The 57671-nt window shown below is 56.1% G+C and carries 53 protein-coding genes (2 of these 53 running past the window's edge); 20 read left to right on the forward strand and 33 right to left on the reverse strand.

The window, feature by feature from the left end:
- The 5 genes from RIB44_10375 to RIB44_10395 all read left to right on the forward strand — a co-directional run.
- On the forward strand, positions 1-459 hold the end of the coding sequence (locus RIB44_10375) for a sulfatase (protein MEQ8616987.1). Its footprint begins 1095 nt before the window's first position; 459 of the gene's 1554 nt are visible here — the last part of the coding sequence; its start codon lies off the left edge, out of view; the stop codon is at positions 457-459.
- Positions 460-645: 186 nt separating this feature from the next.
- Entirely contained in the window at positions 646-3855 is a 3210-nt protein-coding gene (locus RIB44_10380; protein ID MEQ8616988.1) for a glycoside hydrolase family 2 TIM barrel-domain containing protein, read from the forward strand.
- A 68-nt stretch (positions 3856-3923) separates the two neighbouring features.
- Positions 3924-4769, forward strand: a complete 846-nt coding sequence (locus RIB44_10385) for a hypothetical protein (GenBank protein ID MEQ8616989.1) — start codon at positions 3924-3926, stop codon at positions 4767-4769.
- Positions 4770-4809: 40 nt separating this feature from the next.
- Positions 4810-5466, forward strand: a complete 657-nt coding sequence (locus RIB44_10390; protein ID MEQ8616990.1) for a PEP-CTERM sorting domain-containing protein — start codon at positions 4810-4812, stop codon at positions 5464-5466.
- A 23-nt stretch (positions 5467-5489) separates the two neighbouring features.
- The gene (locus RIB44_10395) at positions 5490-6233 is read left to right on the forward strand and encodes a trypsin-like peptidase domain-containing protein (protein ID MEQ8616991.1); all 744 of its coding nucleotides are present in this window, start codon (positions 5490-5492) and stop codon (positions 6231-6233) included.
- A 50-nt stretch (positions 6234-6283) separates the two neighbouring features.
- Here RIB44_10395 and RIB44_10400 read toward each other — a convergent pair whose 3' ends face one another.
- Together RIB44_10400 and holA are read right to left on the reverse strand one after the other, a co-directional pair.
- On the reverse strand, positions 6284-7564 hold the full coding sequence (locus RIB44_10400) for a hypothetical protein (GenBank protein ID MEQ8616992.1): 1281 nt from the start codon (positions 7562-7564) through the stop codon (positions 6284-6286).
- 212 nt (positions 7565-7776) lie between these two features.
- Positions 7777-8859: a DNA polymerase III subunit delta gene (holA, locus tag RIB44_10405; protein ID MEQ8616993.1), complete on the reverse strand. Its 1083-nt coding sequence runs from the start codon at positions 8857-8859 to the stop codon at positions 7777-7779.
- Between the two features lie 224 nt (positions 8860-9083).
- On the opposite strand from holA, the gene RIB44_10410 reads away from it, so the two are divergent.
- Together RIB44_10410 and RIB44_10415 are read left to right on the forward strand one after the other, a co-directional pair.
- Complete coding sequence (locus RIB44_10410) at positions 9084-12365, forward strand: hypothetical protein (protein ID MEQ8616994.1); 3282 nt, start codon at positions 9084-9086, stop codon at positions 12363-12365.
- A gap of 198 nt (positions 12366-12563) precedes the next feature.
- Positions 12564-13151 carry a hypothetical protein gene (locus RIB44_10415; GenBank protein ID MEQ8616995.1) on the forward strand — a complete coding sequence of 196 codons (588 nt, stop codon included), beginning with the start codon at positions 12564-12566 and terminating at the stop codon, positions 13149-13151.
- Between the two features lie 14 nt (positions 13152-13165).
- On the opposite strand, the gene RIB44_10420 is transcribed toward RIB44_10415, so the two are convergent.
- Both RIB44_10420 and RIB44_10425 read right to left on the reverse strand, forming a co-directional pair.
- On the reverse strand, positions 13166-13900 hold the full coding sequence (locus RIB44_10420) for an FkbM family methyltransferase (GenBank protein MEQ8616996.1): 735 nt from the start codon (positions 13898-13900) through the stop codon (positions 13166-13168).
- Between the two features lie 71 nt (positions 13901-13971).
- Positions 13972-15942: a hypothetical protein gene (locus RIB44_10425; GenBank protein MEQ8616997.1), complete on the reverse strand. Its 1971-nt coding sequence runs from the start codon at positions 15940-15942 to the stop codon at positions 13972-13974.
- Positions 15943-16312: 370 nt separating this feature from the next.
- Here RIB44_10425 and RIB44_10430 point away from each other — a divergent pair, with 370 nt between their 5' ends.
- From RIB44_10430 to RIB44_10440, 3 genes are all read left to right on the forward strand, one after another.
- The gene (locus RIB44_10430; GenBank protein MEQ8616998.1) at positions 16313-16573 is read left to right on the forward strand and encodes a hypothetical protein; all 261 of its coding nucleotides are present in this window, start codon (positions 16313-16315) and stop codon (positions 16571-16573) included.
- Positions 16574-17053: 480 nt separating this feature from the next.
- Entirely contained in the window at positions 17054-18334 is a 1281-nt protein-coding gene (clpX, locus tag RIB44_10435) for an ATP-dependent Clp protease ATP-binding subunit ClpX (protein MEQ8616999.1), read from the forward strand.
- Positions 18335-18558: 224 nt separating this feature from the next.
- Positions 18559-19497, forward strand: coding sequence for a hypothetical protein (locus tag RIB44_10440; protein MEQ8617000.1), 939 nt, complete (start codon positions 18559-18561; stop codon positions 19495-19497).
- A gap of 18 nt (positions 19498-19515) precedes the next feature.
- Here the strand turns inward: RIB44_10440 and RIB44_10445 are convergent, their stop codons facing one another.
- The 4 genes from RIB44_10445 to RIB44_10460 all read right to left on the reverse strand — a co-directional run bounded on the left by RIB44_10445 (position 19516) and on the right by RIB44_10460 (position 23385).
- The gene (locus RIB44_10445; GenBank protein ID MEQ8617001.1) at positions 19516-19929 is read right to left on the reverse strand and encodes a hypothetical protein; all 414 of its coding nucleotides are present in this window, start codon (positions 19927-19929) and stop codon (positions 19516-19518) included.
- A 175-nt stretch (positions 19930-20104) separates the two neighbouring features.
- Positions 20105-21094: a DUF1559 domain-containing protein gene (locus RIB44_10450; protein MEQ8617002.1), complete on the reverse strand. Its 990-nt coding sequence runs from the start codon at positions 21092-21094 to the stop codon at positions 20105-20107.
- Between the two features lie 83 nt (positions 21095-21177).
- Positions 21178-22287 carry an aminotransferase class I/II-fold pyridoxal phosphate-dependent enzyme gene (locus RIB44_10455; protein MEQ8617003.1) on the reverse strand — a complete coding sequence of 370 codons (1110 nt, stop codon included), beginning with the start codon at positions 22285-22287 and terminating at the stop codon, positions 21178-21180.
- 135 nt (positions 22288-22422) lie between these two features.
- Positions 22423-23385 (reverse strand): DMT family transporter, encoded by a 963-nt coding sequence (locus RIB44_10460; protein ID MEQ8617004.1) that lies wholly within the window; start codon positions 23383-23385, stop codon positions 22423-22425.
- A gap of 262 nt (positions 23386-23647) precedes the next feature.
- On the opposite strand from RIB44_10460, the gene RIB44_10465 reads away from it, so the two are divergent.
- A complete protein-coding gene (locus RIB44_10465; GenBank protein MEQ8617005.1) occupies positions 23648-24847 on the forward strand; it encodes a peroxidase family protein in 1200 nt (399 codons plus the stop codon).
- A gap of 13 nt (positions 24848-24860) precedes the next feature.
- Here the strand turns inward: RIB44_10465 and RIB44_10470 are convergent, their stop codons facing one another.
- The 3 genes from RIB44_10470 to RIB44_10480 form a co-directional block, all read right to left on the reverse strand.
- Positions 24861-26177: a hypothetical protein gene (locus RIB44_10470; GenBank protein ID MEQ8617006.1), complete on the reverse strand. Its 1317-nt coding sequence runs from the start codon at positions 26175-26177 to the stop codon at positions 24861-24863.
- Between the two features lie 105 nt (positions 26178-26282).
- Positions 26283-27113 (reverse strand): hypothetical protein, encoded by an 831-nt coding sequence (locus tag RIB44_10475; protein ID MEQ8617007.1) that lies wholly within the window; start codon positions 27111-27113, stop codon positions 26283-26285.
- A 150-nt stretch (positions 27114-27263) separates the two neighbouring features.
- Complete coding sequence (locus tag RIB44_10480) at positions 27264-28616, reverse strand: hypothetical protein (protein ID MEQ8617008.1); 1353 nt, start codon at positions 28614-28616, stop codon at positions 27264-27266.
- 297 nt (positions 28617-28913) lie between these two features.
- On the opposite strand from RIB44_10480, the gene RIB44_10485 reads away from it, so the two are divergent.
- Both RIB44_10485 and tnpA read left to right on the forward strand, forming a co-directional pair.
- Entirely contained in the window at positions 28914-29909 is a 996-nt protein-coding gene (locus RIB44_10485) for a hypothetical protein (protein MEQ8617009.1), read from the forward strand.
- Between the two features lie 132 nt (positions 29910-30041).
- Positions 30042-30497 carry an IS200/IS605 family transposase gene (gene tnpA, locus RIB44_10490; protein ID MEQ8617010.1) on the forward strand — a complete coding sequence of 152 codons (456 nt, stop codon included), beginning with the start codon at positions 30042-30044 and terminating at the stop codon, positions 30495-30497.
- Between the two features lie 490 nt (positions 30498-30987).
- Here the strand turns inward: tnpA and RIB44_10495 are convergent, their stop codons facing one another.
- The gene (locus RIB44_10495) at positions 30988-31602 is read right to left on the reverse strand and encodes a histidine phosphatase family protein (protein MEQ8617011.1); all 615 of its coding nucleotides are present in this window, start codon (positions 31600-31602) and stop codon (positions 30988-30990) included.
- 102 nt (positions 31603-31704) lie between these two features.
- On the reverse strand, positions 31705-32811 hold the full coding sequence (gene pdxA / locus RIB44_10500; GenBank protein MEQ8617012.1) for a 4-hydroxythreonine-4-phosphate dehydrogenase PdxA: 1107 nt from the start codon (positions 32809-32811) through the stop codon (positions 31705-31707).
- Between the two features lie 168 nt (positions 32812-32979).
- Between pdxA and RIB44_10505 the strand changes: the two genes are divergently transcribed.
- Together RIB44_10505 and RIB44_10510 are read left to right on the forward strand one after the other, a co-directional pair.
- Positions 32980-33531: a hypothetical protein gene (locus RIB44_10505; GenBank protein ID MEQ8617013.1), complete on the forward strand. Its 552-nt coding sequence runs from the start codon at positions 32980-32982 to the stop codon at positions 33529-33531.
- A 314-nt stretch (positions 33532-33845) separates the two neighbouring features.
- Positions 33846-34028, forward strand: coding sequence for a hypothetical protein (locus RIB44_10510; protein ID MEQ8617014.1), 183 nt, complete (start codon positions 33846-33848; stop codon positions 34026-34028).
- Positions 34029-34039: 11 nt separating this feature from the next.
- Here RIB44_10510 and RIB44_10515 read toward each other — a convergent pair whose 3' ends face one another.
- Positions 34040-34744 (reverse strand): hypothetical protein, encoded by a 705-nt coding sequence (locus RIB44_10515; GenBank protein MEQ8617015.1) that lies wholly within the window; start codon positions 34742-34744, stop codon positions 34040-34042.
- A gap of 323 nt (positions 34745-35067) precedes the next feature.
- Here RIB44_10515 and RIB44_10520 point away from each other — a divergent pair, with 323 nt between their 5' ends.
- Both RIB44_10520 and RIB44_10525 read left to right on the forward strand, forming a co-directional pair.
- The gene (locus RIB44_10520) at positions 35068-36156 is read left to right on the forward strand and encodes an alpha/beta fold hydrolase (protein MEQ8617016.1); all 1089 of its coding nucleotides are present in this window, start codon (positions 35068-35070) and stop codon (positions 36154-36156) included.
- A gap of 39 nt (positions 36157-36195) precedes the next feature.
- Positions 36196-36810: a hypothetical protein gene (locus tag RIB44_10525; GenBank protein ID MEQ8617017.1), complete on the forward strand. Its 615-nt coding sequence runs from the start codon at positions 36196-36198 to the stop codon at positions 36808-36810.
- Here RIB44_10525 and RIB44_10530 read toward each other — a convergent pair.
- From RIB44_10530 to RIB44_10540, 3 genes are read right to left on the reverse strand one after another with little or no spacing between them, the layout of a single operon-like run.
- Positions 36773-37723, reverse strand: coding sequence for a ZIP family metal transporter (locus RIB44_10530; GenBank protein MEQ8617018.1), 951 nt, complete (start codon positions 37721-37723; stop codon positions 36773-36775). The two genes, RIB44_10525 and RIB44_10530, sit on opposite strands and share 38 nt — an antisense overlap.
- A 10-nt stretch (positions 37724-37733) precedes the next feature.
- On the reverse strand, positions 37734-38057 hold the full coding sequence (locus tag RIB44_10535) for a type II toxin-antitoxin system RelE/ParE family toxin (GenBank protein ID MEQ8617019.1): 324 nt from the start codon (positions 38055-38057) through the stop codon (positions 37734-37736).
- Positions 38054-38296 carry a hypothetical protein gene (locus RIB44_10540; protein MEQ8617020.1) on the reverse strand — a complete coding sequence of 81 codons (243 nt, stop codon included), beginning with the start codon at positions 38294-38296 and terminating at the stop codon, positions 38054-38056. Before RIB44_10540 ends, RIB44_10535 begins: the two co-directional genes overlap by 4 nt.
- Positions 38297-38377: 81 nt before the next feature.
- Between RIB44_10540 and dtd the strand changes: the two genes are divergently transcribed.
- The gene (gene dtd, locus RIB44_10545; protein ID MEQ8617021.1) at positions 38378-38815 is read left to right on the forward strand and encodes a D-aminoacyl-tRNA deacylase; all 438 of its coding nucleotides are present in this window, start codon (positions 38378-38380) and stop codon (positions 38813-38815) included.
- Positions 38816-39087: 272 nt separating this feature from the next.
- Here the strand turns inward: dtd and RIB44_10550 are convergent, their stop codons facing one another.
- Positions 39088-39969, reverse strand: a complete 882-nt coding sequence (locus RIB44_10550; protein ID MEQ8617022.1) for a metal-dependent hydrolase — start codon at positions 39967-39969, stop codon at positions 39088-39090.
- Between the two features lie 364 nt (positions 39970-40333).
- Here RIB44_10550 and RIB44_10555 point away from each other — a divergent pair, with 364 nt between their 5' ends.
- Positions 40334-41086 (forward strand): CvpA family protein, encoded by a 753-nt coding sequence (locus tag RIB44_10555; protein MEQ8617023.1) that lies wholly within the window; start codon positions 40334-40336, stop codon positions 41084-41086.
- Between the two features lie 336 nt (positions 41087-41422).
- On the opposite strand, the gene RIB44_10560 is transcribed toward RIB44_10555, so the two are convergent.
- The 11 genes from RIB44_10560 to RIB44_10610 all read right to left on the reverse strand — a co-directional run bounded on the left by RIB44_10560 (position 41423) and on the right by RIB44_10610 (position 52861).
- Complete coding sequence (locus tag RIB44_10560) at positions 41423-41728, reverse strand: hypothetical protein (GenBank protein ID MEQ8617024.1); 306 nt, start codon at positions 41726-41728, stop codon at positions 41423-41425.
- Positions 41729-41950: 222 nt separating this feature from the next.
- Positions 41951-42220 carry a hypothetical protein gene (locus tag RIB44_10565; protein ID MEQ8617025.1) on the reverse strand — a complete coding sequence of 90 codons (270 nt, stop codon included), beginning with the start codon at positions 42218-42220 and terminating at the stop codon, positions 41951-41953.
- A 427-nt stretch (positions 42221-42647) separates the two neighbouring features.
- Positions 42648-43331, reverse strand: a complete 684-nt coding sequence (locus tag RIB44_10570; GenBank protein ID MEQ8617026.1) for a hypothetical protein — start codon at positions 43329-43331, stop codon at positions 42648-42650.
- Positions 43319-44284, reverse strand: coding sequence for a hypothetical protein (locus RIB44_10575; protein ID MEQ8617027.1), 966 nt, complete (start codon positions 44282-44284; stop codon positions 43319-43321). The genes RIB44_10570 and RIB44_10575 overlap by 13 nt, the downstream gene beginning before the upstream one ends.
- 198 nt (positions 44285-44482) lie before the next feature.
- A complete protein-coding gene (locus tag RIB44_10580; GenBank protein ID MEQ8617028.1) occupies positions 44483-45466 on the reverse strand; it encodes an acetyl-CoA carboxylase carboxyltransferase subunit alpha in 984 nt (327 codons plus the stop codon).
- A gap of 245 nt (positions 45467-45711) precedes the next feature.
- A complete protein-coding gene (locus tag RIB44_10585) occupies positions 45712-46608 on the reverse strand; it encodes a serine/threonine-protein kinase (protein MEQ8617029.1) in 897 nt (298 codons plus the stop codon).
- A 147-nt stretch (positions 46609-46755) separates the two neighbouring features.
- Entirely contained in the window at positions 46756-48198 is a 1443-nt protein-coding gene (locus RIB44_10590; GenBank protein ID MEQ8617030.1) for a mechanosensitive ion channel family protein, read from the reverse strand.
- A gap of 286 nt (positions 48199-48484) precedes the next feature.
- Entirely contained in the window at positions 48485-48841 is a 357-nt protein-coding gene (locus RIB44_10595; protein MEQ8617031.1) for a hypothetical protein, read from the reverse strand.
- 52 nt (positions 48842-48893) lie between these two features.
- A complete protein-coding gene (gene truA, locus RIB44_10600; GenBank protein MEQ8617032.1) occupies positions 48894-49709 on the reverse strand; it encodes a tRNA pseudouridine(38-40) synthase TruA in 816 nt (271 codons plus the stop codon).
- 194 nt (positions 49710-49903) lie between these two features.
- Entirely contained in the window at positions 49904-50917 is a 1014-nt protein-coding gene (locus RIB44_10605) for an aspartate-semialdehyde dehydrogenase (protein MEQ8617033.1), read from the reverse strand.
- A 168-nt stretch (positions 50918-51085) separates the two neighbouring features.
- On the reverse strand, positions 51086-52861 hold the full coding sequence (locus tag RIB44_10610; protein MEQ8617034.1) for an arylsulfatase: 1776 nt from the start codon (positions 52859-52861) through the stop codon (positions 51086-51088).
- 630 nt (positions 52862-53491) lie between these two features.
- On the opposite strand from RIB44_10610, the gene RIB44_10615 reads away from it, so the two are divergent.
- Positions 53492-54268, forward strand: a complete 777-nt coding sequence (locus RIB44_10615) for a 3-ketoacyl-ACP reductase (protein ID MEQ8617035.1) — start codon at positions 53492-53494, stop codon at positions 54266-54268.
- A gap of 125 nt (positions 54269-54393) precedes the next feature.
- Here RIB44_10615 and RIB44_10620 read toward each other — a convergent pair whose 3' ends face one another.
- From RIB44_10620 to RIB44_10635, 4 genes are all read right to left on the reverse strand, one after another.
- A complete protein-coding gene (locus RIB44_10620; GenBank protein ID MEQ8617036.1) occupies positions 54394-54849 on the reverse strand; it encodes a hypothetical protein in 456 nt (151 codons plus the stop codon).
- A gap of 115 nt (positions 54850-54964) precedes the next feature.
- Entirely contained in the window at positions 54965-56134 is a 1170-nt protein-coding gene (gene proB / locus RIB44_10625) for a glutamate 5-kinase (GenBank protein MEQ8617037.1), read from the reverse strand.
- A 204-nt stretch (positions 56135-56338) separates the two neighbouring features.
- On the reverse strand, positions 56339-57400 hold the full coding sequence (locus tag RIB44_10630) for a trypsin-like peptidase domain-containing protein (GenBank protein ID MEQ8617038.1): 1062 nt from the start codon (positions 57398-57400) through the stop codon (positions 56339-56341).
- 177 nt (positions 57401-57577) lie between these two features.
- Positions 57578-57671 carry the 3' portion of a trypsin-like peptidase domain-containing protein gene (locus RIB44_10635; protein MEQ8617039.1) on the reverse strand. The gene runs 854 nt beyond the window's last position, so the window shows 94 of its 948 coding nt (coding positions 855-948); the start codon falls outside the window, past its right edge; the stop codon is at positions 57578-57580.

Genomic DNA, 57671 nt, shown 5'->3' on the forward strand with positions numbered 1-57671 from the left:
GAAGAGATGATCAACAATGTCGACTTCGCCCCCACGCTGCTCGAACTGGCCGGAGCCACCGAAATGCCCAGCGGATTCGAAGGCCGTAGTTTTGTCGCCAACTTGGAGGGTAACTCACCAGAAGATTGGCCGAAGGCGACCTACTATCGTTATTGGATGAATATGACGCATCACGACAATCCGGCGCATTACGCGATCCGCACGAAGGATCACAAGCTGATCATCTTTTATGGTTTAGCCTTAGACTCAAAAGGTGCTTTGGACGAGGTCATCGAACCCTACTGGGAACTCTACGATCTGAAAAAAGACCCGCAGGAAATGAACAACGTCGTCGCCGATCCTGCGTATGCAGAGACGCTCGTCCAGCTAAAGAAACAGCTTGATGAGTTGAAAAAACAAGTCGGCGACACGGACCAGAAGTACCCCGAACTTTACGAAGCCATCAAGAAAGCCGGATAGAAGTCAAAAACATTTGAAGAGAGACACTTTCTATTGGGCCACTGATGACACGGATTTCACAGAGATGACTGCCGGCTACGCCTCGTTCCTGGGCATGCCCTAAGCATCAATCCGAATTTAATCCGTGTCATTCGTGAAATCAGTGGCCAAAACTAAACTCACCATACCTTTCTGGATAGTCAAAGTATGAAACGCTTTTCCTCCTTTTTGCTTGCACTCTTCTCTCTAGGGTCCTTCATCGCAATCGCTGAGGACTCTCGCCCCTGGCAGAACCCACTGGTCAACGGCATCAATCGTTTACCAGCCAGGGCGACGCTTTACTCCTACGCCGATGTCGAAAGTGCTCGCACGAAGTCGCGAGAAGATTCGGGTCGATTTGTTGCGCTGAACGGCAACTGGCAGTTCAAGTATGTCCCCAAGCCGGCCGAGGCCATCGATGGTTTCGAGCAGCCAAGCTTCGATGCAAGCGATTGGGGCTCGATTCCCGTCCCTGCTAACTGGGAACTCCATGGTCATGGGCAAGCAATCTATCTAAATTCGCGTTACCCTTTCCCGGTCACTCCTCCAACGATTGACGACGCTGACAATCCCGTCGGTCATTACCGTCGTACTTTTGAGTTGCCAGCAGGTTGGAAAGACCAGCGAGTCATCGTCCACTTTGGCGGAGTCACGAGTGCGTACTACGTTTACGTCAACGGCAAAGAGGTTGGCTACAGCGAGGATGCTCGCCTCCCTGCAGAATTCGACATCACCGACGCCGTGAAAGAAGGTGAAAACACGCTTGCCGTAAAGGTTCACCGTTGGAGTGACGGCAGCTATCTCGAAGACCAGGATCACTGGCGGCTGAGCGGCATCCATCGCGAAGTGCTGTTGCTCGCACGTCCCAATTCACATATCGCTGACGTCGCTGTCCGCACGAAGGCCCTGGGCGACCCGCTCGCCGCTGACTGGCAGTTGCAGGTGAGGCCAGTGCTGGAATTAGCTGAAGGAGCGGATCTGAAAGCGACAAAGTTCCAAGTGCAACTGTTTGATGCTGCGGGAAACTCCGTCCTAGAGAAAGCACCGACGATCCCAGCAGAAAAAGTGGTCCGCGAATGGTATCCCCAGCGTGATACCCCAGCGTTCGGCCTCATCAACGTGGTCGTCAAGCAGCCGAAGCTTTGGAACGCGGAGACTCCGAATCTCTACACGCTGGTCGCCACGCTTAAAGACAAAGACGGCACGACGCTCGACGCGACGAGTACCCGCGTTGGTTTTCGAGAAGTGAAGATCGCCGACGGTCAGCTTTTCGTAAATGGTCGCTCGATCAAGCTCATCGGCGTCAACCGTCACGACCATAGTCACACCGGCGGCAAGACCGTGACTCGCGAAGAGATGCTCAAGGACGTGCTGCTAATGAAGCAGTTCAATTTCAACGCCGTACGGACTTCGCACTATCCGAACGACCCCCACTTCCTCGACCTATGCGATGAGTACGGCTTGTACGTGATGGACGAGGCGAACATCGAATCACACGGTTTGCCGGGGCAACTCGCGAACAATCCCCTCTGGGCAAACAGCTTCTTGGAACGCGGCCTGCGGATGATCCAGCGGGATCGCAACCATCCGTCGATCATTAGTTGGTCACTTGGCAACGAAACGGGTACCGGCCCCAACCATGCGGCCATGTACGGTTGGATTCGCGATCGCGATCCCACTCGACCTATTCATTACGAAGGTGCTCAGGGCGACCCGGAATCTCCCGATTACCGCCCAGGTGGCAGTCGGGGGCGCAAGGGCCTAGGCAATTGGGGAAACCCCACGGACCGCTGGTATGTCGACATGGTCAGCCGCATGTACCCCAGCGTCGCTGAGCTTAAGAACCTCGCCGACACTGATACCAGCGACCGCCCGATCGTCATGTGCGAGTACTCACACGCGATGGGCAATTCGATTGGGAACTTAAAGGAGTACTGGGACCTCATCCGTAGCGAGAGGCGTCTCATCGGTGGCTTCATCTGGGACTGGATCGACCAAGGCATCGAAAAGAAAACCGAAGATGGACGCACGTTCCTCGCCTACGGCGGCGACTATGGTGAGAAGGATCACGATGGCAACTTCTGCATCAACGGCGTCATCGCCTCCGACCGTACCGCGAAGCCGCACACTTGGGAATGTAAGAAAGTTTTCCAACCGGTGGCCGTCGAGGCACAGAATTTGGAACAGGGTGTATTCAAGGTCACCAATCGGAGGCACTTTACAAACCTCGACGATTTGGTGGTGAGCTGGAGACTCATGGATGACGGAAAAGTAATTGAGCAGGGTAAGGTCCCGACCCCACAGATCGGTCCAGGCGAGTCGGGCACGCTGAAGATCGCTTTGCCCAGACCTGATCGCAAAGAAGGCATTGAACGAACGCTCTTCATTCGGTTCGATCTCGCCGACAATGAGTCTTGGGCCGATCCCGGCTTTGAAGTTGCCTGGGATCAATTCATTCTCGCAGAGCCGAACTTGGAGATTCCCGAAGCGGTAGGTAAGGACGAGCAACTTGCCATCGAGGATGCGAAGAGCACACTTACGCTTAGCAGCAAATCAGCCAAGCTGGTATTCAACAAATCAACAGGCTTGCTCGAGACCTACACGATCAAGGGCCAGTCTCTGCTTGCTGCACCCATGTCCCCAAACTTCTGGCGTTCGATGACCGACAATGACGTTGGCGGAGATCGTTCGTCGCGTCCTTCGCGAAAGGCTTGGAAGACGGCTTTCGAGAAAGGCCGCCTCACGAACTTTTCTTTCAGAGAGAATCCGGGCAACAAATCCGTCGGAGTCACCACAGAGTTTGACCTGCACGGCGTACCGGCCAAGGTAGTTGTGGATTACGCGGCGGTCGCCAGTGGCGAGATGGTTATCACGGTCGAATTCCGGCAGCAACAAGGGGCTCCACCTCTGCCACGGATTGGGATGCAACTGGGGCTCCATTCGAAATACGATGCGGCGGAATACTACGGTCGCGGCCCGCACCCGAACTACTGGGACCGCAAAACGGGCGCTGCCCTCGGTCGCTACGAGTCACCGCTCGATAAGCTCCAGCATCAATATGTCCGCCCCCAAGAAAACGGTAACCGCAGTGATTGTCGTTGGTTACGACTCACCGGCGAAGGTGTGCCGACGCTCTTGGTGGAAGGGGACCCCACCTTTGATTTCAGTGCTTGGCCCTATACACAGAAAACCCTCAACCAGGCCAAACACACGACAGACCTCACGCCGGCTGGTTATACTACGCTGAACATTGACTACCGCCAGCGAGGCGTCGGCGGGGACGATAGCTGGTCGCCGCGGGCCAACCCAATGAAGGAATACCAGCTCAACGAAAATCGCTACGTGTATCGATTCGTACTGAGGCCAGTGGCGGAATAAGCGAAGCTTATTGGGTTGAGTCCAGGAACAGAGTTTTGAGAGGCCCTATGAGTCTGCGCAGCTTTCCTATGTTGGTAATGCTTCTACTCGCTTGCGACTTCGCAACGAGTAGCCAGCAGGTTTACGCGATCACTGTTGGAGAACTCGCGGATTTCAACAGCGGCACTGACGGCTGGGAGCACGGTCAAGGCGCGTGGCCGATTCTGTCAGGTGGCCAACTGGGTGCTTCGGATAACTTTCTTTCGATTCAGGCCAGTTCGGGGCTTAACCCGATCCGTTTCATCTCGCTGAATCGCACAAGCGAGTGGACCGGAGACTACACGGCAGCTGGTGTCACCGACTTGCAGTTCGACATCCTCAACGAATCGGGCACGACCCTCGAGATTCGTTTCTCAGTGAACGGCCCAGGCGGGTTATTCTCAACCACCACCAGTGCTTCGATTCCTTCCAGCAGTCGATGGCAGAACGCCAGCGTCTCTTTCGACCCGAATAACTTTTCGCCTGTCTCGGGAAGGTCCGGACCCTCGGGAACCAATATCGAGGCGACTTTGGGCAATGTCTCGGAACTTCGAATCCTCCACAACGCAAACCCGTCTTGGACTGGCCAGGCAGCGCAACTAACGGCCGGTTTCGATAACATCGAAGCCCTCGGTGCCGCTTTCGACCCGGCGGATTTCGATCAGAACGGTTTCGTCGATGGAGATGACTTGGCTGACTGGCAAACTGCTTACGGTAGCGATCCAGGTGCCGACGCCAATGGCGATGGCCTCACCGACGGTGACGACTTCATCATCTGGCAGCAGAACTTCGCCCCCGAGCCACCCATGCTACAAGCCGTTCCCGAACCTGCGAGCCTGGCACTGGTTTTAGCCGTTCCGGTTGCATGTTTCGCATATCGACGCCCAAGACACTAGAATAGATAGACAATATTACTTGTTCAGAGGAGTATTATCGATGAACCGCGTTTGCAGCACGTTACTGACTTTAGTAACTCTCTCCGCATTTGTTTTTTCTTACGCTCCGCAAGCTCAAGCCATCGTCAAAGGCGAACTGGCTGACTTCACAGGTGGCAACAACGGTTGGCGGCACGGTCAGGGTAGCTGGCCGCTCCTCTCAGGTGGTCAGGACGGACCAACCGATGATTTTCTCTCGATCCAATCTCAAGGCGGGGGCGGTGCTTTAAGCCGGATGATCGCGTTAAACACCAGCCCTGAGTGGACTGGCGATTTTACAGCTGCGGGTATCTCAACGGTGAACGTCGATGTTCTCAATGAAAATGGTCAGGCACTCGATGTCCGCTTCTCTGTCGATGGCGGCGGTGGCCGCTTTGCGACGAACAGCATTTCGGTCCCTTCTAGTAGCGAGTGGCAGTCGCTCTCCTTCTCTTTCGATCCCTCAAACTTTCAATCCGCAGGCGGAGGCAACATTGCTGACACGCTCAGCAGTGTGTTTGAGATTCGGGTGCTCCACAATCCATCCGCTTCGTGGCTTGGTGCTCCCATCAACGCAACCCTGGGTGTCGATAACATTCTGGCAATCCCCGAACCTTCCAGCCTAGCGATATTTACTCTTGCCGGCTTGAGCGTCACGGCTGTTCGCCGCAGACGCTAGTTCCTAGTCCTTGGGTAGCATCGGTGCGAACGACTCTCCTCCTGCTCTTCGGGGTGCTGGTGAGCCCGCAGGCATGGGCTGTCGTTTGGCGCGCTGACTTGAACGATCCACCTGCGGAACAAACCGGCCACTTCAGGTCTGCTGGTCGACTGAGCTACACACCGCTGCAAGTGTTTGGCGGCAGTTGCGTCTGGATTAAGGAACGTTGGGTTTTGACCGCCCGCCATGCCGTGGCAGCTTGGAAGCCCGCGGCACTGACGGTCGATTTCCCCGGCTCGGGCAAGCAACGTTACGACGTGAAGTCGATCTACTTGCCGCTCGACAAGCAAGTGGATCTTGCGATCATCGAGCTTTCCGACGTACCCGAGTTGGATAAACCGCTGCCGTTGCTCAAGGAGAAACTGACCAAAGATCAACAGATCAAGTTTGGCGGCTATGGTCTCTTTGGACCTGCAGGTACGAAGCAGGGACTCAATCGATTTCACTGGGGCGAGAACGAAATCGATTCTGCGAACGGTAAGATCGCCCGCTTCTCGCTCAGCAAACCTCCTGCCGGCTTACCGAATGAGGCAACCGTGGCATTTTTCGATAGCGGAAGCCCCGTATTCTGCGAAGTCGAAGGGAAGCCACACTTGGCGGGCATTATCATCAGAGCAACAGGAGCCGGCGCGCCCAACTACGGCGACCAAGCCACACTCACTTGCCTGTTTGAACACGTCGAGTGGATTCGTGACGTAACAGCGGAAGAAAAAAAGTCTGATCGTTGACCGAGTTCGAACTCGTTTCAACAAGCTGACAGCCGAAAGCTGACAGCTCCCTACTCGATCTCAAACGGCACGCTCGCCTGACCAATCTTATTGCTGAGCCCATCAGTAATGATGAGCTGCATCTCATAAGTCCCCGCATAGATGCGCATCGGCAGCGGGATCGTATACTGCATGTGGAAGTCACGACGGCGGTTCTGGCAGAGATCTTCGATGTCAGGGAACTGCCCACCGTCGACGCGTTGCCCCGCCTTATCGACGATCTGGTAACTCGTTGTCAGGAGCGTGCGATATCCTTCTTCGGTCGAGTCGCTACGATAGTTGGCAACTTCTGCATAAAGCGTAACCTGTCCGCCCGGCTTAAAGCGGGCCTTTTCCACGGTCTTATATTCGCCAAAGCCATCGACCCGACTCGCAAAAGTCATGTTGCGAACTTGTAGCGTAGCCAGTTCCGCCAATTGACCACGCGCTGCATCGAGGTGAACTAAGGCAGCAGCCGCCCGCGATTTGCTATCCTTGTGCGATTTCTGATCTAGAAAAGTAGAAATCGCATAAAGCTGCTTCGCCCAGTAGTCCTGCTGGGCGGGTGAAGCGCCTGGGATTGGCTGTAGCGCAGCCTCCTGATTACCGGCCAAGAGTTGAAGCGTGCGGAGACGCAAGTGCTCGTGGACTTCGTCGACGGTGCGTGGCGAGGGAGCGACTGAAGCTTCGAGCTTCGCGATCGAACTCTTAAGTTGCTCCTCCCAACTTGCATTACTGTTTGCTGTAGGGAGCCCCGCTTCGACATGCGTCACAACTTGAACCTGATTATCGATTGCAGACGCGACCGAAGAAGGTGGCGGGGGAAGGTGCAGACTCTTTGTTGTACGACTGGCAGCACGTGATTCAAAGTTCTCGCGTGCTGCACTGCTGGCGATCTGCATCGCAGGCACGCCGTTCGGAGCCGTCGCCTCGTCACTTCTACGCCGCGACGCTTGTCGGCTTCGCGACCCGTGGGCAATCATTTCTTCTGGCGAGCTGTGTTGAGCCTTCTTCATTTCCCGCTCAGCCAATTGTTGCCGATAGGCAAGAGCGGTTCGGAACTGATCAACAACCAGAGCGTAATGCTCTGGCTTGGTCTCCTTGAGGTCAGCCATCAGTTGCTGTTGGGCGGATGGATCGATGGCTCCTATCTCTTGCAACTCGTCCAACACCCCGGAAAGCGCTGCTTTTTCGTCTAGGGGACGGTCTTCCGAAAAAGCAGGCTCCACGAACGTTTGCGGTTTCGCATCGGTGGCGTCGCCCACATGGGTGTAATTGAGGTCGTCGATCTCATCCACGGCTGACCAGGGCATCGCGCAGCCCCCGACCGTGGCAAGAAGCATTAGGCAGAAAGGTAGCGAGAGGCGAAACATAAGCCGCATAGCCGGGCGAGAATCGAACGGTAAATCGGAAGGAAAGTACCGAATCCCACGGCAAGCAACAAGTTCGATGGAGGAGTGCTAGACGGAAGTGCTAGCAAATATTGAGCCGGCGAGCTTGCTCGGCGCTCGCCACGGAAAGCAAGCTAGCGAGACTGCTGAGCCAGACGCACAATCAGCGTTTCTAGAACTCGGCGTGCGCGGTCTTTCGTCGAGTTGTAACCTTTGAGACCTAAATCGGCCTCTAGTAGCCAATCGTAAAGTTGCCGGGCCCGATCACGCCCAATTTGACGCATCTGGCGTTCCATGTCGCCCAGCTTAAACTTGGGCGCTCCGGCTCGCTCGAGCGACTGTCGGAGCGAGCCCTTCCGCCCACGCTGCTCGTCTTGCTCGAAGACTCGCACCGCCATCGCGAAACGCCGTAAAGTTGAAGCCATTTGCGGCAACAGGGCATGGGGTTCCTCTCCCGCTGAAAGCAGCCGGTCGAGCTGCTCCAAAGCACTTACCGCGTTGCCGTCGGCAGCTGCATCGATCATGTCCCAGGTTTTACGTGTCCGCCAGCCGCCCACGTGTTCACGCACGAGCTTGCCGTCAATAGTTCCACCCCCATTCCCAGAAGCGTCGCCCGCAAGCAACGAAAGCCTGGCGACTTCTTGGAAAACAATTCCCGCGACAGGCTCAAGTTGTTCCAAGAGAGCATCCGCGCCGCTACGATCAAGCGTGCAATCAAACTGATGCTTCGCGGAGTGTTCAAGCCACTTCTTAAGTTGCCCAATAAACTCTGTCAGCTCGCGCCCCTTATCGGGTGTCTGGCAGCGTACCGTCAGGCCCGCCTCCGCCACGGCTTTCGCCAGCCGAGTATTTCCAGGCCAAGATGCGCACTCCAAGATCAGCACGGCTGAGTCGGCTGGCTTGGCAACATAGTCTTCCAACTCACCACGGTACCGTTTTACAAACGGGTCCGCGTCTTCGACCACCACGACTCTTTGGTCAGCTCCAAACAACGAGAGTTCTCGCAACGCATCCAACACATCACGCAGTTCACAGTAACGGCCTTCGAAAGTTTCGACGGAATCTTGAGCGTCGAGCGCTTCGATGAGAGCGAGTCGCGCTTCATGCTGCAGGAACCCATCATCACCGGCCAGCACGCAAACCGGCGTGAAACTACTTGCTGAGGGATGAATCAGCAGTTCGAGGGCAGAGCAATTATTCGCCGACTTTTTAGCCATGATGCTAGCGATTCTAACATTGGCGAATCCCCAGAGTTAGGGCTTCAGCGAATCACTTCCTACGCGATTGAGAGTGTGAGAAACGACCGATTTCCGTGGGAATTCTTCTCCAGCCGACGAATCGCCGCTATACTCCGCTTGCGGCTTGCGGCCGCGAATGCTGGGGTTGGTCGACTTCGGCCTCATCTATTTCATATTCATGATCCAACGGGGAGGATCTACTGATGAATATCTTTGCACGGTACTGGGGCGTCGGGACTTTTCTACTAGCCCTATCTCTCGGCAACGCCGCAGTCGCAGCGGAACTCGATGCTACTTTTAACGGTGCCGTTGTCGCGGACCCCTCCAGCTACGACAACGCCGGGAACTGGGACATCAACCAGGTGCCAGTTAACGACGTGACTGACCAGTTTAACGTGATCATTCCAACCGGCTTCGATGTCGACTTCGATGTTGATCCCGCTTCAGAGGTCAACGATCTAACGCTCGCCGCGGGCGCTTCGTTGACGGTTCCCGGTGGTCATAGTCTGACGGTGCTCGATGATGCCGAAATCGGCGGTACCCTTTCCGCTGATTCAACGGCCGCAGTCTTTGCTGCAACAGGAGCTGGGGCCGCTTTCGCTCCCGGCGGTGCGCAGTTGTTCACCAGCGGTGGGGGGACAATTGAAATTGCCGCCACGAGTTTTCTCAACACGACACTGGGCGGCAACGCGACGCAGTTCTCTGCGGATGGTGCGGGAACACTTTTGGATTTGTCCTCACTGCAGACCTACACCGAGAGTACCAACTCAGGTGGAACCCGTACGATCTCAGCCACCAATAACGGATTGATCGACCTCTCCAACGTTGGGACCTTCACTAAGAACTTCGGCGGCACGGTCGGCTTGCGTGTAGCTAGCGGCGGCAATATCAATCTATCGGCACTCTCCACGTTAACGGGAAATGTCCGTCTGGATGTCGACAACCCGAACTACTCACTACCCAGTCTCACTACTGCCAGCGGCCTAACCGTTGACCTTTCCAATGGGAGCACCTTCACGGCCAACAACGCGGTCGACTATACGAGCGGCGCGGTCACCTTCGATGGCGACAATGCGGGCTCGTTCACGGCCACATCCCTGACTAATTTCAGCAGCAGTCTGGCGAGCCTGACAGTCGGGCAGAATTTGAACGTTGCTCCTAGCGGTCTGACCAGCATCGATAGTTCCCGCTTGATGGTGCGTGGCGGCAAGCTGTTCGGAACCAACGAAGTTGCCGCCACAAGCTTCTCGAACGATACCTTGGGTGGCAACAGCGTACAGTTCTCCGCCGACGGAGCGGGAACGCTATTGGACCTCTCCTCCCTGTTGAGTTACACAGAAAACACCAACTCGGGTGGGACGCGTACCACGACCGCGACCAACAATGCGGTAATCGATCTCTCGAATGTGGGAACAATTACAAAGAATGCGGGTGGAACGGTTGCCTTTCAAGTAGCCAGTGGTGGGGACATCGATCTTAATGCTCTCACTACCATTACCTCCAGTTCCTTCGGAGCCGTCCGCTTCGACGTCGATAACCCTGTCTATGCACTGCCCAATCTCACGGCAGCGAGTCAAACAACGATTGATCTGGCTAACGGAAGTACCTTTACGGCCAACACGCTGGTGGACTTTACTGGCGGAGCGGTCGTCTTCGATGGTGATGCGGCAGGTACCTTCACAGCTATGTCCCTAACAAACTTTAATGGCAGCACGGCGAGTCTGACGGTCGGACAAAACCTGAGCGTCGCCCCAGGGGGACTGACCACAATCGATGGTTCCCGCTTCATGCTACGGGGCGGAAAACAGTTCGGTGCCACGGAAGTCACCGCTACGACCTTCAATAACACCACCTTGGGTGGTAACAACGTACAGTTGTCTGCCGATGGCGCCGGGACATTATTGGACCTCTCCTCCCTGTTGAGCTACACAGAGAGTATCAACTCGGGAGGCACGCGGACCGTCGCGGCCACGAACAACGGCGTAATCGACCTCTCCAACGTCGGGACGATCACTAAGAACGCGGGAGGGACGATAGGCTTCCAAGTCGCCAGTGGAGGGAACATCGATCTCAGTTCTCTGACGGACATTACCGGTGGAACGTTCGGCAGCGTACGCTTTGACATTGATAACGCTTCTTATGCACTCGCCAACCTAATGACCGTGAATCGGACCACGGTTGACTTGGCCAATGGAAGTATGTTCACTGCCAACGCCATGACTGACTTTACCAATGGGTCCGTCACTTTCGAGGGAGATAATCCGGGAACCTTTCAAGCGGCCGCACTCACGAACTTCAGTGGTAGTTCAGTTTCGCTTGCGCCTGGGCAAAACTTGAACGTTAACGCTGCCGGTCTCTCCAACATCGATAGTGCAAGCCTATCAGTTCGTGGCGGAAAGCAGTTCGGCGCGACAGAGGTCACCGCGACAACGTTTACCAACTCGGGGCAGGGCGGAAATAGTACTCAGTTCGCCGCTGACGGGGCGGGTTCACGGCTCGATCTCTCGTCCTTGCAAAGCTACACCGAAAACGTCAACTCGGGCGGCACACGCATGGTCATGGCTACCAACAACGGGGTGATTGATTTCTCGAATGTGGGGACCGTTACCAAAGAATTTGGCGGTGCAGTCCGCTTTCAAGTGGAATCGGGTGGCCGTATTGATTTTGGCGCGCTCAACACCACCGGCAATGTCACCTACGCTGCCGATGGTCCTCAGTCGAGCATCGCCGTTTCAGGAACAATCAATCTTTCGCTGCAGAGTTCGCTCACATTAACCGATGGAGCGACTCTTGAAGTCGGCAAGGACTTGCTGTTTGCCGCGACCAACGAGTCACAAGTCGACCTCGACGCAGGCATCGTGGAAGTCGTCAGCGCACAGGCCACTTTCCTGGAAGTAGGTGGTGACGATCTGGGGGTTGGCGGAACCGCAACTGACAACTTCGGCATTGGCCGTCTCGTGATTGGAGAAACAGGCGCGCCGACCATGACTTTCCTCACCGATTTGATCGACAACGGCAATCGCACCTCGGGAAAAGAGGCACTCTACTTGCCAGGCTTCGGCGGCCCCGATGGCCTGGAACTGATTGATGGCTCCATGCTTATCCTCGGCGACATCAATGCGTATGCCTTGGTAGGTGGAGTGATGACCCACCTGAATGCGTTGATTCCCTCAGGCAGCAACACGGTCGCCTTCAGCGGCGGCTCAATTGCCAATACCTTCCCGGCGGATTTCGATCTTGATGCCGATGTCGACGCCGACGACCTAGCCATCTGGCAAGCCAACTATGGCACACTCACCGGCGCGTCATTCGAGGACGGCGATGCCGACAAAGATGGCGACGTTGATGGGACTGATTTCATGTTATGGCAGCGGTTCCACACAGGTGACTTGTCGAGTCGTATCGCTAATGTTGCGGTCCCCGAGCCCTCGGCAGTCTTTCTCTTCCTAGGGCTTTTGCCCATCTACCTGCGGAGGCAGAGGTAGTCGTTACTTCCTGGGAAAGATTGTCTGAGCCTCGACTCCTTCCCAGCGTTGAAATCGCGGGGATTCTTTGCGTTTCTGTTGCCAGACTGCTATCCTAACCCAAACCCGTGGCTCTTCAGTTCTTTCCGCGGAATACTCATCAAAACGAACTTGTGAAACTCCGACTCATTCGGAGCACAAACGTGGGAGGTTGCACCCGTGCCCAAGATTGCTTGTCCTGGCTGTAAGAAGCAGTACCAATTACCCGACACTGCCGTGGGGAAGACGGCTACCTGTAAGAAGTGCGGCAAGAAGTTCCGCATCGGCAAACCGAAGCCAAAGCAACCCGTTCTCGCGTCTCAGCAGGCAGTCGCCGCCAAAGCGAAGTCACCTGCGAAACCGGAAGCCAAACCGGTCGCGAAATCCCCAGCACCCGTAGCAGCGGACGCGAGTGATTCATTCTGGGACGATACGTTAACTAGCGAGGCCAGCTCACTTGCCGCAACTTCCGCTGTTGCACCTGCGGTTCCAGCGGCATCGGGAGGATTCTCAACGCGGAGCACCGCTGCGCTTCCGCCGAGCAAAGCCAAGCCCGACAAAAAGAAAAAGAAGAAAAAGAAAAAAGTCGTCTGGGGATTCGACTGGGGCAAAGCGGCGTTAGGCGCTGGGACGCTGATCGTCGGCGGCGGGCTGACCTACTTCAGTTGGACCGCCAGAGGTCGTATCTCAAGGGGTTCCGCCGGATTGGCAATCGGTGGGCTATTCTTGATGCTCAACGGTCTCATGGGCGAAGAAGGCATCTGGTAGCCGATCTTCAATATCTACCGAACGCTGTAGAGATAATCATGGTGCGACATTTGTTCGACGATTTCGTAACGGTCGGAGAGGAAGTCGTTGACCTCATCAAAGTAGGTTGCCTCGACAAGAATGTACTTGGGCTGATAACGCTCCAGGTTCAAGCCTTTTAGCACAGGCAGTTCGTAGCCTTCGACGTCGAGGGAAAAAAAGTCAATCCTAGGGAGCGGGCTCTCGCTCTCTGCGGACATGGCGTCGAGGATCGATTCCAAAGTCCGCGCTGGAACTTGCACGGACTTGGTTTGTTCAAGCTGCTGAACGGCGACGCCTTTCTCCAAGTGCTCCTGCTGCTCATCTTGGGTCTTTCGAGCGCCTTCAACAAGAGACATGAGATTCGCACAGTGAATCTCAATCGTCGGATCAGGAAAGTCTGGGGCCACCAATCCGCAATGCTCCACACGCGAACGCTTTCGCTCTTTCAAGCATGCTTCATAAAGTTCTGGTACGGCTTCTATTAGCAAGCCTCGCCATCCCAGCATTTTTTCTAGGTAGTACGTGTTGCTCTGCGTGTAGCCATCATTCCCGCCCGCTTCAATAAAGAATCCGTCCTTAAAATCGAGATACTTGGCCAGCTTATCATCCAGGTTATTCAAGGAAGGCCGCGAGTACTTGGCATTGCCCATTGCCTCGAAGAGCCGCCGGCGGAAAAGTTTGGTTGGCCTGCGCGAAGAAAGCGTATGCCGATCGAAAAGCGTATTCATGTGCTTGCTCTTGAGGCGAGATGGTCGTTCGAAAGCAAGCTAGCGGGGAAGCGATTCTCAAGCAAGATCAGCTACTGGCGGGCCCCTTGGACCCCCTCCATTGCAGTTTCATCTCGCAAGCGGCGGTTTCTCGATGGCTGGGGTCGAACCGTGGGCACTGGCTCGAATGATCGAGGGTTTCCAGGGTTGGAAATCGACCGAACGCCTCGCAACCGCCCCGCAGGCTGCGGCCTGTTGAGCACCACTGGCGAGGGAGTTTGAGCGGCAGTCACATTGCCGGCGGTGTCACGTACTTCCACTTTGAGATAGAAACGGTCGGGCACATGCCGCTCAATCCGCCATGCGTACTGGCCACTATTCTCTAATCCGGTCGCCACCGTGGACCACGGACCATCGGGATTGGAACTGTAGAAGAGTCCGATGGGGCGTCGCTCAAGGTTGGTATCCGCTGCCGCCCACTGAATCAGCAGGTTGTCTGCCAGGGGACCACGACCGATCTCCGCGGAAACGAGCTCAGCCGTCGGGGCATGGAGATCGACGCGGACGGTCATTTCGGGGGAATCTCCTGCTCGTGGTATCGGAGCAGCGGCGCCGTTCGCGCCGTCGACGAGAATCTTCAGACCAAACGTCCCTGAGCCCGGCACCGTCACACGGATCGGGCTGCGGTTATCGTCGTCTACCGCATAGTTGTTCCAAGTCTGCCCGCCGTCGCGTGTGCCCCAGATCTCCACACGCGAGACTCCCCAGCGTCCGACCGTCTCCAAGTCGTACTCGACGTCGAAAGTTCGCGAACTGACGAGCATCGCCGGCAAATTACTAAGTTCAGCCGGCGAAAGCCAGCCGCCATCTTCGACGATTGGATTAGCTTCCATTTGGTGACGATAAGGTGCCGGAGTCAGCTCGTCACGAGGAACATCCTGAGGATCGACGGCACTCCGATTAAACCGATCGTTCACCAGCAAGGCCGGAGCCCCATCACGTTCTCCACCGGCTTGCGTCTTCGCCGTACGAGCTTCCATAAAAGGGTTCACTTGCTCGTTGGGACTGCCCGTATAAGCGTTCTGAAAAGGTGGCGCCCCTTCAGTATCGAATCGCGATCGCTCATTCGCAGGAACACGCACTGTCGGTAAGGGTTTGTGATCGCGTGGTTGGTTCAGCGCGGGCCATTCAAGATCAGGAGCTCGATTGCCGCGACTTTGCGAAATTCGATCTCCTGTTTGAGCTTCGCCCAGAGAAGGTCCACTTCCTTGGAAAGGATCAGTGATGTCGCCTCGACGATCAGGCTCATAGTCCGCTGGTGAGGGAGCACGCATTGGCTCAGGATTATTGAAACGGAACGCGGAGGCCTCTTCGGCTTGAGCAGCCGCGTTTGCAAAGACTTGGTTGCCTGCCTTGTCAGCGACAACAGCTCGAACTTTAAGGCTCTCCGACTCACTCTCGAATCTCGCTCGGCCCATGAGGCGATCGTCCTGAGTCACATCAGCGGCTGGCAGTTGAAGTGGCCGCCAAGTGCCATTGTCCATTTGTAACTCGATGCGTAACGAATCCGCTTTTAAGTTTGCGTCACGGGCTGAGTAGCGAAGCATCGCCTGTCGGCCATCGTGCGTAAACGCAAGTTTCAGTTGTGGTTTCTCCGTATCGACGATCAAACGAATCTGCGGTTTGATCTCACCCGACGGCCAAGCGTTACCACGTCGATCAACCATCTGCACAGCAAACCAGTACTGACCGTCGGCAGGGCAGTGATAACTAAAACCCCGCAAGTTGGCTTCTGCTTCTTGAAGCGTCACCCATTGGTTCGTTGAGTTCCGCGACATCAGAAGTCGCACTTGTTCAACCTCGCTCGCCAACGGGTCGTTTGGATTCACCTGATACGGTAGTAAGAAGATGCGCTTTGCCAGATAAGTTGGCTGCAATTCAGGAGGCTCAATAGGAAAGCGTGCTGCCCAGCAAGGCGGAGAGGTCGCCAAGATGATTGCTACGATCGCGCACGTTCCTCGCACAGAGGGCGAGTTCAGCAGCGTTCGTCGTAGTAAATTCATGACAGTGTTGGGGCTCGCTCCAGTTTTGTTATCTCGTGGAATCAGTCTGAGCCATTCCGTCTGTAGCCGCAGTGCTACGCACAGCCGGACGGTGACGGATTGAGGTGGACTTCTCGCGCATTGTCCACGGTTTCTGGACCTATCGCTCTCTATCGGAGCTTCCCAATCATCGCTTCCAGTGATAATCCGCTAGTCCGTCAACTCGACCACCCTGGTTAAACCTTGACGACTGAGGGACTTATGTCGCTGCCGTAGGCGTTGTCGATTAGGCACACTCGTCTGGACTGTTTTTTCAGGGCGGTCAATAATGAGTACTGCGGCGGTGCTAATCGTGGGGCAGGGCACTTGATGAGAGAACAGGGAAACAACCGTGTCATTGAATGAAGTTGCCGGAGGCCTGGTACGCTCGCTGCTTTGGTTTGCTGTCATTTTTGCCCTGGTCGCGGTTGCGATCCAAGTTGCCAAGAAATTCCGTGGTCGCAGCTCGGAAGAAGAAGCGTTCGACTCCAGCGAAGCGATGACGAACTTTCGCGACTTGCATGCACGTGGGGGCTTGAGTGACGAGGAATACCAGCACATCAAGAAGAAACTTGCTAGCGAGGTACGTAGCTCGCTGAATAAAGATGCGTGACCTGTCAGGCTGTCAAACTCTAACTTCCATAACACTTGAGACAATGTCGGCACTTACGACGGTGCCATCGCTTAACCCGGTCCAACTGCCTAAGACCACGTATGCCAGCAGAACCGCCTGACGCGGTTGTTCAACACCACCAAACAGAGGTGATGGCCACAAACGCTAGCGTCGATGACACACCTTGAACAAGAGATTTATCGCGGAACGAATCCGATTCGAACGGGTTTCGCTTCCCGTGCGTAACAAACACCACCATGAAACGCTCAACCAATTGAGCAGCTCGAGCTAGACGCGACATGGACGATTCGGTCTAGCCCACAAAGTTTACCAGAGAGCAAAACTCGCGAGTGCGTTCCTCCCCCGCCGGCGAGATTGACTGACGGCAACTCCTTCGAGCAACACGAATCTACGAAGATCCGCGACTGACGCTGGGACGGCGATGACCCAGCGACACCGCACATGACGAAGGAGCAGATTATGCCCTCCAGTAGGGATATCACCAAACGCAGCGGCACCTCCAAGAAAAACGCTTTCTGTTCGTTTTGCCGCAAGAGCTATCGCGATGTCGGTCCCCTGGTCGAAGGACCGGGCGACGTTTACATCTGTGGCGAATGCATCGAGCTTTGCCAATCGATTCTTGATCAAGAACGCAAACGCCGCGGCACCAGCAAAACGCTCTTCACGAAGATCCCCAGCCCGCGGGAAATCGTCGCCAATCTCGAAGAGTACGTCATCGGCCAAGACGCTGCCAAGCGCGTCCTCGCAGTAGCCGTGCACAGCCACTACAAGCGATTGATGGTGGCCGAAGACGACACGGAAATCGATATCGACAAGTCGAACATCTTGCTCGTCGGCCCTACCGGTTGCGGCAAGACGTTGCTCGCCCGCACCTTGGCCAAGAGCCTGAACGTGCCGTTTGCCATCGGCGACGCCACGACGCTCACCGAAGCAGGTTACGTCGGAGAAGATGTCGAGAACTTGTTGCTCAAGCTGCTCCACGCTGCCGACTTTGACGTCGAAGCCGCCCAACGTGGTGTGCTCTACATCGACGAGATCGACAAGATCGGCAAGACGAGCCAGAACGTCTCGATCACTCGCGACGTCTCGGGTGAAGGCGTTCAGCAAGCCTTGCTGAAGATGCTCGAAGGCACCACGGCCAATGTACCGCCGCAAGGGGGACGCAAGCACCCCGAGCAGCAGTACATCCAGCTCGACACTTCGAACATCCTGTTCATCTGCGGCGGAACGTTCGACGGCATCCAGGATGTCATCAGCAAACGTCTCGGCAAACGGTCGATTGGCTTCGGCCAAAACGAGGACAACTCCAGCGATTTGAGCCTGGGTGAAGTCCTCTCGCACGTCACCACCGACGATGTGATTGAGTACGGTCTCATCCCCGAACTGGTCGGTCGTCTGCCAGTCGTGACGCACTTGCGTCCGCTGCAGGAAGAATCGTTAATCCGCGTCCTGAAAGAACCGAAAAACGCGCTCGTCAAGCAATACGAGCACTTGTTCTCGATGGAGGATGCCGATCTTAAGTTTACCGACAAGGCCCTCCACGCCATCGCCCAAAAAGCGGCCGAGCGCGAAACAGGTGCCCGCGGCCTGCGGTCGATCATCGAGAACGTGATGTTGGACATCATGTTCGAACTGCCCGACCAACCCCGCGGCAGCCGCTACGTGATCACCGACGACATCGTCGAAGGTCGTGCGAAGCTGTTCAGCGACGACGAGGCCCCGGCCAACAAGAGTGCGTAATCACCAACCGCAAACGGAGTAGAACCATCGAAGGAGCGAGTGACGTTCAAGCCATCTGGCAGTGGCCTCTGGCCTAACCAGTGTGGACTCTCAAGTCACAATTCGCCAAGTGAAAACGGGCCCCTGGGATGTATTTCCCAAGGGTCCGTTTTTTTGTGCGAGCTCGCAGTCCCATCTAGCCCGCGAGCTACGCCTCGCGCGGAGAGACCCAGTACAATCTACGTATGCAAACTATCAGCATACCCACCAACGGCCACTACGACCTTGAGTCCACCTTCTACCTCCTCTCAATGGGCACCGCCGATCCGTGCCTGCAGCGTGACTCGCCGACGCAGCTTCGCTACACGCTTCACACTCCAGCCGGCCCCGCAGGAGTGAAGGTTCATCACGAGAGCGAAGAACTTCAAGTCACAACTTTCGGTGATGGTGCCGAGTGGCTCATCCCACATCTGCCCAACATGTTCGGCGTGAACTACCAACCGCCAACCATCGACGCGCCGCCCAAGCTCGCCCGTATTGCCAAAGAATACGAAGGCATGCGAATAGTCCGGCTACCAGCCATCTCCACACGCTTGGTGCAAATTATCTTGCAGCAACTCGTCAGCTTCCGCGACGCTTGCCACAGTTGGCGAAAGCTTGTCCACAAGTATGGCAAACCGGTCCCCAACGAACCCGACCTCTACTTCCCGCCTTCGCCAGATGTTCTCAATAAGCTGGTCTCCCACCAATTTATCGAGTGCGGCGCGCTCCCCAGACTCGGCCAAACGGTCGTTGAGTGTATGAAGAGAGCGGGGCGGATTGAAAAGCTGTGGAACGCTGGCACCGACGATGATCAAGAAGCAGGCGACGCCGCCAATCGCACCTGCGAGTTACTGGATAAACTCTCCGGCATCGGTCCCTGGACGGTCGGCTTCCTCCGCGGCGCTGGCCTCGGCGATGCCGACGCCGTCATCCCCGGCGATTACAGCCATCCCAGCCAAGTCGCCCACTTCTTCGGAGCCAGCGAAGAACAGGCTCGCCAAGCCGACGATGCAAAGATGCTCGAACTTCTCGAACCCTACCGCCCGCATCGTTTCTACGCGTTGTCGCTCATTATCAAGGGCTCACCAAGGTTGCCCCGTCGCGGGCCGAAGCGGCGGAGTATTCGCGAGCGGTTTCGGTAGTTCAGGCCATAGTTGCCTTCAATAAGTCGCAATGACTAAACGACTCAAAGCAAAGAAAGTCCAGAACACCAGAACACCCAACGCGGCTAAAATAGTCATAAAATTAACGAAGGCTTTTGAACGTTGGTAGCTGCATAAAATGCAGATGGTCGAAGCATACAATCCGATAATCGCTGCAAGCAGTATTGCGATGCGAAGCTGTTCAAATGGCAGCTGATTCACTAGAATTTCCTTGCCGCTTAAGAGATCAAGCATGAGCAGCAATGACAGTCCGATCAGCGAAAAAGCTGTGGCATAGCGTGACAGTAGTAGGGTTGCTTTATGCCTTTTATTGGGTTTTTCGTCTACGCGATCATCTTTGCTCCTGAACCAATCAACTGCCCAGAGTGTTCCAAGAAGCAGTACACCGGGCAGCCAAATTATGGCAGTCATAGCGAAATAATTCCCTAGCAGGCAATTACCGGGCAGTTGCATTGATAAGTCGCTTCGTAGTCGATCTAGGAGCACTGGAGTTTTACAGAATCGATTAGTGGAAACACCATTTCGACTTAGTTCAGATCTTCAAAACTCTGTGGCCTCCGCGTTTCTGCGCGAGACCTTCCCGCTATCAAGGCAATTGAGCCACCTGCCCATCCGCCTTCGCCCCCAGATACTGGAACAACTGGTGGTCAATGTCTTCGTTCAGAAATCTCACGGCGTTATCACCCATCATGATGTTGACGCCGTCGGGGTGCAGGCTCTTGAAGCCTTGTGACATGTTCCAATTCTCGCGACTACGGCAACCATTGCCCGGCTCATCGCCATGTTCGCAAGTGTTGTAGTTGATCGGGACCAGCGTCGTCAGGTAGCCTTGTCCGCTAATCGTCCACAGCCAACCATGGGCGGCGTGGCCGTTGCAGTAGGCACGTGTCTCGCTGAAGAAAACTGTGTTTGAGAGGCCGTCCGTCACTTCGCGGAAGCGAGAATAGACACTGTCGTGACGATGGAATGGGCCGGCAAAGTTGTGGGGGTCGTCGTTGTCGTGGTGCGGGGCGAGCGCGTATTCATTCCAATCTTCGTACTCGGAGCAGGAAAAGCGATCCTCACGATTGATCATCGCCGTGGGGCCTTTACTCGCGACGTAGTTGCTCACGGGGAATTCATAACCGGATGTTGGGCCTTCGCCCTGAGTCGTCGGGCAAATAAATCCGGGGACCGGAGTCGTGGCGATCAGTGTGCCGTCGGGGTACTCCTGATAGTCCACGTCCTTGGTGCGATCGACGGCGTCGTACACGTTTTGTAGTTCGAGGTAGGGCAGCAGGAACAACAGCGTGTTGCCGCGCTGGTAGCCGTCCTCTCCATGTGCCCAGATCGCACCACGAGGAAGTCGTTGTTCGCGATCATGAAACTGATGCACGGCAATGCCAAGCTGTCGTAAGCGACTGGAGCACTGGGCTCGCCTCGCCGCCTCACGCGCCGCTTGCACCGCAGGTAAAAGTAACGCAACCAGAACGCCGATAATGGCTACCACTACCAACAGCTCAACGATGGTGAAGCCTTGCGGAGCAACGTTATTTCTGGAGTCTTCTCGATCAGCGATTGAACGATCATTACCCATGAAGGAAGTATATCACCGCAGTCTTCTCCGCCGCAAATCCGAGCGGAAGGCGATGGTCTCTTCGGGAATCCGTGGCAACAAGCTCAGACCAACTCTTTCAAAACAGATAACCCTCGCTCCAAAGTTTCTTCACTCGCCGCGTAAGAGATTCGAAAGTGCGTGTCACGTTCACTAAAGATACCGCCGGGGATGATGAGCAGCTCGTTCTCGATGGCCCGCCGCACGAACTCCTCACCGGTTTCATTCGATGGCACTTTGGGGAACACATAGAAAGCCCCACCAGTCGGGTTCACTTCGTAGCCCGCATCGCGGAGACCGCTCACGACAAAGTCACGTCGCTTAGCGTACTCTGCCGCTTGTTCGCTCATATCAACGTCTAATGCGGCAAGCATCGCGTGTTGTAACGCGTGCGGTGCACAGACAAAGGTGTACTGCTGGATCATCGTCATCTTGTCGATAATTGCCGAGGGACCGTGCACCCAGCCCAGCCGCCAGCCGGTCACGCCGTAGGTTTTGCTGAACCCGTCGACGACAATTGTTTGCTCGTTGTGAACGGCCGGGGAGGGCAGGACACCGTCATAGCAGAACTGACGATAGATCTCGTCGGAGAGCAAGGCGATGTTCTGCTCGGCAGCCAGTTCCGCGATCGCCTTCACTTCCTCTTCGCTCGCGACGACTCCCGTTGGATTTGCCGGGCTGTTCAACAGGATCAGCTTTGTCTTCGGTGTGATCGCAGCAGCGACCTTCTCGACGTCGACGCGAAAGTCGGGATAGGTATCCACCATCACCGCCTTGCCGCCGACCATGCCGACGAGAGCCGGATACATGACAAAGTAAGGATCGAAGCAAACCACTTCGTCGCCGGGGTCGATCATCGCCATCATCGTCAGCACCAACGCGCCGCTGGTGCCTGAAGTGACCAACACGCGGCGATCCTCGTGCTGGTACTGTTTATCTACTCGCGCCTGCAACGCTTCCCGCAGCGGCGGAATCCCTTGCGTCAGGCTGTAGCCGTTCTTGTCACTACAAATCGCCTCGCAAGCGGCTTCTTTGATCTGCTGTGGCACAGGAAAGTCCGGCTGCCCGATCGACAGATTGATCGGATTCTCCATCTTTGCCGCCAAGTCAAAAACCTTGCGGATGCCAGAGCTATCAAAGTGAGCAGTGCGTTCTGCTAGCCAGGGATGCGACATCGACTTTTCTTATCTGATGAAAGTTCTGTTGCGTGTTCAATTAGAGGCCTGTGTTTTGGACACGGATTTCACGGATGCCACGGATTGCCTTGAAGTCGATTGACGTAAGACTTCGAATTGAAATAACGAACCAATTCAGACAGGCGTCTGCTTTTCTAACTTATCTGTGAAATCCGTGTCCCGACTTGTCGGGATGTCCAAAACTTTGGCTTGAATCTTCTTAGAGTTTGGCCATTGTACCAAAGCCACCATCGCGAGCGTTCCCACCACACCGACAATTTCTGCCGTGGTGAGTTTCTCTTGGTCGATGCCGCCCCAGACCAGAGCCATCATCGGCACAACGTAAGTGACCATGCCTGCGAAGAGAGGCCCTTCTTTCTTCACCAGATGCACGAACATCAGCACCGCCACGCCCGTGCCTAGCATGCTCAAGATCGCCATCGATCCCCAAGCCAACGCAACTTGCTTGGGTTCTTCGGGGCCGCTGAGCCCGAGTTGCTGTAGTAGTCCGGGAGCAAGCTGCACCACAACAAGAACGACTGCTGCCATGATTAACATCGCAAGCGTCAACGGTGCCGCGGGCAGGTGGTCGAGCTTCCATTTGATGTAGGTATTGCCCACTGCGTACGTCAACGGCACCGAGAGTGCCATGATCAACAACGGCGTCGAAATCCCCCGCTGCTGTCCGTCAGCGACAATCAGTCCCATGAACGCCAGCCCTCCAAGCACGCCAACCAATTGCCGCATTGACGGATGCGTGCCAAGCATCGGTACCGAAACGAGAATCGTCGCGATCGGTACCAAGGTAACCATCAAGCCAAAGTAAGCATGCTCACCCGCTTGGGCCATCACGTAAGGTTGAAGTGTGAATGGCAACGCATTGGCCAAGATGGCCACGACGCCTAGATGAAACCAATCCCACCGCGTCAGTGATACCCACTGTTTCTTTAGGACGCAGTAAAGCCCAACAACAAGTGAGCCACCAACGAGCCGCCCTAACCCCACACCGATTGGCCCAATCGCCAACAGAGCGCGGTCCATCAGGATAAAGCTAGCGCCCCATACAAGGCAGATGAAGAGAAAGAAGAAGTAGGACACGTGGCGAATGGATGGCAGGCAAGAAGGGTGGGAAAAATCCAGTGCGGGACGGAAACCATAGGTAGGACAACTATCCTACCGTGAAGTTCACAGAGCCTTACACCCTAATTCTCTTGGGTAGGCTCCGAAACCCGATCGTCGGCGTCTCTTGACTAACTCATGTGGCCCGCGGCACAGGAGCTCCACCTGGACAGTGCGAGCTATCACAGTTCATACTGGCGGTTTATCACCATATTATCTTATCTCCCAGCGAGCTCTTACTATGTCCACAACCGCAATCGATGTCGAAGTTCTCAAGAGTGAAGTTCGCGCAGCGTTGATTAACCAAAAATCATTTGCTTGCCCCATTGCGATGCGGGTCGCTTGGCATTCGGCGGGCACCTACGATCACACCGATGGCACCGGTGGCACGCAGGGAGCCACGATGCGGTTTGAGCCGCAAAGCGAAGATGAAGCCAATGCCGGGTTGCACATCGTCCGTGACATGCTGCATTTGGTGAAGAAGAAATACCCCCAGGTTTCGATGGCCGATCTGTGGGCGTTCGCCGGGTGTGCGGCCATCGAATTCATGGGCGGGCCGATGCCTCCCTTCAAGTTTGGCCGCAGCGACGATGATGACAATAAGAACTGCCCCCCGAACGGTCGCCTGCCTGACGCTTCACAAGGTGCGGACCATCTGCGTGAAGTCTTTGGACGGATGGGCTTCAACGATCAAGAGGTTGTCGCTCTCTCGGGCGGTCACACAGTGGGGCGTTGCCATGAAGTCCGCAGCGGCTACGACGGCGCTTGGACTCAGAATCCTTTAAACTTCGACAACGAGTACTTCCGCAACCTGCTCGAGATTGAGTGGAAACCCAAGGATTGGGACGGCAAGTTCCAATACACTGACCCCACCGACACACTCGTGATGTTGCCCACTGACATCGCACTGATTGAAGACCCTGAGTTCCGCAAGCATGTCGAACGATACGCCGCCGACGAGCAGCTTTTCTTCAACGAGTTCTCCACCGCCTACGGCAAATTGATGATGCTCGGTTGTCCCGAAGAATGCGATCCCTTCCAAGAGGCCGCCGAATCGTCTGAAGGGGATAAGGTCAGCGACAAATTCCGCGACTACGCCATGCACGGCAGCCTCGGCCTGATGAAACGGCTCGCCCCTGATGCCGACGTACACCAAGCGGAAGAAAGCTCAGGCCGTACCGCTTTGCATAAAGCAGCATTCTGGGGCCACATCGAAGCGGTTCGCTATCTCGTGGACGAACTGAAGCTGGATGTCGACGCCCAAGACCAACTAGGCGACACACCGCTGCACGATGCGGCACGGTTCGGTCACCTTGAAGTCACAAAGATTCTGCTTGCCGCCGGACCGACGCTAGAGCTACAAAACGCAGCCGGTCTAACGGCACTCAATCTGGCTGTTGAGTATGAGAAGGACGAGGTTGCCGAGGCGATTCGCGGATAATCTTAGCTTACAGCTACCGCACGCGGCACGTGAACTGAATCACGCCACCTTCGCCGGGTTCGAGTGGCTCGACGATTTCCCAGCGCACCACCAGCGAGCCTTGTTCGTTGGGGCTGGTCTTGAAGTCGGCGTCGACGGTCGATTTCTGGCTCCCCTCCACGTACTCTAAGCGAGTCGTCAGGTTATCCACAATCGTCACGTTACCCATCACACGGTCGCCGATGTTGTCGAACCGCAGGGTGAACTCAACTTCGTCACCCGGCATCGCATGGTCGGTCGAAGCGAGCTTGATAAGCCGCAAACGTGGGCTATTCGGTTCGTCGAGTTGATAGATGACCCCCGGCTGGCGGATGCCGACTTCGGCATGGGCAACGACGCTGCCAATGGCGACCTGTGCCGCCTGATTGCCGGTCCAAGTAATGGCAGCCAGCGAGTGCTTCCCGATGGCAGGCAACTGAGCTTGGCTCACCTCGCCCGTTGAAACGACTTGGATATCAGCGTACGGTAGCAAACGCCCAAGAACTTGGCCGACGCGACGTACTCGCTCGGTCGCACGGGCTCGATCACGCTCTTTCAGCAAACTTGGCGGCTCGTTCAGACGATCGATTGTTGGTTCTGTCTGGTTGAGCGAAATAAGCGCTCCCTGGTTCTCCGCAGCCAGTAGTGGCGGCAGATCGCGGATCGCACCCGCTGGTGCATCAACACGAGCCGCTTCTCGGAGATCGATCACACGACGAATCGCTCCAAATCTTGGTGCGTAGATGCAAACCTGGTTACTCGGAGTCACGACGGTGCGACCGTCGACCGTATCGTAGTGGGCGATCGTATCCTCTTGCTCCAGCCCCAAGATTTTCCAGTCGGCTTGCACACCTACGGGATTGCCTTGGTCGCCGCCGTCGCAAAGGTACTCATCATGCGGGCCGAGGGCTCCATCGTCCGTCCGGCAACCTTGGCAACCGTAACTCTGACTCTTGCGGCAGCAAGCACACCCGGTGTCGACAGGGCAGTCAGCAATCGGTGCGGACGCAGAAGCAAGTTGCGCCGGCGTGAGCGAAGTGGGAAGTCGTCTAGGAGGAGTGAACCCCTGGCTTGCGCCAGGGGCTAGTTTCGTGTTGGCACTTGTGCTAATTGTTGGCGCTTTCTCATCTCTCTGCGTTTCCTCAACCCCTAGCCCCCAGCGCAAGCTGGGGGTTGAATCTTCAGCCAACGCCTCACCCAAATCAGGACTTTGCCCGCGAACAGTGAGGCCCTCAGTTTGCAACGCCGATTTGCATGAACACATCATCAGTGTCGCAATTGCAATGGCCGTGTATCGCAACCAAGTGGGCATGGTGTTCTCGTCGTTGTTAGCCGTCGAGCTTGCTCGACGCGAACGCTATTACGTGTGAAGGAGTTTTTCGTTGAAACAAACTTCGCGTCGCCGGGACGGCGACGGCTAACGTTGCTCGATTGTATTGATCGGTGCTTGATTCGCGCCGCCGCGTTCCAAACCACTGTTTTCCAAACCATGGCCCCAAGCGTTGTAAACCAAAGGCTGCGGCGCGTTGTACTCGAACGAAGGATCGTACCCGCCGCTGATCGGCTTTCGTCCGCCGATTCTTAAAATCGCAATCGGACGCCCCATCGCTTTCGCAGCCAACAGCAAGTCCTCGCCGGGGCGAGCTTCTAACCAACGGGTACCGCGTTCTGGCTTTTCTTGAATGGGAACCGCCGTGTGAGGGTCCTCAACGTAGATTACCCGAGTGACAAATTTCCCCGTCGCTGCCAATTCCAACTCCTCGGCCGTCAAATCTACGGGCACGGGGAATTTCAACGCCTTCCCTCTCGGGGGATGTAAACGATCGACGAGTTCGATCGTTGGGAATAGAGCAACCTCTTCGCCCGGCTGTGCACCTTCCGAGGGTTTCACCCCCGAGACGCGGAAGCGATAAACCGGGCCAATCTGCAGTCCCACTTTTAGGCGTTCAACAAACTCCTGGCTGGAACTGCCAACAGCCGGCGAGATTCGCACTCCCTTAGGGGCGCGAATCTCCACCGGCTGGCAGTATCCCTGAACCGCTCCGCCGCGTGCCAATCGTTGGCGGCCAATCGCTCCCGGAGGCAACGCACTGGAATGCAACCAGTGGCCCGCCGTCGGTTGTGCGGCGACGCAAGGCGACCCGCACAACACAAACAGCAGTGCTGCCTTTAGCAGTTTGCCATCGATCAGCTTCGATACGCTAAGCAATAGCGAGTCAAAGCAGCGGCACGCACGGAACAAGTTCATAGGATTAAGGATTTCGACTTATTCGATTTGGGGAAACGATCGGTAGATCGAACCGCAAACCTTCTCAACGGTTTGGCTGTCAGCTATCGGCTATTAGCTCTCAGCTTTTTTGGTGAAGCCGATAGCCAACAGCCGACAGCCAATAGCCGTTTATTGACAATCCACTTCGCAGTCTTCAGCCTTGCGTGCTTCACGCTTCGCTTTCAATGCTTGGAAGGCACTTGGAATTGCTGGAGCGACGGTACCACCACGCAGGCGAGTTCCCGCACGGTTGTTCTCGTCGATGCGAACGTGGTTCACAGGACGCGGATAGCTCATGCCAGGACGCTGCTTCACGGTGATCTTCATCTTGTGAACCGGCGGCGGCATCAGCACCTTGGTCTTGTTCTTCATCGTGTGCGAAGTCAGGCCGGCTTGGTGACCGAGCGGAATGTGCGGAGGACCAGGCAGTCCGATCGGCGTTCCCACGTGAGGCATTCCGTACTGAGGAACGTTCACGCCGGAGATCATGTGTGGAGGCACAGCCATCGGTCCAACTCCCGCGGGGTTCATCCCTTGGGGGCCATTGGGTCCAGGGCTCAATTGGCAACCACCGCCGGGACAACCTTCGGCGTACTGAGCCGGTTGAATCCCGCCACCCATCATGCCGCGAGCGGCTTGCAGGTCGAGGTTACCGATTCGCACGATCGCCAGGATCGAACCACGACGGTCTGCCTCGTCGATCGGATCGACACCCGGATCAAGTCGCGTGCTGACCAGCGTCTCGACGCCAGCGAGTGCGAGCTCTTGGAATTCAGGATCCGGTAGGTAGATCACCTTCGTGACAAAGTTGCCGCTCAACACTTGGTCAAGATCTTCGTCAGTGAACTGAATGGGTATTGGTGCGTGAGCTAGGTATGCATCAGTACGCGGCGTGACGGGAGCCACTTCCACGGTTGGATACAGTTCAACACCCGGACGCTCAGGCAAGTTCGCCAATTTCAGACGATAAAGTCCGCCCTGGTAAAAATTCTGACGCCCAGGCATCACCAATGGAGCTGAGTCGAACATGCAGTTCCCACTGATGTCCCAGGAGACTTCGCCCCCTTCGACACCGAGGAATGCCAACTGCGAAGTCGCTGGAGCACCCATGCCGCCCGCTCCGCCCAAACCGCATTGCGGCCCGCTCATGCATTGAGCCTGTTGAACGTTGCCATCTTGGCTGTAGCTGGCTTGCTGGATGCCGCTGGGACCGCCACCAGGACCGCACATCGCGGGTCCACCAGGGCCCATCATCCCAGGTCCACCGCCCATCGCCGCAGCCCGCATCATCGAGCTGCTAGCAGGCATGCCACCGGCAGGGCCGATCACGCCAGGACCGGGGCCGCCGACACCGGGGCCAGGTTCCATAAGCCGTTGTGAAGGCGGCAGGTTATGGGCGACACGCCCGCCTCCACCCATGCAGCCAACGGTCGACGCGAGGGCGACCAGGCAAAGTAATTTCGAGGCCAAGTTGATTCTCATAACGTTCCCCCTGAACATGGTGGCGTCGCGAGTGGCGCTCGGCCTGCTCGCAACGCAGGAACCGCCCGCCGCCGACGCGACTTGCGTTTCCCTGAAAGCGTCTATTGAATTTCGTTTCTGACTGCTAGCACTTAAGCCCAGTGGCGTGGACTCCGGCAGCAGACTCTCACTAGAATCCGCCCGCACACGACCTCCACGAAGGTGGGGACAACGCGCGGCTCTTCCGAAAGTATTTGGTCGGTAAGATGCGGCCCGAATCTTTGGCAAAACCGGTAAAACCGGCAGAGGAAGACCATCTTGCGCCGTTTGACAACCGCCATCCTAGGAATCGCGTTCGTCGTTGGCGGGCTCTACGCCTTCCGATTGGCCAACCCGCAGAAGCCGCTCGCGGCTAAGCCGGAAGCGGAAGTCGCCCCTGTCGTGCAAGAGATTGTCTCATCCGGCGACGGCAACCGCTTCGTCATCCAGACCCTCGAAACCGTCGAAGACACGATGAACCTCGTCGCCAAAGTCCGGCAGCGGGTGCAAATTGGCGAGAGCGAACTGACCGGTACCGGCGAGTACTGGCAACAAGCCAAAGGAAACCTCCGCCGAACGCGTTGGTCCGTGCAGACGTTGGTGGCAGAAGGGCAGGGAAGTTACTTGCAGGTCTTCGATGGTCAAACCCTGTGGACTGATCTTCATCTCCCCAGCAAGCATGAAGTCACCAAGCTGAACCTGACAGACCTTCGCCGCCAACTCGCCGCCAGCAGCGCCGCAACCACGGGGGGGATCAGCCGTACGATTCAGAACTTGATTCTCACCCACCGCGGCGGACTGACCCAGTTGCTCGATGAACTGGTCCAACGCTTCGACTTCGACCAACCACAACCAATGTGGTGGGGCGACCAAAGCGTCTATGCCCTGATCGGCCACTGGAAACCGGGCCAAGTGGCCAAGCTCTGGCCCGACTTAAAACCAACCGACCCGTGGCCTGAAGCGTTGCCCCATCACGTGCTGCTGATGGTCGGCAAAACCGATCTGCTTCCCTACCTCATCGAATACCGCAGCGGTTCCGACGCGACGCTCGCGAAAGCCAAGAACGCCTTCGACATGGCCCCGTCGCCACTAACGCGGTACGAATTCTTCGACGTGCAAATCGCGCAAACAATCGACCCGCGGTTGAAGCTGTTCGTCTACGAAGACAGTGACGCGAGGGCGGTGGACGTGACCGATCAGGTGTTCGAACGCTTGGTGCCACCGAAGGCGGAGCCGCAATCTACTGTTGCCACACATCTGCAATCGCAGAGATAACCGGCGCGAGCCAAGACTCTATACGGCGAAGCCGTTGCGCCCTACAGCCCAGGGTTGAAGCGGCGCCAGCCGCGACTACCCTGGGAATATGAACGGTTTCATGATGTGATTTAACCCAACGGGTTTACGCCCATGCCGCAATCGCTCGCCAACGTCGCCATCCATCTGGTCTTCTCAACCAAAGACCGCCAACCCTTCCTGGCCGACGAGCAACTCCGCGATGCAATGCACCGCCAACTCGGCGGAGCATCCAAAACCCTCTCCTGTTCGCCAATGATCGTTGGAGGCGTTGAGGATCATGTCCATCTGCTCGCGCGACTCGATCGCACGATCACAATCGCCGAGTGGGTGAAGGAACTGAAACGTGTGACCTCGCTGTGGATCAAAGAGAACTATCCACAGCAAGCAGGTTTTCAATGGCAATCCGGATATGGCGCGTTTTCGGTGAGCCAGTCAGAAACCCCACGAGTGAAGCGATATATCGAGAACCAAGAGGAGCATCACCGGGAGCGCGATTTCAAAACGGAGTTTCGTTTGTTGCTCGAGCGCCATGAGGTGCCGTATGATGAACGCTACGTTTGGGACTGACGTAACGCCGTTGGCGTAGGATTGGTGATGGGATTGTTTCCCAGGGTAGCCCCGGCTGGCGCCGGAACAACCCTGGGCTGAAAGACGCAACGGCTTCGCCGTAAATGGAATTCCGTTCAGTGTGTTTAGCGCAGGTTTTTTCGGCGAATCTGATATGACTGAGCGAGAACCCAGTAACGCAGATAAGTTGATGCATGCGATGGCATCCGCTGGGGTCATCACGGCCCCCTTGTATCTACTCGCACGCTACGAATCGCCTCTATTACCCCTTTTGGCTTTCGTAGGAATGTGGGGCGGTTGGAGTGGAACTCTAGCTGAAGCATACTGCCTAGTACGGACTCGCAATAAACGTTTCGTCTTACCACTCTGCATTGGAATCATCGGTAGCCTTTTTTGGGCGTGGGCAGTGTACGACATTAGCGTCTTGCGTTACTCGCAGCGTGATTAGTAGTTGCCTCAGCCACTGAAGCTTAAATGCTGCTCACATGTCTCAAACCAAGTGCAACCCCGAGTTCAGCGTCGCCACCCGCAACTTCCCCTCTCGCCGGCGAATCACGTTCACACCGCAGTTGCTTTGCAAAATATCCCGCCCACGATGCGGCTCGCGACCTAGCAATGTTGCAAGGTAGCAGCGGTTGACCACGCTGTGGGCGACCACGGCGAACAGTTCGCCCGCGTGGCGATCGTACAGAGCGTTGAGCGTTGTGCTAATGCGCTCATAGACTTGCGTGAACGTCTCGCCGCCTGGGTAGCCGACTTCGCCGTCGGTGTTGACGAAGCGGTCGTACTCCTCGGGTTGCTCCGCTTGAATCTGCTGCCAAGTGAGCCCCTCCCAGCGACCGACATGCACTTCGGCAAGCTCTTCGATGACTTCCACCGCGACGCTATGTGGTTTCGCAATCGCCGCGGCAGTTTCCTGAGCACGTTTCAAAGGGCTGCAATACACCGCTTTGATTGGATGCTCGGCAAGCGTGTGAGCGGTCCGCTCCGCTTGCAATTTCCCTAATTCAGAAAGCGGATGATCAACGCCACGGCCTTGAAGTATTCCAGCTTGATTAGCTTCGGTGGCCCCGTGACGGATGAGGTAGAGCAAGGTGTCGGGCATGGTGTGGTCGGCTGGAAAGTGATTATTGGAATTAGTTTCGAAAGCGGAATTCGTAACCCGAAGCGTAAGCGAGGGGCCACACGGGTACAGACTCTCCCTCGCTTACGCTTCGGGTTGCGATTGATGGGCCGCTTCCACCCGAAACCCCCGCCGCGACAGTTCCGCCGCAGCCTTGATCGCCGCGACCATGCCCGTCGACTCTGCCGGAGTTGAAGACCACGCCTTGTCGTACGCCGTGCCGTGGGCGACGCTCGTCCGAACGATCGGCAACCCGAGCGTGATGTTCACCGCGCGATGCATGCCTAGCAGCTTCAACGCGATGTGGCCCTGATCGTGATACATCGCCACAACGCCATCGAACTCGCCCTCGGTGGCGCGAATCAACAGCGTGTCGGCAGGGTAGGGGCCTTGAGCATCGATGCCCGCTGCTTGAGCGAGTACCACACCCGGCGTGATGACCGTCGATTCTTCATCGCCAAACAGACCCGATTCGCCGGCGTGCGGATTGAGAGCGAGTACGCCAATCCGCGGTCGCTCAATCCCAAAGCCTTGTTGAAAAACGGCGCTGGCTAATTGGCACTTCGCGGCAATCAGTTCGGGCGTGAGTTGATCGAATACATCGCGCAAAGCGCAGTGCAACGTCGTGTGAACGACCCCTAAGCCGGCTCTCGAAACTTTGCCTTGCTTCGTAAGTTCGTCTGGCGGCAGGTAGAGCATCATGGCAAAGTCGTCGACGCCGCAGAGTTCAGCGAGCAACTCGGTATGCCCTGGGTACCAATGCCCCGCCGCGTGCAGCCCGGCCTTGCTCAGTGGTGCGGTCACCAGCCCGTCGAACTCCCCGGCCAGCGAGCCTCGTGCCGCCCGCACAACCGCCTGATAAGCCGCCTCGCCCGCCCGCGCATCAACGACTCCAGTCGGTGAATCCAGGACAGCATCATCGCCCACATCAAGGCAAGGCAGATGAGTCAGATCGTCCATGTCCGTGACGGCTGATGCTAGAGCTGCGGTTGAATCCACTTCAACGACACTTAGTTCACAGCCCACATGCTCAACCGCCCGCCGCATGATCTCCGGATGCCCCAACACCACCAGCCGTGCCGTTTCATGCACTTTGGCATCGGCCCAAGCTCGCACGATCACCTCAGGACCCACCCCACCGGGGTCGCCCATCGTAATGGCCAGCAGCGGTTTGGTGTCAACGCTAACCATATTCCAAACCTTGTAGGGAAATCTGCCGAGTCATTAGCCGTAACGCTTGCGGTTTAGCCGCCTCCAACGATTCTATTCCACCAACCCCACGAAACAACGCCCTGACGAATCGATCACTGGCAAGCTACAATAAGCTGCTTCGGCATCGGTAATTGCGACAAACGTACCATGGCAAGAATTTTCACCACCCTCGCGACACTCTCCTTGGGACTCGTGGCCACGGCTATGATCCTCGGGCTCGCGGTCGGCGACCTCTACAACAGCCCAAGTGACAGCGACCTCCGTTGGAAGAGCGTTCACCTGCTCACCGGTGTGGCTGCGGCTCTGGCCGTGGTGTTGGTCGAGAGCATCGTCGTCACCTACTTCATTGGTACCAGTCGTTGGTGTAAAGAAGTCACGGAGACGTACTCACTCGACGCGACCTCATTGCGGCAAAGCACGCAGCTCAAACGGAAGACCTTCCCGCTTTGTCTCGTGGGAATGTTGACCGTTGTGGGCGTTGCCGCGTTGGGAGCCCGCAGCGATCCGGGCACCATTCTCGACAACACCGCATGGTGGGCGAACGTGCACCTCGTCGGAGCCTTCGCCGGGATTTGCCTGATTGGTTGGACCTACTACCGTGCCTGGCTCAACATCAACGCCAACCAGCAGGTAATCGATAACCTCGTCGCCCAGGTTCAAGGAATCCGCGCCGCTCGCGGCTTAGCCGCTGCGGAATAGGCTGCCGAGGAATGAGCCGCCGATGATTCAGCCGGAGGGGTTTCTCCCACCGAGGGCCTTACCGCAAGAGCCTAGGATTCATTAGAATCTGCCCGTAGATTGTGTGGCCGATGGGGCGAGCCCTCGTCCGCACAATCGTTAGAATCCGCTGTTTTCTTGTCGTTTGGGCCCCCGGAACGCCCTGACAATGCGGAGCGAGTAACTATACTAGAGCTACAACCGGGCTAAATTAGCCTAATCGCCCATTTAGCCAAACGACTCAGTTAGCCAAACTGCTTCCCCACTCTTTTGACGACGCATCCAGGTTCTTGCCCATGTCCAAAGCTATGACGATCTTGGGGATGGTCGTCGCGGGGCTTCTCCTCGTGGTGTTTATCATGGACCTGGCCCTGGGGATTCCTTTCCAAGGGGCCAACATGAAGATGAGCATCGGTGCGATTCTCGCCTCGCTGATGCTCGGCTACGCTAGCTGGGATGCCTTCCGCGAGATTCGCTGAGCTACCAAGAACTACGCTGCCCGCAGAATCGACTTCTGCGGTCGCACCGCGGTCCGCTCAGCATGAATCGCGGCGAGTTCGCTCAGGGTGGCGACTCTGACGCCGTTCTGTTGAGCCCAGGCCAGCTTCGTCAGCAGTCGATCAACTTGTCGACCTCCTTGCGAGGAGGCGGCCATTTTCTCGAGGTCGATCTTCACCACGGCGGAACCTTCAGACTGCAAATCCTTGAGCTTGCGAGCACTGTTTGGCTTGAAGAGTCGAGGCCATTTCGCAGTAGCTGGCAGTTCCAAACCGGGAGAAAACTTCCAGAGCCCCGGCCCGGCTTGTCGTGGGCCATTTGCCGCGGAATCTTCCACCAAAGCAGCGGAGATATCCGTCTGGTTGGAGAGACTCACGCACCGCCTTAACTGCGATTCGTTCGCCAATACGCTACTAAACTCGGTCGTGTTGGTCTTGATCAGCTCAAGGCGTTTCGAAACCTGCTCGACATCTCCTACGGTGGCGATATCGATCGCAATTTCACGTTGTTCTGGTCTGATTTGCTCTACGAGACGAAGCTGACCCACGCCGGTGATCCCCCAAGTTGCACACAATCGATCGCTAGCCATACGCTTCGCTAGTCGAGTCACAGCCGAGTTGTCGCTGGTTCGCCCGAGCTTCACAACCAAAGCGATGGTCGACTGGGAATCTGCACTCTTTTGAAGGGACTTACTCACAGGCGCGATCTCCTCAGGAGGTGAAGCTCACTCGCATGCTGCGGCCAGCACTATCCGCATCATCGGACGCTAGCCGACAAGCGCTCGAAGCAATCCCCGGGACGTGGGTTCGGCCAAGGCTGGTTGAGTTTGCGGGGTAGGGCGACCTTTCTGGCGATTACAGGCAGCTTCAGACTTCAGATTTCGGGCTTCAGGTCTTGTAAGTTGTCCGCAACTGTCCTGAAGTCCGAAGCCTGAGGCCTGAAGTCCCGTCTGCCCCTGATTCCCGTTTCTTGCTAAGATCAAAACTGGTCCAGCAAGATGCCCACCCCCCACGCACCGTCATGAGCCATTCTTCAATCGATTGGAGCTTCGAGCCCACCAAGCTGCTCCCGGGTGGGCATTTGCAGACGGTGATCGGCATCAACTGGCCGCACGACTATGCCCCCCACGCGGCAAAGCTTCACACCGTGCCGACGGTTGATCCGGTGGGCCGCTTCGACGACGAGCAGATCGCCCTGCACGAAGACCGTCCGGACAACTGGGAATCAGGCGAACCGATCGTTCTCCTCATACATGGCTTAGCCGGCTGCCACGAAAGCACCTACATGCGGCGCACGGCTGAGAAGCTGGCCGATCGGGGCTACAACACCTTCCGCATGGACATGCGAGGCTGCGGGGCAGGGGAGGGCATCGCCCGTTTGCCTGCCCATTGTGGCCGCGGCGAAGATGTCCGTGCCGCGCTGGAATACCTTGCGGAAATCTATCCCGAGTCGCCCGTGCAGGTCGTTGGGTTTTCGCTCGGCGGAACGATCACGCTGAACATGCTGGGCGACCATGCCATGAACGGCTTCGCGGGTCAGCCCATCGGCAACTACCAAAGGGGCTTGGCCGTTTGCCCTCCAATCGATCTGTTCAATGTTGAACGACGTTTCGATGCGCTGGGAGGTCGAGCTTATGATCGTTTCTTCGTGAAGCTTCTTTGGAAGCAAATCGAAAAGCGTTGGCATCTGTTCCCCGAAGAAGCTCCCCAACCCTTTCCGCGACGTCCGCGTCGTTTACGCACGATCGACGAAATGGTCGTCGCCCCCGGCGGCGGCTTCGAAAACGCCGACGCCTACTACGCGGCAACCCAACCCGGCCCGAAGCTCAAAGCGATTGACCAGCCGATCACCATCATCGCCGCCGCCGACGATCCGGTTGTCCCCACGAAGCCACTCTTGGATTACGAGAAAAGCGACGCGATCGAAACGATCGTCATCCCCAAGGGTGGGCATTTAGGTTTCGTTGCAAAAAAGGGCCGCGATCCTGACCGCCGTTGGCTCGACTGGCGGATTGTCGATTGGGTTGAGGCTGGCAAGTTTGTAGTTCCGCCTTCAGGCGGCAACCAGAGCCAACGCAATCAGTCCGAGAAAGCCGCAGCAAGCGTTTAGCCGCCGAGCTTGCTCGGCGCTTGGATTGAGAGTTTCCTGATGGACTATCTCGCTTTCTTTGAGCTGCTCGAAAAACAAGTTCACAGTGATGTGTCGATCCAAAAGTGGATCGAGAACATTATTAGTTTCTGCTCCTCGGATAATCCCCACGACGACTGGAATCAACTTGCAAGTTTGGACTACCAGGAGACTGAAGAACTCGACATAGGGATTCGCGAGCTTTTTAAGAATGATCCTCCAGCTGATACGACCGCTGGATTGTGGTTTGGAATATTCAATCCCGTCGATGACAATGATCAGACAGTCGCTGACTTTTACGTTAGTGGTTCTGATCGTTTCGATCCCGATCCAGAAGACAATAGTTGGGCTGTGGGACCAACATGGTGGCCCGAGAATCGCTATGCCAACTCTGCGATTCTCTCTGAAATCTATCGCATCGCTTACGCAGAAGATGGCCTTGAAAACGACGCAGAGTACCCGCTATGTCTCGCGTACACTTGTTTGGTTGTTCGCGACTTGCTGAATCAAAACTCCGATCAAGTCTGCGCATGTTCGAAACAGCAGATGGGAGTTGCTGTGGGTTTTGACAGCGGCGATTTTCTACTTCTGGGGAAGCTTACACATCAAGGTATTGCGAAGATTGATGGTCCATAGCGTTCTCAGAAGCCTCTGCATCGTGCCGATGCACCAGCTCCTCAAGCTTCCCAATCCCCATCGCCAGCGCTAGCCCGACCAACAGCGCCGCGGAGAGCTTCCCGCGGTCGTGGTCGTGGAATTGCAACTCGGGGAGCAGGTCGCTCATGGAGATACACAAGAAAGTCCCCGCGGAAAAAGCCAACGCGTACGCCAGGGCAGGGGAGCTATTAGTTCCTATCGAATTCTCCCCAACGCTTGCCCCGTAGACAGCAGATTCGTCGCCGCCGGCAAGCCCGAAATAAAACAGCGCGACGCCCACGGGAATCGCCAGCGAGAATAACCCATTTACAAGTGACTGAGCCCCTTTCGACCAACCCCCTTTGCTCATCAGCATCGCAATTGTCATCGAGTCGAACGGCTTGTGCAGCAGGATGACAAGGAAGGTCCCCAGCCCAGCCAGGGCAAAGTCGTCGTGCTTATGGAAAACACTCGCCGCCAAAGCGACACCGGCGATCACGCTATGCAGTGTCAGGCCCAGGGCGGCACCGCTCCAGGTTAGATCGTGCCCGTGATGGTCGTGCGTGGTGCAATGGGGATGATCATCGTGTTCGTGCAGTTCTCCTTCGGCATCACTCTCAACATCGTGATGATGAAAGCAGAAAAACCGCTCGATGAAAAACATCGTCAACCAGCCACCCAGCACCCAAAGGACAATCGTCTGCCTTGAGCCCGCCACGCCGTCAAGTTCTTCCAACGCGTGAGGCAGCATATGCAAGAGGCCCACGCCCAACATCACGCCTGCGACCAGACTTACTGCGATCTGCATCCTCGTGTGGGTCAGCCGAATCCACTGCGGAATCAGTCCACCAGCGATCGAAGCGAACAGAATCGCCGTGCAGTAGTAGGTGAGGGGAATGAGTGGATCGGTCATCAGTCGTGTCTCAACCTAAATCCTCTGGCTCGAGGCTACTCTCGTAAGCACTGCGAATGGCCAGCACTCGGACCACGTTCTCATTGACCGAATAGAACACCCGGTAGGGCAGATGATTCCAATCGAACCGCATTTCACGCAGCTTCAATGAAGCGAGTTGCGATTCGGCAATAGCTCCCCATTTCAAAGCATTGCGATCGAGACGATAAATCTTGCCAATTGTCTTCTCATACCAATCGACCGCGTCATGCTCAGTTCGTGTCTCGGCTAGAAACTGGTAGCAGCGTTCGAGATCCTCGAAGGCTCGATCTTGAATAATGACCTTGAACTTCATGCTCGTTCTCGTCGTGGAATCCCGTACTTCTTACGAAAACGAGCATCGGCTTCTTCAACAGTCATGCCTTCGCCACGCTCCGCCTGGGCGAGCCCTTCGCGGACTGCAGCCAAGGTTTCTTCACGCTCACGCAGTTGGGCGACGGCCTCATCCAGTAAGGCTTGTTCGCTGGGGAATGTCCCAGCACTTAGTGCCTGTTCAATGAATTGCTGATTGTCGGGAGAAAAGGCCAGAGACATAATGAAACTCCAAGGAACGTCACCGAGTGCGACTCGCTATCACCCTAAGTATACTCCGCTAATTAAGCTTCTACCACAACCATGCGAGCCGTCATCCAACGCGTCAGCCGAGCAAGCGTCACCGTCGAGGGTGAACTCACGGGCCAAATCCAACGCGGCCTGCTCGTTCTCTTGGGCGTGGCCCCGGACGATGACGAGGCGAAAGCGCGTTGGCTCGTTGACAAGATCACCGGCCTACGAATCTTTCCCGACGAAGAAGGAAAGATGAACCGCTCGCTCGCCGACATCCAGGGTTCTCTCTTAGTCGTCAGCCAATTCACCCTCTACGGCGACTGCCGCAAGGGCCGCCGCCCCAGCTTCGTCGATGCCGCTCCACCTGAGCTAGCGGAACAACTTTACGAGAAGTTTGTCGAGATCGCACAAGGGCAGGGCACCCACGTCGAAACGGGCCGCTTCCGAGCCGACATGCAAGTCGAATTGATTAACGACGGGCCAGTGACGCTTATTCTCGAAGCCTAGTTTGCTCGCACTTCATTTTTTGAACCACAGAGGGCACGGAGAACACGGAGGTCCGGTAGAGTCCGGCTCAGAGGTTCTCGCGTTCTCTTAGTTGAGACTTGCTCTCGAGTTCTATGGAATTGAGGACAAGAATTCTTTGACTTTTCCGAAACCAAATGTCTCTTGGATAGAGCCAGCTAACCTTGGAATTATCGAAGTATAGAAGATGCCTCCAACAATCCTCCGTGCTCTCCGTGTCCTCTGTGGTTAATCAAAAAGAAGCTTGAGTAACCTTAATCAAACCACCGCTTGAACACACGTTTTGCCGTGTCGTAGATCGTCCGGTCGCGCCGGATCTCGGGCGGCTGCTCAGAGAGCGGGATCGGATCGCCGTTCTCGTCGACAGGTCTTTCGTAGGGCTTATCAGTTGGTGTCGTTGGCAAGCCATTGATGACAATCGCTTCACCCGCGTTGGGATCGCCGCGGAGTTGATCACGCCAAGCGCGATGATCCACGACCACGGGTGAGAGATTTCCGTACTCTTCCATAATCGCCGGCTCGCTCAAAATCAGCACGCCTACTAGGGCGAGTTTACCATAGGTGGAAAAATTCGCCCACCAATCTTTGCCCCACAGTTTGAGCGCCGTGCCGAAAGACTTCTTGAATCGCCACCTGCCGCGCGACCACTCGATGGAGTTTAACTCATCCATCAGCAGGTGCGAGAGCGAGCCAATCATAACTCCACCCGCTTTGAAGTAGCGCAGTTGCAAGTTTTCGGAGCCAGAAACAAGAAACGCAATCCCCGTGAAAATAAGCACGGCTGGAATGCTGTGCCACATGCCCCGGTGAACCGTATAGCGCGCAATCAAACGCGTTAACGCGAAGCGCACAAACAGATAGGTCATGCCGCCGGCCAGCACGATTTGTTCGTAGTTGAGGCCCAGGTCTTGAAACCGATCCATCATGAGCATTGGAACGACGGCGGCGGAGAAGCCCATCGTCTCGCGGAGCGGAATGCCCGAGTCGCTATCAATGTCGGGAAGCATCCCCGCCACGCCACACAAACCACCTGCCACGAGTGCGGACTCGACAGGCAAACCTTTCAGCGCACCGACACCCGTGTAGCCGATGCCGAGCACGGTACTGACGGTCACGTGAGTGCGAAAGTTGGCCATGGTGATTGATGGTCAAGGTTTTTCATCATGTCATTCCGACCGAGCTTCCAGCGACCGAGGAATCCGGATCGAATGTGTGTTCGTTCACAACCCCAACGAGATTGTGAACCAGATTCCTCGGTCGGCGAGCCTCCCGTCGGAATGACAGAGTCGCGAACACTATCAAACCCCCCTCCTCGTCGCCAAGGCAAACCGCAGCTAGCTTTGCTAGCATCTTGTTAGCGACGCGTCGTGCAAGCACCCTCGGCGAAATGCGTTTGTTCTGTGCTAGCACGATTGCCCTTCGCCCACGTTTCCAGCAGCGATATACTTCCGCCTTGGTGTCGCTGGACACTGAAAACTGAACACTGAAAACTAGATCAAAATGCAAACCTACGACATCCTGATGCTGGTCGTCCTCGGAGCCGCCACGCTGTTCGGTTTCTGGAAAGGCCTCGCCTGGCAAATTGCCTCGGTCGCTTCATTGGTGGTGAGCTACTTCGCGGCACTTAAATTTGCTGATCAATTGGCCCCTAAAATCAGCCAACATGCTCCCTGGAACAAGTTCCTGGCGATGCTGATCATCTACGCGGCAACGTCCTTTGTGATCTGGATGTTATTCCGCATGGTCGCCGGGGCGATCGACCGGGTGCAACTCCGAGAATTCGACCGCCAGATGGGGGCTCTTGTCGGCTTCGGCAAGGGGATCCTGTTCTGCATCGCGATCACCTTCTTCGCCGTCACCCTACTCAGCGAGGAGCAAAAGCAGCGGATCATCGCCAGTAAATCGGGCGTGATGATCGTGAAATTTCTGGACAAAGCCGATTCCATCGTCCCGCCGGAGATCCACGATATCGTCGGTCCAACCATCGCGCGGGTGGAACAGCGGCTCGACCCGAATTACCAGTCTCCGCACGCCGGAGAGTTAGAAGCGGTCGGCAGGCTATGGCAAGCCACCCAACAACAACGCAACCAGCAGCAGGGCAGCAGCAACTGGCCACCCAGCCAGCCGCCAAGCAACTATCAACCGTCGGGCAATCAGCCCGCCGCAAATCCATGGCAAACCCAGCCGCAACAACCACCGCCGTCGAGCGACAATCGAACCCGCGCATGGCCCGCATCGACTAGCGGAAGTTGATGAACACAAGCACGACGCGTAACTGAGCGAAAGCGTGTGCAGAAGCGGCAGGGCCCTCAAACCGCGGGAAAAACCACCCCAAAACGAACATAACAACGATTATCGGACGTTAGGTATGGAGCTAACGACTCAATATGCGTTGCTTGAAGTGTTTTAACCTCGTAGAATAACGACTGTTGTCGTTGCTTCAGAGGCAGTCCTTACGATGACCACGGCTCGGGATGTTGTCGCATCGCCGGGCCACTTTTCTAGGTGCATCCTTGCGTCGGTCACTCACTCATTTTCTAGCCCTCGTCAGAGGCTCCCGAGGGTGGAGAGCTTTGATCGTTGTCGCGATCAGTTTGGATTCTTGTCGTTGACGCCGTCGGTGTCAATAAGACTTTGCATTTCTTCGTCTTCTGCTAAGGCCTCTTGGCCTTCTTCGAAGAGTTGTTCCATGAGGTGTAGGCACGACATTTCGAGCCATTCTCGTTCTCGGCTGTACGTGATTTGGAGAATCAGATCGGCGGACTCTTGTTTCGTTCGGTTGTTAAGCTTCATGTCGCGTTGGAGGAACTCATTCATTTCAGGAGTGAATCTGAACTCCTGAGCGAACTCGAATTGATGCATGTAAGCGACTTCGACTACGTCATCTGGGACCATTGCGTTCTCGCTTTCGTTTAAGGGCGTCCCGGACACGGCGTTCAATCAGCTTTCGCAGCCACACTCTCTCCTCATCGAGTGATGCCGACACGATGACATCCACGAGATGAGCTCGTGACATTGCGAGTGCTTCTGCGAGTCGGTCGATCGATTCAAGAGTCTCTCGATCGAAGCGGACCTTCACGCTGTGTCGCGGGACGTACCCGTCTTTACGGTGTGGTGTTATTTTGCGTTTGATGGTTTTTCGACCGTCTTGAGGATGAGTTTCAACGCCCCTTTGACTGTTTCGAACTCGCCGCCCAAGAGAGCCGCTTGCCCCTTGAGTTGCTGAAGCGTTGACCACTGGGCTTGATCTTCACACGTGATCTCGTGCGTTGATCCAAGGGTTTGTACTTTGGCAAGGTAACCTCTCCAGTCTGGGTTCTTGGGCGACTTGAGTTCGCGTGTCTCTGAGACTACGCCGTGGATTCGCCATCCGGCTGAATAATTCATTGTTCTCCTTTCACATCGTGAGCTTGTGCAACATCAACGCTGTTGCTGAAAGCATTTGGTAAGGTAAGTCGGCAACTACGGCCCATGCCCAGAAGATCGAGGCAACCATAGCTCCTAAAAGTGCATTCAGTAAATCATCTATCGGTGGTTGGTTCATTTGTCCTCGTTAGGTTGGTTATTCGTTAGAGTCCTCTGTTGAGTACTTGGATTCTTCGTCTGTTTCATCTCTCGCATTGGCCATTACTGTCGCAACGGCTCCTATGAGGCATGCTAAGACAGCTCCTGTTGCAAGACACAACTCAGCGGCATGCCAGATTGCTTCCTTGTTCATGACTCAATCACTCTTGCGTGGTTTTGTGCGACTACGTCGCCGTGTTCTTTTGCGTTCACGCAGACGAGGGTGCTCATTGCCGCCCCTCGACCCTGGCTAGCCTCTCCTCCTGTTCTTTCGGGGCTGACCTCTCTCAAGTGGTTGCCTGCCTTGCAAGCCTGTTGTCGTGCCGAACACTTTTCGACGAAGAGAATCTCTCGTTCGGATGTAAGCCTTGTGCCCTGCCCTTCGCTCCAATGGCTTGTTGAACTTGTCTGCGTATCGCTTGCCGAGTTCTTCGAAGGCGAGCGTTCGCTCGCTGCTTTGCTGGTCTGGTCGCCAATAGCCTTCGGCTATGAGTTCTGCAAGCGTGTCAAGGATGAACTGCTTCTCCTCGGGGAGCGTAGATGCCTCTTTCCAGAGTCGGTCCCACAGCCAATCCCGGTACTCTTCGGCCCAGTTATCCATTGGCTGACACACGGTGCCCTTATCTAGTCGGACGCCGGCTTCTGGGTCTGCTGATGAGATCCCTACGTTGCCTGCCACACGACGACGACGAAACGTCGTACTCTGGAGCCTGATGCAACCTGCCAGATAAGCAGCAGTCTCATTTTCGTTTGCTCCCTTGCGATACTTCCCTGCTATCATGTGTTCACCTACGAGAAGCATCACGTCCTGCCAGGCATCGTCCTCCAGACCGTATTGGGTCAACCAATGCGTCGTCCTTCGGTGTGCGACACCACGGAACACCTGATTCAACCACGTGAGCTCCTGTTGCTCTTCCTGAGTCAGCTTACGCATGTTGCCCCCTCCATCATGTATTCGTGGAACCATCGCGGCATGACTTCCCAAGGTGCGTCAGGATTTCCGGTTCCTTTCAAGTTAAGGGCGGCTTCGCCGCCGCGGGCTCCGCCCGCTCGCTGGGAGGCCGCTCGCGGGACGTTTCCCACGTCGTCGAGAGCCTCCTGAATTGCCTGATTAACGCGGTACCACTGCCAACCTCGATGCTTCCTGACCGGCGTTGCTCCTTTCGCTAGCAGGTCGGTCATGACTTCAACCGGATGAGCGTCAATAACTTTTTTTCGTTGGCCTTCTTGGGTGCTGTAGAGCATGAGCGTCTTTGGTCGCTGTGCGAGCTTCACTCCGAGAGGCACGTAGCTTCCTTCGATCTTCTGGTTACCCCAGTCTGGGCCGTAATCGTCGTACGGGTCATACTCCTTCGGCTTTGCGGGCTTGGTGTCTTTCCAAAAGCCAGGGGAGACCCGTACGACTTTCACGCTACGCGGTCGCTCTAAGAGGAGGAACGAAGGCATCGGTTTTCCGTCCTTCGTTAGATACTTGCACGTGTAGAACACTCGCTTCTTTGTGATCTTCTTGATCTTGACGAAGCCGTGTGACCAGATTCGTGCACATTCTTTCGCGTCAATGAAATCGACGTCGAGTAGAATAATGTGCCAATGGACGTATCCGTCCTGCTGGAACTCCATCTTACAGAACCACTTGCCTTTGAGACTCACACCTAGAAAGCGTGAGAGCCTTCGCATGAACAACGCTACGTGTTGTTCCTCACTCTGTGTGCGATACAGGTCGACCGCATCCTTATACGGTGTGCGGTCGTAAGTCAGTGTTAAAAAGAGGCCTCGTTTGCCGATGCAGTGACGCCAAAGTCTTTGAGCGACTTTGAAGCCCACCAATCCTGAGCACCGTGGGTCAAGCCATGAGTCAGAGGTCTTCTCGCGTACGGCAACAAACATGGTCACACCTTCCGTGAAAGGTGTGAGCCGAGCCCACTTCTTGTGAGCTCAACTCACAAGTGACCTGCCCTATTGTGGAACTCGTAGCGACACACTCCACAACGATTATCGGACGTTGGTGGTAGAGCCCTGTCTGCAATGTAGCTACATCAACTAGCCCGCGAGCCACGTCTCGCGCGGCGCGCTTACAAGAGATTCTCAACCCTCAGAAGCCTCCAGCGACTCTTCCAAAAACTGTCCCATCTGGCGGTACTTTTCATACCGGCCATCAAGCAGTTCCTGGGTCGGCAGCTCCTGGAGTTCGCGGAGCGTTTTCAAGAGATACATCTTCATCCGGCTGGCCATTTGATACGGATCGCGGTGGGCCGCGCCGAGCGGCTCTTCGATCACGTCGTCGACGATGCCAAGCTCACGAAGATGATTTGAGGTGATCTTCAAAGCCCCAGCCGCCTGCGGCGCGTAGTCGTGGCTCTTCCACAGAATGCCGGCACAACCCTCAGGACTAATCACGGAGTAATAAGCGTACTCCAGCACGGCAATCCGGTCGCCAACGCCGATGCCCAGCGCGCCGCCGGAGCCTCCTTCGCCAATCACGATGCAAATGATCGGTACGGGAAGTTGCGACATCGCGAGCATGCTCTCCGCAATCACCTGGGCTTGGCCCCGTTCCTCGGCGCCAATTCCTGGGTAAGCGCCCGGCGTATCAATCATCGTGACGATTGGCAGCCCGTACTTCGCGGCCAGCTCCATTTTCTCCATCGCCTTGCGATAGCCTTCAGGGTGCGCACAGCCAAAGAAACACTCGGTCCGTTCCTTGGTCGTCTTCCCTTTTTGATGCCCGACGAGCATTAGCTTGATGCCATCAAGCTTCGCAAAACCGGTCCGCAGCGCTCGATCGTCGCCATAAAACTTATCGCCGTGGAGCTCGACAAACTCGTCAAAGACCATCTCGATGTAATCGGTAAGCTGCGGCCGATCCGGATGCCGCGCGACGCGGACCGTCTCCCAAGGGTCGAGCCCGCTGTAGATGTCCTTCACGGTTTCGTTGAGCGTCTTCCGCTGCGCACGGATCTGCTCGCGCACCTCCGCCGTCTTGGGATCCATCGCTTCAAGCTTGCGGATCTTGTCTTCGATTTCGGTGATGCGTTTTTCAAACGGTAGACTTAAAGCAGTTGTTGACATAACTCAGCTTCTTTTTTGAACCACAGAGGGCACGGAGTACACGGAGGTGCGTGTTCTAGTGCTGCGCCGAATGGTATTTGAAATGTGCTTGGTTGTTTTCTTTTTGAGTAATTGTTTGAGCAAACGATAGTCGTATTGCAACTAGTAGTTTCAGCAATGAGTACGCCGTTCCAATAGCAACTCCATGAACGACCTAACCCATCAATCCAAACTCCGTGTCCTCCGTGCTCTCCGTGGTTAATTACCTAACGTTCGCTGCTGTTTAGATCATCGGACTCTTCTTCCGGCACCGGCTTCTTCGGTTTGATGTGGAAACATCGCCCCGCTTTCAATTCCCGGCGGAAGAGTTTCAGATCTTCGGGTCGGTCCTCGGGCTTCTTGGCGAGCATCCGATGCACGAGCTGAGCAAACTCCGGCTGGATGTTCTTTTGCAGCATCGTCAAGTCACTCGGTTTGCTATTCAAATGTTTGTTAAGTAACTCTTGCGGGCTCGTTGCTGTGAACGGCATTTTCCCGCTCATCATTTCGTAGACCATCACGCCAAAGCTGTAGACGTCCGTCCGTTCGTCGCACAGCTTTCCGCGGATTTGTTCCGGGGCCATGTAGCTGTAGGTGCCCTGCACGGTCGACTTGCCGCCGAACATCTTACCCAGGCCCTTAGGGATCTTCATTGCCAGGTTGAAGTCGATCAGCCGGACTTCGTTCTCTTCGTTGACGAGGTAATTATCCGGCTTGATATCGCGGTGCACCCACCCTGACTCGTGCATCGCATCGAGTGCCGCGGCAGCGTTATCGAGAATCGCTTCCAGTCTCCAGTGAAGATTCTCAAGGCCACCTTGAATCTGCTGTTTGACGTTGGGCGTTTTGAACAGCTCCATCACCAAGTAGGTGCCGTCCTTTTTCGAAGTGCCGAAGTCGTGGGTCTTGATGATGCCCGGGTGGTCGAGCTGCTTGCCTACGTTGAACTCATGCTTAAGCTCTGCCGCGGGGCCCTTCGTATGCCGATCCCCCGGTGGCAACCACTTCATGGCAAACTGACGATTCTCCGCCACGGGACGCACCGCCCAAATCTCAAACAAGGCCCCCGCCCTGATGAGATGGTACATGCGGTACGGGCCAACAAATTCGCGTCCGGAAGACATAAAGGGTGATCGGTAGTGCTAAGGATGGAATCAGTCCCACTAGTTTAATCGTCACAGGCAGACTTACCAACCGGGAATGACCAATGACCAAGTTCAAATGACCAATGCACGTTTGCCATCCGCATGCGATTGGTCATTTAGGCTTGGTCATTGGTCATTCTGCTCACTCCCCTGCCCTTCTTCACCATCCAGCAACTCCGTCCCCGCTTCCAGATCTCGCGATTGCTTCGCCTGTTCTTTGATCGTTTCCGCTTCGCTGTGCAAGCCGCCTTCGGCTTCGCTCGTGTCGCTGGCGTCGGCTGGAGTTGGTTTTGGTTTGGTTTCTTCGCGGGCGGATCGCTTTTCTTGCTCGCTGAGCATCTGAATCGGCACGGCTTTGGGGAAGATGATCTCGCGGGCCTCGTCCGGCATCGTAAGCCCCGCTTCCTCGAATGCCGCCTTCACCTTGCGAATGACTGCGGAGCGGACTTTCAGACCGTCGTATTCCTCGGTGTCAACCCAGAACCAGAGTTTAAGATTCACTGTCGAAGCACCTAAACTGTCGACTAAGACGGAAGGCTCTGGTTTCTCTAGCACCGCGGAATGGCTTTTGATGGCGTTCACGGCAACCTCTTGCGCCTCAGCTACGTGGTCGCCATAGTCGATGCCAACGATGATCTCGAATCGAGAGTTCCGATTGGCCGTGAAGTTATGGACCACGCTCTTATAAATAATCGAATTCGGGATATGGACGTGGTTCCCGTCGAACGTCATCAACAAAGTTCCCCGCGTGGTCACGTTTTGGACGACGCCGGTGTTGCCATCGACTTCAATCACATCGCCCGGCATGAAAGGCCGCTGCAAGCTAATGAGCAGACTGGCGAGGAAGTTCTCTGCGATGTCGCGAAATGCAATACCGATAATCAAACCCAGCAATCCGGTGCCGCCGAGTACCGTGGCAGCCAGACGCGTGAGCCCCGCAATCCTCAGCACCAAGTAGATGCCGACCAGGTAAACGAGAATCGTAAAGATGCGCACCAATAGTTGACGCAGTATCGTATTGCTGACACGCTTGTTGAAAAAACCGCTGGCGAGAAAACGCATGGCCTTGGCCGCATACCAAGTAAGTATGAGCAGAACCAACGTGACCAAAACCATTGGCGTCGATTGCACGAGGTCGCGGGCCAAGGTCTTTAGTTGCAGTTGCGCGCCGGAAAAATCCCAGATGCTCGGCTTGACGATCTCGATATTGTTGACCGTCATCACGACGTCTTGCGTGTGATTGGCCAAATCGGTCGCCTTCTGCCGATGCTCCTCCCGCTTGGTCCGCCCGGTGAGAAACACGACGCCCTCGTCGACTCGCACGTCGATCTCTTGGAACAAACCGGAAGCCTCAAGAATCCGTTTCAGCCGCCCAGCAATGTCCCGATCCTCAGCCTCGGGGTTCACGTCGACCTGATCAGCCACCTCGGGCTCAATCTCGGCCTTCTCAACGGCTTCTTCAGCCGTTTTGGGGGCATCTTCTTGGGCGAAAGAGTGGTTGCTAAATGTTAATGCCAGAAAGGTCCAGAACCATAGAAGATGAGCGCCTCGTCCGCGAAATTCCTGCATAGGTGTACTCCCCTGCCCTTTCGATCGTCGACTTCAGAAACTGTGCGAGACGAATGACTAGTATGGTGGGAAGTTGGGATTTCGTGAAGCGTGCCGATAGACACAAGTAGCCCAACAATACCGCGAAGCGGTTACATCCCATAGCCCAGGGTTAGTCGATAACGAGCCCCAGCGAGTTTCGACTTACCCTGGGGAAAGAGAGCCCAACAAAAATCGGCCGAGCAACAAGCCTGGGGTACCGAAAAGCGTTACCGAGGTCGAAACGAGAGCGGATTGCTTCTGCTTGCTACGCGGTTGGAGGATCCCATTCTTCCCACCGTTTCTCGCCACTCCGCGTTCGCAAGAACCAATAGTCATTAATAGCAGATTCCAAATCATCTGGAACAAAGCCTGGCTCTCCTGAGGGAACAAGGCAAGATTCCTCTTCGGAATATTGGTAAACATCAACATGCCCCAGTGAAGCCAGTATTTTCAGAACCTGTATGACATCTTCATTACGGAAACCATCTGGGCAGAACTCACTCCAACCGATGGAGCCACTTGAATCGTTGAGAAGATTGATTACGGAATTGATTTGCTCAATGTCGTATTGAAGCACATCAAGAACGAACATGGGCATGTGGGCTTGTAGCATGTGTTTCATGGCCTGCACTCCAACTCGTTACTCTGCGTCTCCGCCTCTCCGAGCGAAACCTTCAATACCCCACCTCCACCAACGTCAACCCATGCGCCGGCGCTGTCTGCCCCGCTTCTCTTCGATCTTTCGCGAACAGCATCTCCTGCATCCACTCCACGGGCTTCCGCCCTGCCCCGACGTGGACCAGCGACCCCGCGATCGTGCGGACCATGTTGTAGAGGAACCCATCGCCGACGACGTCGATCGTGATGAGCGAGTCGAGTTCGTAGGGAGGCAGCGGCAACAAAGTGAAACCGCCCTGCCCTTTCTCAGTTGGAACGGCTAAGCCACAAGTGGCGCGCTGGACCTCCACAGAAAAAACCGTCCGCACCGTTGACTCTCGTGGCGAGCCGACCGATTCGAGGCTTGCGAAGTCCTGCGTCCCCACGAGCGACTGCCCTGCCCTGTGCATCGCTTCAAGGTCCAACTGCTGCGGCACATGCCACGCGTTACGCCGCAGCGCCACCCCCGGGCGGCGGTCGTTGTGGATCGCGTAACGGTACCGTTTCCACTTCGCTTGGTGCTGGGCATGAAAGCCCTCGGGTGCAGCTTCCACGGAGACAACGCTCACATCCTCGGGCAGTTTCGCATTCAACCCGCCGAGGACGCGCTCAGCAGGGAGTTCGCTCGCGGTTTCCAACCCAACGACCTGCCCCATCGCATGCACGCCCGAGTCGGTCCGCCCACTGGCGGTCACGCGGACCGTCTCGCCAGAGATTTCCTGCCACGCTTCTTCGAACGCCCCCTGCACCGTCCGCCGACCGGGTTGCGATTGCCAACCACAGAAATCGGCGCCGTCGTAGGCGAGGGTAATTTTCCACCAAGCATTGGCCACAATGTTTTTTAACCACAGAGAACACGGAGAGTACGGAGGTTTATTGGACTCCGACAGCAGATGCTAAACCGCAACCGTTTCTCACGACGGCGAGAAAAATAATTAACTATCGCGAAGCATAGCGTTTAGAAGTACTCGCAAACGCTCAGAAGCAAGTGTTGCTCTCCGTGTCCTCTGTGCCTCCGTGGTAGAATCTAAACGCCAGCCGCTTCTTTCACGATCAATTCCGCGATCTGCACCGCGTTGGTTGCCGCGCCCTTGCGGAGGTTATCGCTCACGCACCAGAAAGCCAAGCCGTTATCGCACGAGAGGTCCTCGCGAATCCGCCCGATGAACGTATCGTTCGAGCCGTCGCAATCCTGCGGCATCGGATACTTGCCGTTCTCCAGATCGTCGATTACTTGGATGCCTGGCGTGGCGGCGAAGAGTTCGCGGGCCTGTTCGACGGTGATCTTCTTTTCCGTCTCGACCAGAATGCTCTCGCTGTGGCAGTTGCTCACGGGGGCACGGACGCAGGTCGGGCAGACCTTGATCGAGTCGTCGCCGAAGATTTTCTGCGTCTCGTAGACCATCTTCATCTCTTCCGACGTATAACCCTGCTCCTTGTGCGAGCCGATCTGCGGAATCAGGTTGAACGCAATTGGGTGAGCGAACGCTTCGTAGTCATAATCGTCACCCGAGAGGAAAGACTTCGAGCCTTCGATCAAGTCGCTCTGGCCCTTTACCCCCGCGCCGCTGGTGGCTTGGTAGGTGCTGACGATCACACGCTTGATCTTGCCCGCGTCGTGCAGCGGCTTCATCGCCAAGACCATCTGCGTCGTCGAACAGTTCGGGCTGGAGATAATCCCCTGATGATCGCGAATCGCTTCGGGGTTCACCTCAGGAACGATCAAAGGCACCTTCGGGTCCATCCGCCAGTAGCCGCTTTCGTCGACGACGATGCAATCGTGCGCGGTCGCCCAGGGGACGAACTCCTTGGCCGTCTCGTCCGGCGTACTGCCGATAGCAATATCAATCGGTCCGAAGGAGTCAGGCTTAAGTTCCTCGACCGTGTGCTCTTCCCCTTTGAAGGTGATCGTCGTGCCGGCACTTCGCGCGGAAGCAAGAAACGTGATTTTACGATGCGGAAAATCACGCTCTTCAAGAAGCTCACGGACGAGACGGCCCACCGCACCGGTGGCACCGACGATCGCAATCGAATCAAACACAACAGGGTCCTCAGTAAGGGGAGTTGAACATGTGACAAGCCCGTTAGTGTACTTGGACACTTCGCTGGGGGCAATGTTCGCAGTAGCTCGGGCCCTGAGTCGCTGTGGAGGCTCATTGCAGAGGACTCAGCCCTGGAGGGCCGAGCTACAAACCTCGGCATACCCTACTTAGAGCTTTTCAATCGTCACGAAATACGCCCCTCGCTGTCCCTCATTGGCATCGGTAAGCCAAGTCTGCAGCAACGCCGGACCCTCGGGCAGTTCGATCTCAAACGAAACCGTCGTATCCTGCGGCTTAGTTCCTTTCTCCCACTGGTTCTCATCGATCTTGAGTCGAGCCTTCGCTGCACCCATCGGCTGCCGGTCGTCCCCCGGATGGCGAGCCAGCTCAACGCTGTAACGCCCGGCTTGCACGACGTCGATCGCCCAAAAGCCGTTGATCTGCAGGGAGTCGTCGCTGAGTTGATCGGGTTGCCAGATCACGTAACCCTTCGTCGGATGCCAATCACGGACGGTCATAGTCAGCGGGTTTTCTTGATCAGACCCGACTTGAAAACGTGTGTAGTCAAGATCGTGGCCGAACACCTCGGGGACGTGTGCCGCATAGAGTCGCCCAAGCGACTCGACGAGGTCGGGGTACTCTGCTGCGACGTTCTTCTCTTGCCCCGGATCGCGTGGCATGAAATAGAGCTCGCCATTCACCATCCGCCATTGGTTGGTCATCACCGCATACTGTGGATGCCGACTTTTGCCGGTGGGTTTCAGTTCCAGCTCTGGTTCATCCGCCTGGAGCTGAACGAACATCGTGCGGTCAGGCCACTTCTCGTCGTGTTCTTTTGGATCGTCGCCCTGAAACAACGGGACAAGGCATTTGCCATCAAACGAAATCTCCGAGGGGAGTTCCAACTCACACAGTTCGACCAAGGTTGGCAACCAATCGCGGTGCGAAGTGAGTGTGTCGACCTTGAAGTCCTCCTTCAGCTTTCCAGGCCAGCGGGCGAAACACGCCACGCGGTGCCCGCCTTCGTAGACCGATCCCTTCACGCCTCGCATTCCCGCATTGAAGCCACTCTGCTTTTCATTCGGCTGCGGGCCTCCCACCGCTGTACCGTTGTCGCCCATGAAGATCACGATCGTATCCTTCTCAAGGTCTGACTCTTCCAAGAAAGACAACAGCCGTCCAAGGTTCTCGTCGAAGTTGTCGATCATGCCATAGAAGTTGGCTCTTTTCTCTGGGTGCCCCTGCTTTAAATGGGGGGCCGAATACTTCTTGGCAACGAGATGCGGTGAGTGCATGGCGTTGGTGGGCAAGTAGACGAAGAACGGCTGGGTATTCTCACCTTCTTGAGTGTTACGGATGAACTTGATCGTCTCGTCAAAGAAAACGTCAGTGCAGTAGCCGTCGAACTCCTCCGCGACGCCGTTGCGAAAGTAAGTGTCGTCGAAGTAGTCGTTGCCGATTGGGTTGCCAATCTCATTAGCGCCACCCGCCCGATGGCAGACGACTTCATCAAAGCCACGGAAACGGGGTGCATAGGGCCACGTGTCTCCCAGATGCCATTTGCCGAACAGCGCCGTCCGATAGCCGGAGTGAGCAAACACTTCGGCCATCGTCACTTCGTCAGGATTCAACAATTGCCGACCCTGTGTCACCGACCAAGCACCGACCCGTGTGCAATACCGCCCGGTAAGCAATGCGGCCCGTGTGGGCGTGCAGTAGGGGTCGACGTGATAGTTTTCCAGCCGGACACTTTGCCGAGCAAGTTGGTCGAGATGCGGCGTGTTGAGCCACGGATTACCGTGGCAACCCATATCACCGTAGCCCTGATCGTCGGTGACAATCACGATGACATTTGGCTTGGCTAGGGCTTCTCTCTGCCCTTGCAAAAGTAAGGAGAGTCCGGTCAGGGCAATCAGGATAGTAGCAGTTTTCGTTCTACTCATGGCTTGAGAAGGGACTCAAAGAAAAGAGAGTTCATTGGAAGTGAAGTTTTGCCTTTATATCAGAATGCTAAACCAGCTACGAAAACTTTCGGCAAGAAATTGGCCACCTCATTTGCTAGAATAACCCCAGTTCGACGGCGGCTCGGGTGGGCGACAGCGGCGGACCGCCAAAGGCGAAGTTGTACGGCTTGAACAACTCACGCTCGTTCCGTTTAGCGACAGAGCGGCGTGTTTCCCGGGAGCCGGGTAACGACCCAAGTAGCGGTGATCGCGATCGCGGTTCCCCTGACTGACGACCAAGTGGCCCGAAGGATCGCCCACTTTTTCGAATGATGGGATCCCATCTTTTTCTGTCCGTAGTCCCGGAGGGACTGAATAGTAATAGCCCCGGGATTCATCCCGGGGTTCGTGTGAGAAAGAAGGAGTCGACCGAGGGACGAGGCCGTTTGGCTCTGGAATGAAATCGAGGTCGAAATCAGCCACGGTCGATTTCGGCCTCGGCTAAGCCCCGCCGATCAGCAGACGTAACCCCTCGACCAACGATCAACAATGGAACCGTACTCCGGGATAAATCCCGGGGCTAATAATGTATCGCCACTTCGTGGCAATCACGATTGAATACAAATCTCTATGAACAATAAAGTCGCCCTCATCACCGGCGGGAGCCGCGGCATCGGGCTAGGAATCTGTAACGCACTGGCCGCCGAAGGCTGGAACCTTGCCGTCAACGGCATGCGCGACGAAAGCGCCGTCGCTGAGCCACTGGCTGCGCTCCGCTCTCAAGGTATCGAAGTCCTCTACTGCCAAGGTAATGTCGCAGAGCCCGAAGATCGCACGTCGATGCTGGACAAAGTGCGTGAGCGATTCGGTCAGTTGAATCTGCTGGTGAACAACGCAGGAATTACTTCGCCCGGACGCAAGGATATTCTCGACGCCAGTGAGGAAGGCTTTGATCAGGTGATCGCAGTTAATTTGAAGGGCCCTTACTTTCTCACGCAGCTTGCCGCCCGCTGGATGCTCGAGCAACGTGAAGCCGACGAGAGCTTCGCGGGAACGATTGTGAATATCTCTTCCGTCTCCGCAGAAATCCCGTCGCCCGATCGGGGCGACTATTGTATTTCTCGAGCCGGAACCTCCATGGCAACCAAGCTCTGGGCCCGCAAGCTCGGACCGCATGGCGTGAACGTCTATGAAATACGCCCTGGGGTAATCAAGACCGACATGACTGCCGTGGTCACCGAGAAGTACGACGCAATCATCGAAGAGGGCGTCATCGCCCAACCCCGTTGGGGATTCCCCGAGGACGTTGGGAACGCCGTAGCCGTACTCGCCAGTGGCAAACTCAGCTACGCGACGGGCAACACGATCTATGTCGATGGGGGCCTAGAGCGACTGCGAACGCTATGAACGCGCCCAATCGTGTCATTCCGACAGCCGTCTCAGCGGCGGAGGAATCCGGTTTGTACCCTAGTTGACTCGTCTTCAGTGCAAACCCGATTCCTCGGTCGGCGAGCCTCCCGTCGGAATGACAATTAGTTGAGCGTTTTCAGCAAAGCAACGCCACAATTGATCTCGCTCTGCAACCCCGCAACCACATCACGCTGGTAGCGACTCAAATCGAGCCGCTCCTCGCGCAGCTCTTTGAGACGCTGCTGCGCGGCGAGCGTCCGCAGTCGCCAGGTCTGCTCAGCGAAGTAGGCGGGAGAGTACTGGTTGAAGGTGCGAAACGGGCGGTAGTTTTCCACGCGATCAATCGACACGGCTAGTTCCGCTTCTGCCAAACGAATCGCTGCGTCGAGTTGCTTTACGAGCCGCGGGTACTGGATATAGCGAAACCGATGAAGCTGCTGTTCAGCGTTGCGAATCGCAGCCACGGCCTGCTGTCGAGTGACAGCCGGGCTTTCCGACTTGGGCAACGCAGGAGGATGAGCCACCGCCACGGCCGCCACGCACAGAACCGAGAAGAGAAAAGGAATGACACGACACATCGAAAGAACTCCGACTAATGGAAGGCAGAAGGACGCCCACACTTTCCACACTAATCACCAAGTTGGCCGATTGCGAATTTGCCATGACAATCCGCACGGCCAGAACAACCTGAACTCAAGAGAGCACGAGAAGATTGTCGCGGTGCACCACCGTGCGATAAGGACAATGGCCCAGAGTTGCCGCGATTTGCTCGGTCGATTGCCCGGCGATTCGAGTCAGGTCAGCCGCCGAGTAGTTTGTCAGTCCGCGTGCAAATTCGACCGAATTGGCATCGCACAGCGAGATGACATCCCCTTTTTCGAACTCTCCTTCAACACACGTCACGCCGACCGCCAACAAACTGCGGCCCTGTTCGGCAAGGGCTCGAAACGCACCCGCGTCGAGATGAGCCTTTCCCTGTGGGGTGGCGGACCAGCCGATCCAACGCCGACGCGAATCGACCGTGCGACCTTCGGGAAGAAACAACGTGCCAACGTCCTCGCCTGCAAGAATCTCGGTAAGAACGTTCTCACGCCGGCCATTCGCAATCACCACGTTCTCACCAGCAGACACCACGATCCTCGCCGCCTGCAGCTTGCTTGTCATTCCGCCCGTACTCAGTCCCCTACCCTGCCGACCCAGATCTTTTCCGTCATGGACAAGTCCCTCTTGAGCAGCTGCCAAATCGATCACGACGGACATAACAGTCGTGCCGTCGTCAGACGGATTGCCATCATAAAGTCCGTCGATATCAGAAAGCAGAATCAGCAGCGGTGCCCGCAGCAAGTTGGTAACCAGCGCCGCCAAGCGGTCGTTATCGCCGAAGCTCAATTGCAACTCTTCAACGCTGACCGTGTCGTTCTCGTTGATGATCGGGATCGTGTTCGCTTCCAACAAAGCCAGCAAGGTATTGCGAACATTCAAATAACGCGACCGTTCATGCAGATCCTCAGCGGTCAACAGAACTTGGGCTGCGTTCAAACCATGCGGGATCAACGCACGGTTATACGCCTCGATCAAACCGCTCTGCCCAACCGCTGCTGCGGCTTGCAGCTTGGCCAGATCACTAGGCCTCTTCGTCCAACCCAGTCGACCCATGCCAGCGGCAACGGCTCCGCTGCTTACGAGCATAACCCGTTTGCCTGCGTGATGGAGCTTGGCCAGTTGCTCGGCGATCGCGGCAACACGCTCGTCATCCAATGTCCCAGCGCCGACCGAACCCGCAGCCCGCGTCAAAACGCGCGTGCCCACCTTCACGACAATCGTGTCGGCAGCGGTCATGATGTCTTGGCGAACGAGGTCCATGGGAGAGCTGTCAGCTTTCAGCCGTCAGCTATCAGCTTGTTGAGAGAGTGCAGCGACTTCGTGAACGATTCTGGGTTGCGCGTAGGGACGCATGAAACCATTAGCATGATGCGCGTGGCTAAGAGAAGCAACGCCAAAGAGCAGAAGAATCAAAATCATCCGTGTGAATCGGTGTCATCCTTGGCCAAAACGTTGCGACTTAACCTACTCAGCCGGCGACGTGATCTTTGCCGCTTCCAGTTCCGGCCGTCGCGGTGCCAGTTTTCCGCTTCGCAAGTCGAACAGCAGGTCTTGCACGGTTTGCACATCGAGGCCGTACGACTCGGTTCTTCCCGAGCGAGCAATGTTCAGGCCCACCATCTCGCCGTCGAGATTCACCAACGGACCGCCGCACTGATTTGGGGCGAGTACCGTGTCGTGCTGAAAGGCGTTGGGGAAGCCAAACCGCCGCGTGCTCAACTTGCCGCCCAGCGAGTTCTGGAACTGGCTGCGGCTTTGTCTTACGCCGGAGAACCGGCCCGACAGTGTAGCCTCAACTTTCAGCGTTTCCGACTTGCGCTGCAGAGTGAGCGTGATTCGGTCGCCCGGGTTGAATTCTCTGACAGTGTCAATCAACTCGACACGTGTTCGCGTCGGTTGGCCGTTGATATGTGTTATGAGATCATCCTGCTTGACGCCGGCACGCTCGGCACCACTCTCAGGGAAGACGTAAACCACCAGCGGTCGATTCGCTTCGTCCAATTGGACGCCCAGAACGCCGGGTTGATGAGGGACTTCACGCCCCGGCACGCTAACGACGCCGACCGCTTCAGGATCGCGCGACATGCCGACCGTTGCGACAAACGAACCGACGGACGGTTTCTTTTCGGCGAAGCGAATTTCCTTGAGATTACTCGCTTCGATCTTCAGGAGCGCCAGGTCATGTTCACCACTGACGCCCACGATGTCAGCATCGTAGGTCTTACCGTTCTTCAAACGGCACGTAATGTCGCCACTCAGGGGACTTGCTTTGCTGAGTATCCAACCGTCGGCCCCGACAACGCAACCCAGAGCCACTTGCTTCCCATCAGAACGAACCCGTGCCGTGGATTCAGAAGCCCGCTTCACGACGTCACGAAATGCTGCCCTCACATGCGGACCGTCAGTCAACCGCCAACGCGGCACGAGCAACTGATCGAGCCCAAACGGCACGTCGCGTTCTTGCTCAATCGGAACAAAGCCCTGATCTGCCTCCTGCGCATGAGTCGCAGAGAGGCAAACACTCATGACACACACAGCAATTAAGAGTCGAGTAGTAACAACTTGAGAATTCACGTTTGTAATAACCTCAAAACTATCCCGATGTCGACGTTAGTCTTGAACACGGATTACACGGATGTAACTAAATCGGTGAAATCCGTGCGATCCGTGTTCAAAGATAAAGCTTGGCACTCTCAGTGATTTTCAATTCTTCCGCAACTCACCCGCAGTGATGACTTTCACCTCAACCGTTTTCTCAACGCCGTCACGTTCATACGTTAGTTTCACTTTCTCTCCA

The organism is Lacipirellulaceae bacterium, from assembly GCA_040218535.1.
Classification (GTDB): domain Bacteria; phylum Planctomycetota; class Planctomycetia; order Pirellulales; family Lacipirellulaceae; genus Adhaeretor.

Coding starts and splice junctions, on each gene's coding strand:
- RIB44_10390 (MEQ8616990.1), top strand. CDS start 4,810: ATGAACCGCGTTTGCAGCACGTTACTGACTTTAGTAACTCTCTCCGCA.
- RIB44_10590 (MEQ8617030.1), bottom strand. CDS start 48,198: ATGCAGGAATTTCGCGGACGAGGCGCTCATCTTCTATGGTTCTGGACC.
- RIB44_10445 (MEQ8617001.1), bottom strand. CDS start 19,929: ATGACTGCCATAATTTGGCTGCCCGGTGTACTGCTTCTTGGAACACTC.
- RIB44_10535 (MEQ8617019.1), bottom strand. CDS start 38,057: ATGAAGTTCAAGGTCATTATTCAAGATCGAGCCTTCGAGGATCTCGAA.
- RIB44_10570 (MEQ8617026.1), bottom strand. CDS start 43,331: ATGCGTAAGCTGACTCAGGAAGAGCAACAGGAGCTCACGTGGTTGAAT.
- RIB44_10465 (MEQ8617005.1), top strand. CDS start 23,648: ATGTCCACAACCGCAATCGATGTCGAAGTTCTCAAGAGTGAAGTTCGC.
- RIB44_10540 (MEQ8617020.1), bottom strand. CDS start 38,296: ATGTCTCTGGCCTTTTCTCCCGACAATCAGCAATTCATTGAACAGGCA.
- RIB44_10385 (MEQ8616989.1), top strand. CDS start 3,924: ATGTTGGTAATGCTTCTACTCGCTTGCGACTTCGCAACGAGTAGCCAG.
- RIB44_10420 (MEQ8616996.1), bottom strand. CDS start 13,900: ATGAATACGCTTTTCGATCGGCATACGCTTTCTTCGCGCAGGCCAACC.
- RIB44_10380 (MEQ8616988.1), top strand. CDS start 646: ATGAAACGCTTTTCCTCCTTTTTGCTTGCACTCTTCTCTCTAGGGTCC.
- RIB44_10525 (MEQ8617017.1), top strand. CDS start 36,196: ATGGACTATCTCGCTTTCTTTGAGCTGCTCGAAAAACAAGTTCACAGT.
- proB (MEQ8617037.1), bottom strand. CDS start 56,134: ATGGACCTCGTTCGCCAAGACATCATGACCGCTGCCGACACGATTGTC.
- pdxA (MEQ8617012.1), bottom strand. CDS start 32,811: ATGGTTAGCGTTGACACCAAACCGCTGCTGGCCATTACGATGGGCGAC.
- RIB44_10580 (MEQ8617028.1), bottom strand. CDS start 45,466: ATGTCAACAACTGCTTTAAGTCTACCGTTTGAAAAACGCATCACCGAA.
- RIB44_10630 (MEQ8617038.1), bottom strand. CDS start 57,400: ATGAGTGTTTGCCTCTCTGCGACTCATGCGCAGGAGGCAGATCAGGGC.
- tnpA (MEQ8617010.1), top strand. CDS start 30,042: ATGCCGCAATCGCTCGCCAACGTCGCCATCCATCTGGTCTTCTCAACC.
- RIB44_10520 (MEQ8617016.1), top strand. CDS start 35,068: ATGAGCCATTCTTCAATCGATTGGAGCTTCGAGCCCACCAAGCTGCTC.
- dtd (MEQ8617021.1), top strand. CDS start 38,378: ATGCGAGCCGTCATCCAACGCGTCAGCCGAGCAAGCGTCACCGTCGAG.
- RIB44_10425 (MEQ8616997.1), bottom strand. CDS start 15,942: ATGAATTTACTACGACGAACGCTGCTGAACTCGCCCTCTGTGCGAGGA.
- RIB44_10565 (MEQ8617025.1), bottom strand. CDS start 42,220: ATGAATTATTCAGCCGGATGGCGAATCCACGGCGTAGTCTCAGAGACA.
- RIB44_10410 (MEQ8616994.1), top strand. CDS start 9,084: ATGAATATCTTTGCACGGTACTGGGGCGTCGGGACTTTTCTACTAGCC.
- clpX (MEQ8616999.1), top strand. CDS start 17,054: ATGCCCTCCAGTAGGGATATCACCAAACGCAGCGGCACCTCCAAGAAA.
- RIB44_10495 (MEQ8617011.1), bottom strand. CDS start 31,602: ATGCCCGACACCTTGCTCTACCTCATCCGTCACGGGGCCACCGAAGCT.
- RIB44_10560 (MEQ8617024.1), bottom strand. CDS start 41,728: ATGGTCCCAGATGACGTAGTCGAAGTCGCTTACATGCATCAATTCGAG.
- RIB44_10510 (MEQ8617014.1), top strand. CDS start 33,846: ATGTCCAAAGCTATGACGATCTTGGGGATGGTCGTCGCGGGGCTTCTC.
- holA (MEQ8616993.1), bottom strand. CDS start 8,859: ATGGCTAAAAAGTCGGCGAATAATTGCTCTGCCCTCGAACTGCTGATT.
- RIB44_10615 (MEQ8617035.1), top strand. CDS start 53,492: ATGAACAATAAAGTCGCCCTCATCACCGGCGGGAGCCGCGGCATCGGG.
- RIB44_10620 (MEQ8617036.1), bottom strand. CDS start 54,849: ATGTGTCGTGTCATTCCTTTTCTCTTCTCGGTTCTGTGCGTGGCGGCC.
- RIB44_10455 (MEQ8617003.1), bottom strand. CDS start 22,287: ATGTCGCATCCCTGGCTAGCAGAACGCACTGCTCACTTTGATAGCTCT.
- RIB44_10530 (MEQ8617018.1), bottom strand. CDS start 37,723: ATGACCGATCCACTCATTCCCCTCACCTACTACTGCACGGCGATTCTG.
- RIB44_10505 (MEQ8617013.1), top strand. CDS start 32,980: ATGGCAAGAATTTTCACCACCCTCGCGACACTCTCCTTGGGACTCGTG.
- RIB44_10585 (MEQ8617029.1), bottom strand. CDS start 46,608: ATGTCTTCCGGACGCGAATTTGTTGGCCCGTACCGCATGTACCATCTC.
- RIB44_10610 (MEQ8617034.1), bottom strand. CDS start 52,861: ATGAGTAGAACGAAAACTGCTACTATCCTGATTGCCCTGACCGGACTC.
- RIB44_10480 (MEQ8617008.1), bottom strand. CDS start 28,616: ATGAGAATCAACTTGGCCTCGAAATTACTTTGCCTGGTCGCCCTCGCG.
- RIB44_10550 (MEQ8617022.1), bottom strand. CDS start 39,969: ATGGCCAACTTTCGCACTCACGTGACCGTCAGTACCGTGCTCGGCATC.
- RIB44_10450 (MEQ8617002.1), bottom strand. CDS start 21,094: ATGGGTAATGATCGTTCAATCGCTGATCGAGAAGACTCCAGAAATAAC.
- RIB44_10470 (MEQ8617006.1), bottom strand. CDS start 26,177: ATGCCCACTTGGTTGCGATACACGGCCATTGCAATTGCGACACTGATG.
- RIB44_10575 (MEQ8617027.1), bottom strand. CDS start 44,284: ATGTTTGTTGCCGTACGCGAGAAGACCTCTGACTCATGGCTTGACCCA.
- RIB44_10440 (MEQ8617000.1), top strand. CDS start 18,559: ATGCAAACTATCAGCATACCCACCAACGGCCACTACGACCTTGAGTCC.
- RIB44_10400 (MEQ8616992.1), bottom strand. CDS start 7,564: ATGCCCTGGTCAGCCGTGGATGAGATCGACGACCTCAATTACACCCAT.
- RIB44_10595 (MEQ8617031.1), bottom strand. CDS start 48,841: ATGAAACACATGCTACAAGCCCACATGCCCATGTTCGTTCTTGATGTG.
- RIB44_10555 (MEQ8617023.1), top strand. CDS start 40,334: ATGCAAACCTACGACATCCTGATGCTGGTCGTCCTCGGAGCCGCCACG.
- RIB44_10475 (MEQ8617007.1), bottom strand. CDS start 27,113: ATGAACTTGTTCCGTGCGTGCCGCTGCTTTGACTCGCTATTGCTTAGC.